Genomic DNA, 57,671 nt, shown 5'->3' with positions numbered 1-57,671 from the left:
TTATAACAATGATTTAAAAAGTGGTGTTATAATAGCTCAAATATAAGGAGGTGTATTATGGCACTTGGAGGATTTGCAAGTAAAAAATTTATAGTAAGTTCAAATAAAATATATACTTTTAATGAATATGAAAATGATATTTCATTGAATGTTGAAGAACAAGAAGTAGAAGGCTGTAAACCATCTATTTATATAAAAGGCATAAGTGCTGAAAGTCCCTCCATTTCAATAACATTAAGAGAATCAAAATATATAAATGTTCAAAAAGAATATAATGATTGGAAAAATATTTTACTATCAAGAATACCACATATGCTATTTTTAGGAGATAAGCCTGTATCAAGTAGTAAATTTTTATTAATTAAAATAGCAGCATCTAATGCTGAATTTATTTCAGAAAAGTTAATAAAAATCACTTTGAAATTAGATTTTAAAGAATATGCCAGAAAAGGTTATAAAAAAGAAGATAAATAATGTGGAGGTAGTATGATTTATAAAGTAAATTCTAATGAAAATATAAATTGGAATGCAAAAAACAATGAAAAAATAATTCAAAATGTGAGGAATATACTTAATATAATAAAGTTTGAACTTCCATATGCAAGAGATATGGGAAGAGATCCTAAAAATTTAGATGTAACTTTAGATATAAATAAGTATGACATAGTAGAAGAAACATATGATTTGATTGAGAAATATGAACCAAGGGCAATAGTTAAGGATGTTAATGTGTCAGCATTTAATAATGGTCCAGTAATAGAGGTGGTGATACAAATTGCAGCTTAATTTTATAAACACAAATGCAGATGAAATTTTCAATGAAACACTTAAAAGTATAGAAAATGAATTAGGTGAAACATTAGCTGAGGGAGATGAAAGAAAAATATTTTTAAAGTCTTTAATGCCAATTTTAGTTGGAATATCAAATAAAATAAATGATACAGCTAATCAAAATTTATTAGAAAATGCAAGAAATGAAAAATTAGACGCAATAGCAGAAAATTATCATAGTACCAATAGGTTACAAGCAACATATTCATTTTGTAAAGGGGTTTGTAAATTATCTAAAGAATTAGAAGAAGACACCTTAATAAAAGCAGGAACTAAAATTACACCTGATGGAATAGCAATTTTTAAAATTAGGGATGATGTAATAATACACAAAGGAGAACTAGAAAAAGAGATAGTTTTAATCGCTTCATCAACAGGGAGTAAATATAATGGTTATGAGGTAGGAAAAATAAATTATCTAATAGATCCAATTGCTTATGTTGAAAAAATTTATAATACTTCTATATCAGCTTCAGGCGCAGATGTAGAAGATGATAAAACATATAGAGAAAGAGCTAGATTAGAAATAGAAAGTAAAAGTACAGCAGGAACAGAAGGAGCATATGAATATTTTGCTTATAGTGCTGATCCATCAATTACAGGTGTAAAAATTATTTCACCATCACCAGGAGTAATTAAAATTTTGATTGTAGTAGATAATGGTGAAATACCTTCAGATGAAATTTTGAATAAAGTATATAATGAATGTTCTCCAAGGGATAGACGGCCACTTACAGATAAAGTTGAGGTAGGAACACCAGAAGTAAAAAAATATAATATTGAATTAACATATTTTCTTGATAAAAATTTCCCAACTAAAGAAGGAAAATGGAGAAAGGCAATTGAGGGTGAAAAACTAGATTGTAAAACTGGTGCAATAAGAGATTTTGTAAAATGGCAGCAAGAAGAAATAGGAAAATCAATAAATCCCGATGAATTACGGTATAAAATACAAGATTCAGCATCATATGAAGTTGAAGGAAGAAAAATATCAGGGATAAGAAGAATAAGTTTAATATATCCTGAACACACAAAAATTTCAGAAAATGAACTTGCAAAGGTTGAAAATATAAAAATAGTATATGGGGGTATGGAGTAATGAATTTAAATAATATAGACCTATTAAGTTTACAACCTTCATATTTTCAACAAGACAAATTCATTAAAGCTTTATGTAAGACATTAAACCCTTACTTTCAGAAACTTAGCAATGATAGCAGATTAGTTTATATTTATGGTAGAATAGATGAACTTGATGAAGATACAATTGATTCTTTAGCATGGCAATTTCATGTTGATTTCTATGATTATACCTTAACACTAGACAAAAAAAGAGAAATAGTAAAAGACTCCTTAAAAATTCATAGAATAAAAGGTACTCCAAAAGCTGTTGAAGATATGGCTTCAACTGTTTTTGGAAAAACTAAGTTAAAAGAATGGTTTGAATATGATGGAAAACCATTCTTTTTTGGTTTGGATGTAGATGTTACCGAAAGAGGTGCATCTCCTGAAGAATTAAAAAAGTTAGATACACTTATAGAAGCTTATAAAAATAAAAGATCATGGATAGATTTTATAAATATATTTCTAACGAATAGAGGTTCAATTTTTATAGGAGCTACAACTATATGTGGTGAAGAAATTATAGTATATCCTTGGACACCTAAAGATATTGAAAGTAAAGGTAATATAAAGTTATCTATGGTTCAAGGACAAGGAGTTGAAAATATAACTATATATCCAAGAAAGGAGTAATTTATGTCAGAACAATTTTATACAATACTAACTAAATTAGGTAAAGCTAAAATAGCCAATGCAAGTGCTTTAGGCACAACTTTAAATCTAATAAAGTTTAAAGTTGGAGATAGCAACGGAAGTTATTATAATCCAATGGAAGATCAACAAGCATTAAAGAATAAAGTTTGGGAAGGTCCTGTAAGTAGTATAACTATTGATGAAAATAATCCTAACTGGATTATTATACAAGCAATGATTCCAGGTGATATTGGTGGCTTTATGATTCGTGAAGCAGGGGTATTTGATAGTGAGGACAATCTTATTGCAATAGGGAAATACCCTGAGACATATAAACCATTAGCAAGTGAAGGTTCATCAAAAGATTTATTTATAAAAATGATATTAGAAGTTAGTAATACAGCTAGTGTTACATTAAAAATAGATCCTACAGTTATACTTGCAACTAAAAAAGATATACAGATATTAGAACAAAAAATTGAAAATATTAAAGTTCCAGTTGAAAGTGTAAACTCTAAAACAGGAGCAATAGAACTTAAAGCAGAGGATATTAATTGCAATGATGGTAAGTCTATTGAGTCGCATTTGGAAGATATTGTGACAAAGGAATTGCCCCAAAAAATAGATTGCAATAACTATGTGGCTAATAATGCTTTTGCAGTTACAAGTGGAACTAGTACTGCCTATACAATAACACTTAATCCAGCACCACAAAAATATGAAGATGGTATGCAAATTATTATAAAACCACATATAACTTGTGGGAACAGCCCAACTTTAAATGTAAATAACTTAGGAGCTCTATTTATAAAAAGTCAAGATGGAGAAAATCTATTAGCAGAAGATATAAAAGTTGATATACCGATAGTACTTGTGAGGATAGGTAGCAGTTTTTTTATCTGTAATAAGAATAACACAGATTTTTTTAACAACAAATATTATAAAAAAGATCCGTGGTGCTATAATGCTAGTAATCCATCTATAACATCAAAATATGCATCTAATTTTATATTGCATAATAATAAAATATATCATATAACTGGAAAGATGATTGAGATGTTTAATATAAATGAAAATAAATGGACTGCTGTTCTAGAAAGTAGTAGAGATATATTTAATACTTTCTTATATAAAAATAAAATTTATTGTTTTGGAAATAATTATGGTGATGGTTATGGAAACTCTTATACTGATTTTTTTATATATGATATATCTACAAATACAATTACAAGTTGTGCAAAAATGCCATGTGTATATGTTATGGACAAATTAAAAGTAAATATAGTAAATAACAAAATATATTGTATAGGAATAAATGAGTTAAAAAATTACAAATTAAAACTACTGATATATGATATAGATAAAAATATATGGGAAGAGTCAACTTCTACATTAGAAAATGTATATGATTATTCCAATATATTATATAATAACAGAATATATTGTATAGGAGGATTTTCTGGTGACGCACAAAATATTAGTAATAGAACTGTATCAAATTTAGTACAAATATATAATATAAATACAAATACATGGAGTAAAGGTGCAAATATGATTACAGGTAGATACGCAATGAATGCAATAAAGTATAATAATAAAATTTATTGCTTTGGTGGTACAAGTAAAAATGGTATTGTTAATAAAGTTGAAGTTTATAATATAGACACAAACACATGGAGTACATTAAAAGATATACCTAAAATTAGATGGGCAATGGGTGATTTTTTGGTTAATGATAAAGTTTATTTTTTTGGTGGATATGAAAATGGTTCAACGCCTATTAATAAATTAGAAGTATACAATATAACCTCCAATAAATGGTTTTCATATTCTAGTATGAAAACAGCAAGGCGTTATATAAAACCTATAGGATATAAAAATGCTATATTTTGTTTAGGTGAATATGATAATCTAAATGAAATATACATTCCTGAATATGATCATGAAAGGATTGAGATATAAAATGATAAAAATATGGGACAAAAAAGAATCTATTAATGGATGTAGTGCTGAAGAATATTTGAACTCTATGCCATTCTTCAAAAAGTGCAGTGAAATAATACTATTTTATAAAGATGACGGATCAATAACTAATGTAGAAGATGCAAATACACTTAGAGAAATTTTAAAAGCAGATAAATCTATTACAGCTCTAGAAGTTGGAAAAAAATATGAAAAATATTTAAAAGAAAAATATGAAAAATCTCAGCAACAAAGTGATAATGAAAAGACAGATATGGAAAAACTTAAAGAAGAAAATAAAGAAATGAAACAAGCTATAGCAGAATTAAGTGCAATGTTAGCTGCTGGAGGTGTTCAATAATGATTTTAAATAAAGAAAGTGGATTAGTTAAAGTTTGGATTTCTTTAATAATGGAAGGAAAATATACATTAGAACAAGTACCTCAATTAAGTAATTTAAAAGAAGTAGTTACAGAATGTATTAGTTCATAATGGAAAAATAAGACGACATAAAATTAAATAATTAAAAGGAAAAGTAGGGACTAGGTAATAGTCTTTTTTTATTATATAAAAAGATGTTTTATGTAATATTTATTATTAAATTATGTGGGTTTAGGTAATATTACTCAAATAGTATGTATAATATAAAAGTGTAATAGCAATTTTTGCATCACATGATCCAAAACCCTTGATTAGGCAATAAAAAGATATATCACCCTTTTTATTGCCTAATTTTCTATAATAGAATAGTTAAAAAAATAAGGAATTAGAAAAGTAATTCAAATTATGAATAATTTAAAAGTATAATATATATAATACAAGTGTAGTTAAAAAATAAATATCATAGAGGAATCATTTTGAGAGAGTGAAATATAATAAGAATAACTATATACAGTTATTCTTATTATATTTTTATATGAAAAGATTGTTTATGTAATAGTGACCATTAAATATGGAAGTTAGACTAAAATAAACTAAATTAAGTATATAATATAAATATATAGAAGCAAATTTTTGTTTTAAATTATTCAAAAGTCCCTTAACTAAGCAATAAAGAGGTTTGAAAAAATCTTTTTATTGCTTAGTTTTATGCAAAGGAAGGTGAGCAGAGTTGAATGAGGAGTTAATAGAAAAAAGAGTAAGCAATTTAGAAGTTACACCAAAATCATCTAAGGCGACATAAAATTAAATAATTTAAAGACAATAGAGCAGGACCATCAAGGTTCTTTTTTTATAAAAGATATCATGTCTATTAAATAACATACGATATATTTAATAAATCTAAACATACAGGAGTGAATAGTATGAACTTACAAGGTATAAATATATCAAATTCTAATTACTATACAAAATCAGTAAAAGAAAAATTTATGGTTAAAGATAATGAAAAACTTAAAAAAGATATAGAAAAGCAAAATGAAATTAGAAAAAGCAATTTAAATTCAAATAAATTTGAAAATGAACAGGAAGAAAATGAAGAAGGTACAAGTTCTAAAATAGTTACAACGGCTGATGGAATGAAAACATTGTTGTTAATGAAAGATTTAAAAGTAGTTTCATCATTAAGTCTTGGAAAAAGTACAAATGATTTAGAAAAAATACAGGAAAGTGAAGTTGATAATATAAATATTAATATATCTGAATCAAATGAGTAAGAAATGTTTTTATATTAAAATATGTTTTATGTAATATTACTTAAATAATATGTATAATATAAAAGTGTAATAGCAATTTTACTTCACATGATCCTAAAACCCTTAACTTGGACAATGAAAAGATGTAGTACTCTTTTTGTTGTCCATTTCTTATAGTGGAACAATGTAAATGTATTAAAAAAGAGATATTCTTTAAATTGTAGAACATCTCCCAAATAAGTTGTAATGAAATAGGGATTTGGCTTTAAACAATTAATAAGATACGGTGAATTTAAATACATCATATATTATTATAAAATTTAATTTAGACTTAGGGTATTATGAACTCTTTCAATAATATTATATTAAGCTATACAATAAAGGGTGAATGATATAATATTATTTTTATATTAAAATATGTTTTATGTAATATTGACTATTAAATATTGAAATTAGAGTAAAATAAATTAAATCATTTAAAGGCAATAGAGCAGGACCATCAAGGTTCTTTTTTATTGCCTATTTTTATAGAAAGAGGTGTAGAAGTGGAAAAGGAAAATTTATTAAAGACAGGTTTTTATGGTGTAATAGGTTTATTAGGTGGTAGTTTAGGACAATTATTTGGAGGGTTTGATACTTTATTTTGGGCATTATTAACTTGTAGCATTATAGATTATTTTAGTGGTGGAGCAGTAGCGATTATATTTAAAAATAGTCCTAAAACAGAAACAGGAGGAGCTAAAAGTAGAATAGGGTTTAAAGGGTTAGTAAAAAAGACATTTATATATATGCTTGTTGTTGTAGCTGTTCAAATGGATATTGTACTAAAAGCAAATGGTTTTATAAGAAATGCAGTAATAATAGGATTTATGGCAAATGAAATACTTAGCATAATAGAAAATGTAGGACTTATGGGTATAAATTTACCTAAACCGTTCGTAGATGCAGTAGACATTTTAAAGAAAAAATCAGAGGGGAAAGAGGAAGGTGATAATAATGCAAAGTAGAAGTGCAAGTAATTTAAAAGGTATAGATATTTCAAACTGGCAAGGAGATATAGATTATAGTAAGGTTAAAGCTAGTGGGATAAAAATAGTTTATATGAAAGCATCCGAAGGTAGTAATTACAAGGATGCTTTTTTAGAACGAAATTATAGTAGAGCAAAAAAACAAGGATTAAAAGTTGGGTTTTATCACTTTTTTAGAGGTGATGCTTTAAATGAAGCTAGATATTTTGTAGAGTGTATTAAAAATAAAGCTTCAGATTGTTTATTAGCATTAGATATAGAAGTAGATTGTGGTATGGATAAAAGTACACTAACTACTGCGTGTATAACATTTTTAGAAGAAGTAAAAAGATTAACAGGGAAAAATGTTGTTGTATATACTTATACATCTTTTGCTAATAGTTCATTAGATCCAAGACTTTCAAAATATCCAGTATGGATTGCACATTATGGTGTTGAAACTCCAGGATATAATCCTATTTGGACATCATGGGTAGGATTTCAATATAGTGATAAAGGACAAGTTAATGGAGTAAATGGTAACTGTGATGTTAATGAATTTAATAGTGGTATATTTAATGGGGTTGTAACTCTTGATAAAAATGAGGGAATTGTTACAGCTGATGTACTTAATATTAGAGAAAAACCTAACGGAAATATAATAGGAACATTATCTAATGGAGCAGTTATAAGGATAGCTAAAAAAGTAGATGATTGGTATTCAATATTTTATGGAGACCATGGAGGATATATAAGTAGTGATTATGTAAAAACAAACTTTGGGAAAGAGAATATAAAAAAAGAGGTGAAAGTAGATATGAAAACAATAGTATTATATTTTGGTGATATGGATGCAAATGCAGCTATATATGTAGCACAAAAGAATCAATGTCCTATGATGAAGAAAAGTGACTTTGAAGTTAGTGGATTAAAGGCTGAAAAGATAATTACCATAGGTGGAAAAGCTGGTAGCACAAGATATAATAGTTTAAAAGATGCAGGTAAGTTAGTTTAGTTTAAATTAAAAAGTTAACTGTTAGAAAATCAACTTTTTTTAGTTATGGATATAACAGTTAACTTTTATGAATTGGTTAAAAGATAAGAAATCTACCCTTGCATCGCTGCACATAATTCAGGACTTATATTCCCATTACTATGTGGTGGAAGTTTTCTAGGTTCTAGCCTAGAGTTTTGTGTCATTTTATTCAACTGAGAGTTATTGGCATTTTTGCTGTTTTGCAAATCTAAATCAAAATCTTTATAGTTTGGCATATATTTAGCTCCTTTCTATTTAATATAATTTATAATTTTGAAACTTGACTTATAAATAATATATTTATAACATCAATATATTAGAATGTAATTTTTATGAATTTAATATGAAAAATATATTGTAAGAAAAAAGTACAATTACTAAATTAGCTGTAAATTTAAAAGAAAATGTAGTAAAATCAATGGATTAGAGTTATAATAGGAAATAAGAAATGACTATTTTACAGAGATTTAATATCAACATGAGATGTATTTAAGTTAAACAATTCTAGATACTAATTTAGAATTGTTTATTAAGTCGCATTAGCTAAAAAATATGACTTGATAAGCTATAGAATTATGTTAAAATAAATTATAAGTATAAAAGAATATTGCACAAAATAAGCCTGGGAGTTGAAAAACCTCTAGGTTTATTTTTTATGTAAAAATAGGCTTAGAAAAAGAATATAAAAAAGATGTGTAATAGCATTATATTTTGGCAATATGGATGCATATATAGCACAAAAGAATAACTGTCTGATGATGAAGAAAAGTGATTTTGAATCTAGTGGATTAAAGGTTGATAATAGATAGTATAAAAGTAGACAAAATATAATCTTGTCCACTCTTATTTTGAATCGCAATACTTTAAAGTTGTTTATTACTTTTCATAGTATAAACACCATTTGGATTGTTTAAGATACACTTTTCAATTTCGTCTATTTCAGCAATTGCATCTTCCATAGTTGAATACATACCTAATGAAGTTCTATTTGAAGAAAATATGCCAGTAGGTGCAAATTGACCCCATACAATTACTTTATTTCTTTTATCTCCACAAATAGAGGAAATTTCAACTTTAATTATATTAACTAATTCTTTTTTGTTTTGAGTTCTAATCCACATAAAGCACCCCTTGTTTTTTACTACAAATTAATTTGCTATTTTTAATAAACCAATTTGCTTAATAATACAATTGTTCAAAATTTTATATTAGTATTATACATAATTTATGGATTACAATTCCAGTATTTATTAAAATAAAATGCAATTTAAATAAATATTGACTCTCTAATCTTAAATTTCTTAACCATAGGATAACTATGAACTATCAAGTTTTTAGGACTAAGTATCTCTTTATCTGTACTGAATGTATTTATCCATTTATACCGTATAGTGGAGTATATATAAGATGAGCCAAGTTGCATTAACTATAAAATATGACTTGATAAACTATATAATTATGTTAAAATAAATTATAAGTATAAAAGAGTATTGCACAAAATAAACCTAGGAGTTGAAAAACTTCTGGGTTTGTTTTTTATGTAAAAATAGGTTTGGAAAAAAGAATGTGTTTTATATGAAAACAATAGTATTACATTTTGGTTATATGGATGCAAATGTTGCTATACACATAGCACAAAAAAATCAATGTTCTATGATGAAAAAAGTAATTTTGATGTTAGTGGATTGAAAGTAGAAAATATAATTCAAATAGGTGGTAGATCAGGAACAGGAAGAAATGATAGTTTAAAAGATGCTACTAAATTAGTATAAATTGAAAGGTAGATTGCAAGTTGAAAAATACTTGTAATCTACCTTGTTTTTTTTAGAATAATTTTATTAATTTAAAATTCATATATTTAATATAAAACAATACTTGGAGGCGATATATTCTATAATAAGGCTTCTACTACTTCTATAGATTGAACTACAATATAGTAATCGTATACGTCTTTAATGCCAATTAAGAAAACTTTTTCCTTTGATACATTTACTGTAATAGTAAGTGATATAGGCAATGCTAATATTACACCACCTGTATTTTCATTTTGTATTACAAATAAAATATTATATTGATAAGTTGTTTCATTGTCATTATCATTTTGCCAGAATATCCAACTATCATCTGATTGTTTTTGCAAATCAGTAAAAGCTTCTGTTATAGCCAGCCTATAATTTTTTGATTCAGCTTCAGTTAGTGTAACAGTTAATATATTTTGTAGCAAGTTTAAAACTTTATCTACCATAATATGAACTGCACATGTTTTTTCTGAAATTGCTTGATTTAACGTTCCTACTACTGCCATTTCAGGATGATTATTAACTATATCAAGAGCTTTATTAAAATTAAACTTTGAAATTTCTTTACCATTAATTTTTATAGTTTCTATGGCATCCTGAAAAACATTTGCTATTCTATTAGCTTGATTAAAATTTTTTTTATCTATATTAAAAATCTTTTTAAATTTAAGATCTTCATCATTTTCATTTTTTGATAGTAAAATAATCTTATCAAATTTTTTATTTTTCATTTTAAATCCTCCATATTATAGATTAAAATAAATTAATTTATAATATTTAACAAAAGGTTAGTTGTTTATAATATCTTAGCTTATTATTTTAATGGTTCAACTACTTGCATAGCTTGGACAGTAACATCATAGCTGTGTTCATCTTCAACAGTTATAAATAAAACCTTCTCTTTTTCTATATCAACTGTAATAGTAAGTGCTATAGGTAATGCTAACATTACGCTACCTGTACTTTCATTTTGTATTGCAAACAATATATTATATTGATAAGTTGTTTTATGAGCCTCAGTTTTTTGCCAAAATATCCAAGCATCTCCACTTTGTTCTTGTAAATCAGTAAATGCTTCTTGTATAGCTGTTTCATATTTTTTTGTTTCATATGCAGTTAAACTAACAGATAAAAGTTCTTCTAATAATTTTAAAACTTTATCTACCATAGCTTTAACTACATTTGTGTTTTGTGAAATTGTTTGATTTATTGTGCCTACTACTGCCATTTCAGGATGCTTATTAACTATATCAAGAGCCTTTTCAAAATTAAATTTTAAAATTGGTTTTCCATCAATAGTAATATATTCTATAGCACCTTGAAAAACTCGTGCCATTTCTATAGCTTGCATAACATATGGTGCACCTACGCTATATATTTGCTTAAATTGAATTGTCTCACTGTCTTCGTTTCTTGATAATAAAATAATTTTATCAAATCCGTTAGTATTCATAAAAAAATCCCCCATATTATGAATTTGAATTATTAATTTATAATATCCAATAGGTATTTAACAATTGAATTAGTATAAAGCTAATTCAATAATTTACATTATTCTATAGAAATTTAATTATTAATAAAATATAAAATTAATTAAATAAGTATTGAATTATTATAAATTTAATTCATTACTTTATACTATTATATAAAAATTAAAATGATACTAAAATTAAAATTCTATTAAAGTGATATTCAACTAAAAATTTAAGTAACATTATTCATATGCTTTAAATTACACTTGTTTACTCATATATAACAGTATAATGAACAAATACTTTATTATAACTTTATATTTTATTTTCTTTCAATTAGACTGTTTTTTAATACAAATTTAAAATATAGTATAAAAAGTATATATAAGTAATATTTAGCTTATATTATAAAAGTAGTTTGTAAAATTAATATTAGATTAGTTAAATAGAATTCTGTAAGTAAGGGTAATGTGCTATGAGGAAAAGCACCAGTTATGGTGCTTTCTTTTTACATTTCTTATATGGTATAATACTGTAGATATTTTATAAATAAAAAAAATAAAAATTGGAGGAAATTAATAGAATGAATATAACTAAAGATATTAATATAAAGGAAAATAATAAGCAATTAAAGTTCTGGATTTGTACTTGGGGTTGTCAGATGAATGAAGAGGACTCTGAAAAACTATCAGGTGGATTAAAGCCATTAGGACATATAAGAACAGAAAATAAGGAAGAAGCAGATATTATAATATTTAACACTTGTTGTGTAAGAGAGAATGCAGAACAAAAGGTAGAAGGTAACCTAGGGGCTCTTAAAAAGCTTAAAAAGGAAAAACCTAATACTATAATTGCTGTTACTGGTTGTATGATGCAACAAGAGGGGATGGCAGAGAGTATAATTAAGAAATTCCCTTATGTTGATATAATAATAGGAACACATAATGCTTATAAATTTAATGAGTATTTACAAAGAGCTTTAGGTGGAGAAAGACCAATAGTTGAAATATGGAATAAAGAAGATGATATAGTAGAAGGACAACCAATAGATAGAGCAAGTAGCATAAAAGGATTTGTTACAATAATGTATGGATGTAACAATTTTTGTACATATTGTATAGTGCCACATGTTAGAGGAAGAGAAAGAAGTAGAAAACCAGAAGAAATAGAAAATGAAATAAGAGAAATGGTTAAAGAAGGTTATAAGGAAATAACTCTACTAGGACAAAATGTAAATTCTTATGGAAAAGGATTAGAACCAAATATAGATTTTGCTATGTTATTAAGAAGAATTAACAAAATAGAAGGAATAGAAAGAGTTAAATTTATGACATCTCATCCAAAAGATTTAAGTGAAGATGTTATAGAAGCTATAAAAGAATGTGATAAATTATGTGAAACTATACATCTTCCAGTACAATCAGGTTCTTCTAGAATATTAAAAAAGATGAATAGACATTATGATAGAGAACAGTATATGACTTTAATAAGAAAAATAAAAGAAAGAATTCCCAATGTAGCATTAACTACAGATATAATAGTAGGATTCCCGGGTGAGACTGATGAAGATTTTGAAGAAACATTAAGTCTTGTAAAGGAAGTTGAATATGATTCAGCATTTACTTTCTTATATTCAAAAAGAAAAGGAACTCCAGCTGATATGATGTTAGACCAAGTTCCTGAGGATGTTAAAAAAGAAAGATTTAATAGATTAGTTGAAGCTGTAAATGAAATTGCAGCTAAGAAAAACAAAGAATATGATGGCAAAGTTGTAGAAATATTAGTTGAGGGACACAGCAAAAATGATGAAACTAAACTAACAGGAAGAACTAGAACAGGAAAATTAGTTAATTTTGAAGGAAATGAAGAAAATATAGGAAAGCTTGTAAATGTTAAAATAACAAAAGCACAGTCTTTCTCATTAGTAGGTGAAGAAATTTAATTAACTGTTATATAAATTAAAGCGACTTATGGTAATCCAATTTTAACTAGGAATAATTAAAACTAGAAATGATTTGATTGCCTTTAGGAATAACATCAACGAACATAGTGTTATTTCTAAAGTCGCTTTTTATTAATAAGTATAAAACTTTGAAAAGAAAAGGAGATAGTATTATGGCATTAACGCCAATGATGGTTCAATATTTTAATGTAAAAGAGAAATGTAAAGATGCCATAGTCTTTTTTAGACTTGGAGACTTTTATGAAATGTTTTTTGAAGATGCTAAAGTTGCATCTAAAGAATTAGAACTTACTCTAACTGGTAGGGACTGTGGACTTGAAGAAAGAGCACCAATGTGTGGAGTTCCATTTCATGCAGCAGAAAATTATATTGGACGGTTAATATCAAAGGGATATAAAGTTGCAATTTGTGAACAAGTAGAAGATCCAGCAGTTGCTAAAGGTATAGTAAAAAGAGATGTAGTTAAAATTTTTACACCAGGAACTTATACAGAAGGAACATTCCTAGAAGAAAGAAAAAACAATTTCTTAATGTCAATTTTTATAGAAGAAGATAGTGCATCAGTATCGTTTTGTGATATATCAACAGGAGAATTTTATTGTAGCGATTTTAAATATAATATGAGTTCAATACTTGATGAAATAGCAAAGTTTAATCCTAAAGAAATTGTTGTTCCTAATAACATTAGTGAAGAAGCAATTCGTGAGATAAATAGCAGATTTGAAATTTCTATATCTAAATTTGAAATTGAGTATTTTGAAGAAAGTGATTTAAAAATAAAGGAGCATTTTAAAAACTATAATGATATACAGTTTACAGAGGTATTAAATAAATCAATAAATGGTCTTTTAAGCTATATAATAGAAACACAAAAAGTTAAAATGTCTCACATAGATATGTTAGAAAGATATAATATTCATGATTTTCTTGTTATAGATGGTAATTCAAGAAGAAATTTAGAAATAACTGAAAGTTTAAGAGATAAAAGTAAAAAAGGCTCTTTACTTTGGGTTCTTGATAAAACCAATACTGCAATGGGCGGTAGAAGGTTAAGAAAATGGATAGAACAACCATTAGTAAATAAAAGAGAAATACTTCTAAGACAAGATGCTATTGAAGAGCTTGTTAAAAATATTTCTAAAGAAGATGAACTTAAAGAAGCATTAAATAAAATTTATGACATAGAAAGATTAGTTGGTAAAATTAGTTCTAAAAGTATAAATGCAAAAGAACTTGTTTCATTAAAGCATTCTATAGAAAAAATACCAACAATAAAAGAAGTTCTAAAAAACTTTAAAAGTGAATTGTTATCCAATATTTTAGATGAATTAGATGATTTAAAAGATGTATATAATTTATTAGATAATTCAATATCAGATAATCCAGGACTTTCAGTAAAAGAAGGAAATATAATTAAAGATGGATATGATGAAAAAATAGATGAGTATAGAACTTCTAAAAGATGCGGTAAGGAATGGATTGCAAATTTAGAAAATGAAGAAAAACAAGTTACAGGGATAAAATCTTTAAAAGTGGGATATAATAAAGTTTTTGGATATTATTTAGAAGTAACAAAAACTAATTTAAGTTCTGTACCACAAGGTAGATATATAAGAAAGCAAACATTATCAAATGCTGAACGTTTTATAACACCAGAATTGAAAGATATGGAAGAGAAAATACTAGGTGCGGAAGATAAGCTTATGAAGGTTGAATATGAGCTTTTTGTGAAAATTAGAGATGAAGTAGAAAGTCATGTTGATAGAATGAAAGTATCATCTAAACTTATATCAGAGCTAGATTGTCTATGTTCATTATCTACTGTAGCAAGAGAAAATAATTATACAAAACCGAGCATTAACACAAAAGGAGTATTAAAAATACAAGATGGAAGACATCCTGTTGTTGAAAAAATGCTTTCAACTAACGAATTTGTGTCAAATAGTACACTTTTAGATAATGAAACTAATCAGCTACTTATAATAACAGGACCTAACATGGCAGGAAAATCTACATATATGAGACAGGTAGCACTTATAACATTAATGGCTCAAATAGGAAGTTTTATTCCAGCAAAAACTGCAGATATATCTATCTGTGATAAAATCTTTACAAGAATAGGAGCATCTGATGATTTAGCTGGAGGGAAAAGTACATTTATGGTTGAAATGTGGGAAGTTTCAAACATACTAAATAATGCTACTAGTAGAAGTTTAATATTATTAGATGAAGTAGGTAGAGGAACTAGTACTTATGATGGATTAAGTATAGCTTGGTCAGTTATAGAGTATATATGTAAAAATAAAAATATGAGATGTAAGACACTTTTTGCAACGCATTATCATGAACTTACAAAATTAGAAGGTAATATAGATGGTGTTAAAAATTATTCTATAGCAGTAAAAAAGGTAGATAATAATATAATTTTCTTAAGAAAAATTATAGAAGGTGGAGCAGATGAATCTTATGGAATAGAGGTTGCAAAACTTGCAGGAATACCTGATAAAGTTATATCACGAGCAAGAGAAATTCTTAAAACATTAGAAAATACAAATAAAGATAAAGAAGTATGTACAGATATAGCATTAACTAATGCAAAAGAAGATAATTTTGGATGTGAGAAAGAAAATTTACCTATAAAAGAAAATATAGAAATTGAAGAAAATAAAAATACATGTGAAAATTTAGAAGTGCAGCAGTTAGGGTTTTTAAATGCTGTAGATAATAATGAATTAATAGAAGAAATAAAGAAAATAGATTTACTAAATATGACTATAATAGAATGTGTAAATAAATTAAATGATATAGTAATAAAAGCTAATAAGATGTAATTAAATGATGTAAGAAGCAATTTCTAATTAACAGGGGGAACGTAAAGTTCCCTCGTGTAATTACTTATGATAATATTGAGATGAATAATTGTTTTCATCTACGGTTAGTGTTTATATTACGATAAAAAGGGGTGATATAAATGAAGAGAATAAATATTTTAGATAAAGAGACATGTAATAAGATAGCAGCAGGTGAAGTAGTTGAAAGAGCAAGTTCAGTTGTTAAAGAACTAGTTGAAAATAGTATAGATGCAGGAAGTAAAAATATTGTAATAGAAGTTGAAGATAGTGGAAACAGATTAATAAGAATAAGTGATGATGGAAGTGGAATACATAAAGATGATATAGAAAAGGCATTTTTACCTCATGCAACAAGTAAAATTCAAGAAATAGAAGACATATACAAAATAAATAGTTTTGGGTTTAGAGGTGAAGCACTTGCAAGTATTTCATCTATATCAAGAGTAAATTTAAAGAGTAAAACTGCTTCTGAGGATTTTGGAAAAGAAATTATAATTGAAGGTGGAGAAATAAAGGATATTGTTGATGCAGCATGTAATGATGGAACAACAATAGAAGTAAGAGATTTATTTTACAATGTGCCGGCAAGACAAAAGTTTCTAAAATCACCACAAAGAGAATCATCGCTAATATCTGATCTTGTTTTAAGGTTAGCTCTTGGAAATTATGGTGTGTCATTTAAACTTACTAATAACGGAAAAAAGACTGTTAGTACTTATGGAAGTGAGAATTTAGAAGATGCAATTCATATTTTATATGGAAAAGAAGTTAGCAAAAATATAGTTCCTTTTGAGACTCACAGCGATATACTTTCTGTTTATGGATTTATAGGAAACAGTGAAATTAGTAGAGGTAGTAGAAATAGACAAAGTATATTTGTAAATAAAAGACTTATAAAAAGCAGCACAATAACAGCAGCGGTTGAAAATGCATTTAAGTCTTTTTTAACAGTTAATAAATTTCCGTTTTTTGTTTTGTTCTTAGATATTTTTCCAGAATATATTGATCCTAATGTTCATCCAACTAAAGCAGAGATAAAGTTTTATGATGAAAGAAGCATATTCAAATTTATTTTTGATAGTGTTCATTCAGCATTAAGAAATTATATGAAAGAGAATTTTAGTTTTACAGAAGATGGCGTAATAGAGTTTAAAAAGGAAGAAGAAACTAAATTTAAACAAGAGGTTTTACATGATGACTTTTTAGAAAAAAAAATAGATATTCAATATGTACCTATAGATTTAAAAAGTGATAGTACAATTGGAAAAGAAGAAAAGGCGTCATATAAAGTTGAAAATGATAATAAGATTTTTGAAAAAATACAAGTTAAAGATGCAGTATGGGAAAATGAAGATAAAAGTAAGGAAGAAATAATAACAAAAGAGAAAGAAAAACTATCATTAGAAAAGGAAGAAGTAGTTAAAAAAACAGAAAATAAAGAAATTGTACCTAAGTTTGGTTATGTAAAAATAATAGGTCAATTTAACAATACATATATAATTGCCGAGTGTAACAATGAACTTATTCTTATAGATCAACATGCAGCACATGAAAAATATATGTTTGAGAAATATAAAAAATCAATAGAGAGCTTTGAAGTTATAAGTCAAGTACTATTAACACCTATAGTTATTGAACTTTCCTTTGATGAAGCACCTTATTATGAAGAAAATAAGGATGTTTTTAAAAAAGCAGGATTTAACATTGAGGATTTTGGCAATAATACTATAAGTATAAGGGAAGTTCCTATGTTTTTAGGGAAGCCAGATGTAAAATCGTTGTTTTATGATATACTTGAGAACTTGAAAAATATGGGTAATGGAAGTACTGTTGAAGTAAAATACAATAAAATAGCAAGTTTAGCATGCAAAGCAGCAGTTAAAGCTAATAATAAGTTATCACAAATAGAAATGGAAAAATTAATAGATGATTTAAGATATATGGATGATCCATTTACTTGTCCACATGGTAGACCAACTATGATAAAAATGACATTAAATGAGATAGAAAAGAAATTTAAAAGAATACAATAAAAATGGGTTTAGGTGAGAAAATGAAAGATTTATTTATACTAGCAGGTCCAACAGCAGTTGGAAAGACGGAGATTTCAATAAAACTTGCAGAAGAATTAAATGGTGAGATAATATCTTGTGATTCTATGCAAATTTACAAAGAAATGAACATTGGTTCTGCTAAAATTTCAAAAGAGGAAATGAGAGGAATTAAGCATCATTTAATTGATGTTATACCGCCATGTGAAGAATTTAGTGTGGCTGAATTTAAAAAAAATGCAGAAATTTTTATAGAGGATATATCTAAGAGAAATAAGGTTCCAATGATAGTAGGTGGAACAGGTCTTTATATAAATTCTTTAATATTTAACTATAGTTTTGGTGATACAGATAAAGACGAAAATTATAGAAAAGAATTAGAAGAGTTAGCTGAAATAAAAGGAAAAGAATATATTCATGAAATGTTAAAGGAAATAGATGTAGAAAGTTATAACAAGTTATATCCAAATGATTTAAAAAGAGTTATTAGAGCTTTGGAAGTATATAAAACAACAAATAAAACAATGAGCCAATATTTAAAGGAACAAAATATATATGATATACCATACAATGTAAACTACTATGTATTAAATATGGATAGAGAAAAACTTTATGAAAGAATTAATAGAAGAGTAGACATTATGATGGAAAAAGGTCTTTTAGATGAAGTTAAGGCTTTAAAAGAAAAAGGATATACAAAAGATATGCAATCTATGAAAGGTATTGGATATAAAGAATTATTATCATATTTAGAAGGTGAAATTTCACTTGAGGATGCTGTAAATATGATAAAACAATTTAGTAGAAATTATGCTAAAAGACAGTTAACTTGGTTTAGAAAAGATTCTAGAGTCAAGTGGATAAATAAAGATGACTTTAAAAATGATGAAGAAATTGTAAACTTTATAAAGAATGATTTTATAAAAAGAAAAATATGCAATAATTAGAGTAATATCCTTAAATAATAAAGGAATTTGGAAAAATATATAGAATAAAATATATAGAAAAGAAATGAGAAAAAATGTAAGAAAAGTAACTTTATCACTATTGATAAATTTATAAAAAATAGGGGTACAAAATATTATGGAGGTATTAAAGATGACAAAATCAACAAATAACTTACAAGATATATTTTTAAATGGAGCAAGAAAAAATAGAATACCTGTAACTATTCATTTAACTAATGGGTTTCAAATTAAAGGAAATGTTAATGGATTTGATAGCTTTACAGTAGTATTATTTTCAGAAGGAAAGCAAATGCTTATATATAAACATGCGATTTCAACTATAACACCATTAAAGCAAATATTATTTACCAATAATGATTCTAAAGAGGAATCTGAATTGTAATTTTAAACACATTAATGTTATATGATATATTAAGTTAAGATTTCTTTTAGTAAAAAGCACAGTATATTTTTATATTCTGTGCTTTTTACATATAAATTTAAGTTTATTAAATATCTAGATTTTATTAGCGTAACATTACTATTTAGGTGTTTTTTTATTTAATTATAGTTTAAACTTGTTTCGAGATGATTAAATGGTATATAATATAAGATGATTTTATTCGTAGATAAATATTATATAATTTTAAAATTATAGTAATTTTACTATTTTTAATTTAAAATTTAATCTTAAATAGAGATTTATACATAAGTAAAGTAAGGGGAGTACAGAAATGTTAGATATAACAAAAGAATTTTTAATGAAAAAGTTTCATATAAGCGAAGAATTATTTGAGTTATCTCAAATAGCATTAGAAGATGTAAAAGAAGAGTTTAAAAAGTTAGATGATATAAAGGAATACAATCAATTAAAGGTTTTAAATGCTCTTCAAGAGGAAAGAATAAGTGATATGCACTTTACTAATTCATCAGGATATGGTTATGGCGATGTTGGTAGAGATGCACTTGATAAAGTTTATGCAAAAGTGTTCAATACAGAAGCAGCACTTGTAAGACCACATTTTGTTAATGGTACACATGCAATTGGGGCTGCACTTTTTGGAAACTTAAGACCAAATGACACTATGTTAAGTGTTTGTGGTTCGCCATATGATACATTACATAACATAATAGGAATTAGTGGAGAAGAAAACATAGGTTCACTTAAAGAATATGGTGTGAAATATAAGCAATTAGAGCTTAAAGATAATAAAGTTGATATAGAACTTATGAAAAAAACAATAAAAGAAGATTCAAGTATAAAGTTAGTACATATTCAAAGATCAACTGGCTATGGTTGGAGAAATTCATTATTAGTAAGAGATATAAAACCTATAATAGATGCAGTAAAAGAAATAAATGAAAACATAATTTGTTTTGTAGACAATTGCTATGGAGAATTTATTCAAACAATAGAGCCAACAGATGTAGGTGCAGATTTAGTAGCAGGTTCTCTTATAAAAAACATAGGTGGTGGAATTGCACCAACTGGAGGATATATTGCAGGTAAGCAAGAATGTGTAAATGGAGCTGCATATAGATTAACAATACCTGGAATTGGTGGAGAGTGTGGTTCAACTTTTGGTGTTATGAGAACTTTATTCCAAGGATTATTTTTAGCACCACATGTAGCAATTGAAGCTGTAAAAGGAGCAATATTCTGTGCTAGAATTATGGAACTTTCAGGATTTGAAGTTCTTCCAAAATATAATGATGAAAGATCAGATATAATTCAAGCTATAAAATTCAATGATAAGGATAAATTAATAAATTTCTGTAAGGGAATTCAAGCAGGTTCACCAATAGATTCATTTGTAGAATGTGAACCATGGGATATGCCAGGATATACAGATCAGGTTATAATGGCAGCAGGAGCATTTATACAAGGTTCGTCAATTGAACTATCAGCAGATGCACCAATAAGAGATCCATATATAGCATACCTTCAAGGTGGATTAACTTTTGAACATGCTAAAACAGGAATATTAATAGCATTAACAAAAATGATGAAATAATAATTATACCTCTATGATTTTTATATCATAGAGGTATTTTGATGAAAAGTTGTTAACAATATAAAATAAAAGAAATTAAGGAGAGATATTAATGGAAGATAATTTTAAAAGTCTAAATATAGATGAAAATATAATAAATGCATTAACACTACAAGGAATAAAGGAGCCTACACCTATACAAAGTAAGGCTATACCAGTTTGCTTAGAGAATAAAGATGTAGTTGCAGAAAGTGAAACAGGAAGTGGAAAAACATTAGCATATGTATTACCTATATTTAAAAAGGTTGAAGCTTCTAAAAGAGAAAATCAAGTTATAATATTGACACCAACTCATGAACTTGCAGTACAAGTACATAAAGTTATAGATAAATTATCTAAAGACAGTAATATGGGAATTACATCTATGACTATAATAGGAAATGTAAATATAAAAAGACAAGTAGAAAAACTAAAAGAAAAACCACATATAATAATAGGATCAAGTGGAAGAATTTTAGAGCTTATAAAAATGAAAAAAATAGCAGCACATACTGTTAAAACTATAATTATAGATGAATGTGATAAATTATTAGATGAAAACAATGAGAAAATGACAAAAGCTGTTATAAAAACTACACTTCGTGAAAGACAAGTTTTATGTTTTTCAGCAACTGTAACTGATGAAGTTTTAAAATTTTCAAAAGAAAATATGAAGGAACCAGTGGTATTAAAAGAAGAACAAAAACCTATAGCTAATAAAAACATTGAGCATATGTATTTTGTATGTGAAAGAAGAGATAAAATTTTAATGATTAGAAAACTTATAGCATCTTTAAAACCTAAAAAAGCAATAGTTTTTATAAATAATAGTAATGGAATAAATGTAATAGCAGACAAACTTAGATATCATGGTATCAAAGCAGAGGGTATTTCTGGAGAAAATTTTAAAGCTGAAAGAAAAAAATCAATGGATGCATTTATTCAAGGAAAAAGCAATGTATTAGTATCTTCTGATTTAACATCAAGAGGGTTAGATATTAGAGGAGTAACTCATATAATAAATTTAGATATTCCAGAAAATGAAATGGATTATATACATAGAGCAGGTAGATGTGGTAGAGGTCAAAATAGAGGTGTTTGTGCTTCTATAATCACCGAAAATGAGAAGCCTATGATAACAAAAATAAAGAATAAATTTAGTATAGATATAGATTTAAAAGAATTATACTTTGGAAATGTAGTAAATGAAGAACAAAAAAAATCTATAAGTGAAATTGTAGATATACCTAAAAAGAAGAAAGTTAAAAAACAAAATAGAAATAATGAAAAAATCACCAATAATAAAAATACTTATGAAAAAAGTAAGTATTGGAATAAGAAAAAATAGATAAAACAAGAAAATAGGTGCAATAAGTGTTTTGCACCTATTTTAAAAATTAAATTATTAGGCTCATAAAAAAGCTAAGGTTGTAAAAATACAATTTAGTATGTTATAATAAAAAACATATGTGTAAAAAGATATTAACTATTTAAAAAATAGAATAAAATAAAAACACTATTTGGAGGGCAAGAATTAATGATACAAGCAACTAATGTTAGTTTGAGATACGGATCAAGAAAACTATTTGAAGATGTTAACATAAAATTTACAGAGGGAAACTGCTACGGAATAATAGGTGCAAATGGAGCGGGAAAATCTACATTTCTTAAGATATTGTCAGGAGAAATAGAAGCAAACACAGGAGATGTTTCTATGACACCAGGACAAAGATTAGCAGTTTTAAAACAAGATCACTTTGCTTATGATGATGTTGAAGTTTTAAAAACAGTTATGATGGGTCATGAAAGACTTATACAAATAATGGAAGAAAAAGATGCGTTATATGCTAAACCAGACTTTAGTGATGAAGATGGAATGAAAGCATCAGAGCTTGAATGTGAGTTTGCAGAACTTAATGGATGGGAAGCGGAAAGTGAAGCAGCAACATTATTAAATGGATTAGGCGTAAGCGAAGATTTACATACAAAATTAATGGGGGATTTAGAAGGTTCAGAGAAGGTTAAGGTATTACTGGCTCAAGCATTATTTGGTAAACCAGACATTTTAATCATGGATGAGCCTACTAACCACTTAGATATAAAATCTATAAACTGGCTTGAAAATTTCTTATTAGATTTTGAAGGAACAGTAATAGTTGTATCCCATGATAGACACTTCTTAAATAAAGTGTGTACTCATATGGCTGATGTTGATTTTGGAAAGATTCAATTATATGTAGGAAACTATGATTTCTGGTATGAATCAAGTCAATTAGCATTACAAATGGCAAAGGATCAAAACAAGAAAAAAGAAGAAAAAATGAAAGAATTACAATCATTCATAGCTAGATTTAGTTCTAATGCTTCTAAAGCAAAGCAAGCAACTAGTAGAAAGAAACAATTAGATAAACTTACACTAGATGATATAAAACCATCAACTAGAAGATATCCTTTTGTTGGATTTAAACCAGAAAGAGAAGCAGGAAATGAACTTTTAGAAGTTAAAGATCTATGCAAAACTATAGACGGAGAAAAAGTTTTAAATAATGTAAGTTTTAGAATAAACAAAGATGATAAGATTATATTCTTAGGTGATGGTACGGCTAAAACAACATTATTCAAAATACTTATGGGTGAAATGGAAGCTGATAGTGGAGAGTTTAAATGGGGTGTTACAACATCTCAAAGTTACTTCCCAAGTGATAATTCAGAGTACTTTGATGGATGTGATTTAAGTCTTGTTGACTGGTTAAGACAATATTCAGAAGAAAAATCTGAGAGCTTTATAAGAGGATTCTTAGGAAGAATGTTATTCTCTGGAGAAGAAGCTTTAAAAAGTGCTAATGTATTATCAGGAGGAGAAAAGGTTCGTTGTATGCTTGCAAAAATGATGTTAAGTTCAGCTAATGTATTAATATTAGATGAACCAACAAACCATTTAGATCTTGAATCAATAACTGCATTAAATAATGGATTAATGAGCTTTAATGGAACTATGTTATTTACATCGCATGACCACCAGTTCATTGAGACAATATCAAATAGAGTAATTGAAATTACTAAAGAAGGCGTTATGGATAGAACTATGACATATGATGAATACTTAGAAAATGATGAAGTTCAAAACAAAGTAAAAGAAATGAACAAATAATTTATATTTAAATTATATTATAAAGAGATACATCTTAATTTAGAATAGGTGTATCTCTTTTTTGTTTTATAAGGTAACCTATTTAATTTGAAAGTAATAAAATAATATAGGAATAAATTAGGAGTGAAAATTTATGATTGAGTTTCTAGATGATAATGAGAACTTTGGTGTAGATAAAAAAGATTATGAAATAGATGAAGAACATATAAATACAGCTAAAATACCAGTGTTAGTTTCTAATGTAAATTTAGTAGGTGAGTTAGTTGAAAACTTTAATATAATAGAGGGATATAAAAAAATATGTAAGTGTGATAAAAAAGTGGTTATACAAAGTTCAAAAGTTGTAGCAAACACATTAATTGTTGATGGATATATTTTAAGTGACATAGAGTATAGTACCAATAAAGAATATTTAAGAAGCATAAAGAATAAAACTTCATTTCAATTTGCTACATTTATAAATGAATATAAAAATGTAAGTGAAGCATATGTAGACTTAGTTAATTATAATATAAAAATATTAGATTTTTATAATGCAAATGATGAGTGTGAAAATTTAAATATAAAATTAGTCCAAAATGTAGTTGTAAATTTGGAGTTTGATATTTACGAAAAGAGATATATAAAAATAAATATATTGTAAGAGAATAGAGTATAATTGACTGAAAAATGTAGTAAATTGTAACAATAAAGGTAGGTAAGATATATATTATAATATGAAGTTTAAATTGAACTTTATAATTATAACATTATTTATAGTGTTATAATAATCTTGCAATGAGGTGAAGAAAATAATGAGCTGTAAGAATATACCAAATGCATCAACTAATGAATGTGAAAATAGAGAATGCAGTGATATAGAAATAAGATCAAAGGTATTAAGCACTAATGTTGAATCTAAGAAGAAATATGGAGAGAAAATAATAAAGAAACTTGGTGAAGTAGAAGTAGGTGGAATAGTAGTAGATGACACTTATATACCAGAAGGATACGTAGAGATAAAAGGAGTAACAAAAACACCTGTAATAACTCAATGCAAATTAGTATTTGGAAATATTATAGTTGAAGGTTATATTGTAAAAGATATAAGATATGCTACACCTGTTGATTGTCATATAGATATAGATAAATGTAAATCATATAGAAATAATTTAAAAGATATCGTAGTTAAAGTTCCATTTAGATTTGCTGGACCAATAGAAGATATAAAGATAGGAAGAAATCCGGATAGAGAAGAAACAAGAAAATATGATTATCTTCAAAATACAATGGGAGCATGCGACAAAGGAACTATGGGACCTGCTTTATGTGAGTGGGAATCATCAGAAAAAGGTTCATTAGTTAAACCTCCTTATTGTGAATTAATAAAATGGAAAATAAAAGAATATGATGTTTGTAGAGATGATGAGGAAGGTTGTCATCATAGCAAATTGTATAATATTTTTACAGAAAAAATGGTTGTGACTTTCAAATTTGAAGTATTTCAAGAAATGGTAGTATGTCCAGAATAGAATAAAAAATAAAAGGTGTAGAGTGTAACAATTCTACACTTTTTTTATAAACTAATAGTAAAAAATGTATATTAAGGTGGGTTTATGGAGAATATAGAATTCTTATTAATACAAATTGTTGTAGATTTGATAGTAAAAAAATTCAAAATTAATTATAAAGACTTAAGTTATATATTAATGTATCTATATCTAAATAATAATAATAATAAAGATATATCTAAAGTAGATGTTGTAGATAGTGAAAATAATATAAATATTAGAAAAGATACAAAAAAGATAAAAGAAAAAAGTTGCAAAAAAGATAATTGCGAAATTTATGAGGAACAAATTCATAACAATAGAAATAATAACATAAATAATGAGTTAGAAAATCAACAAGTTTTAAAAATGATAAGTGTAAATAATAATACAGAAAATATAAAACATAATACAGAAAAAGAAGTATGTAGTACAACAATAAAAGAATATGGAAAAATGGATAGTTCTATAAATATGCAAAAAAGTAATAAAAATGACAGTGTAGGAGAAATTTCAAAAGAAAGCATTTTAAAAAGTGATGTTGTATTAATTGATTCAGAAATAAATGATTTAGTTTTAGGTGAGGTAGAATTCAATGAACCAGTATTGAAAATATTAAGTGCCAAAAGTGAAATATCAGCATGTAAACCAGTGTGTTTTAAATGTGAAAATAAAAAAGAAGGTATGTTAGTTTATAAAGGTTTGTTAACAACTAATATAAAATATTTAAAACCTAAAGATATTGTTTCAAATGGATTTTGTAGTGAAAGCAAGTATTACACTATATATACTCCTTTTGAAATATCTAAGAGAGTTCCATTAAAATTTAATGTTTTTAAAGATGGGAAGGATACCATTAAAGATATAAAAATAAATATAAATAAATATAGTGAAAATATATGTACAGAGTTTGTAAGTTGTTCTAATGAAAAAGAAAATTTTAAATGTAAATATAAAATAATTAATGCATTTAAATACAATGTGGAAATATTAAAAGAAGAAAAATTCAAATTAAGCTTTAAAAATAATTTTAAAGAAACAGGATAGTTGATTTAATTTATTTTTATAACTTAAAAGGAACACTATATAGGGTTTCAATCTGAAAAATGAAATTATTCAAATATTAAATGAGAATAATGTTATTCCAAGAAACAGAAATTATTTAAAACGTTATTCATAAAAATTTCAAAGAAACTCTAATGAATTTGCCATTTTATTTCCAAGACTAAACGGCTATTAGTGAACTAAATTAAGATCTATGTAATTAAATTCTAGTTTATTTTTCATAACTCTTCGTCAGTAATTCACATTAATAAAATGCCGTTATTGATATGAATTACTTCCTTGATTTATAAAAAATATACATTGAATTTTCAATTACATATTTCTAAATTTAGTTCACACGACATCTTGTCTAGGCAGTCGCTGAACCCGTCCTTGGGTTCAGGTCTTGAAAATAAAACACAAATTAATAAGATTTTCTAAATCAATTTTTAAAGAAATACTAATTTAAATAATTCCTGTTCCTTGATAAACAAAAAAATCTTTTCAATTAATAAATTTGTTATTTAAAATTTGAACGTGGAACCCTATATATGACTCCACGCTGAAAAATGAAAATACTATTATTTCAGTTGAAAAAAAGATATTTAAAATATATTTAAACTAATGTATAAAAACTAATAATTAACGATAAAGGGTAAAATTGAACTGTCTAAAGTAATAGTTATATTTATTATTAAAACTATGGTCAGTAAGAATATTATAATGGGAATTTATTCTCCCAAATAAACCTTTTATGGATAAATATTATATTAATTTTATTTGAAGTACAAATAAAAAAATGTAGCGGGGATTTCAATCCCCGGGCATATTCACCATCATTGTTAATTGGTTCCCAACATGATATCAGAATAAACTATAAGCTAAATAGTATTATTTGATAAAAAGATTACTTTGAACCATATATTTAGTATGCTTTTTAAAATTAAATATTAGTTGAAGTATATGGATTAACATGAACCATACAATGTTTTATAGATTCATCTTCTTCTATAGAATTATGAATTTTCATAGCTATATTATGTCCTTCTTCAACAGTTAAATTAGAGTCAACAGAAATTTCTACATCAACGTAAATTCTATTAGCATGTAATCTAGTTTGAAGTTTGTCTATTTTTTCAACACCGCTTATAGAATAGATTTTATTTTTAATTTTAGTAATAGTTTCTTTGTCGGCAGATTCATCAATTAATTGTGAAATACTTTGTTTTACTATATCGTAAGCAACCTTTAGTATTAAAGCACTAATTATAAGTGATGCAATACTATCTAGTATAGGATATCCAAGTCTTGCTCCTACAATTCCAATTAAAGCACCTATAGAAGAAAGAGAGTCTGATCTATGATGCCATGCATCTGCTTTCATAGAAGAACTATTTATAAGTTTAGCATATTTCATAGTATAGAAATACATCCATTCTTTAGTTACTATAGAAATTATGGCTGCATAAATTGCTAATGTACCAGGAGTAACAAAGTTTTTAGAAACTATATTTTTTACTCCAGAAATACCAATACCAATTGCAACAACAAAAAGCATTACTGATAAAAAAAGTGAAGATAAACTTTCTATTTTTTCATGTCCGTATGGATGCTTGGAGTCTTCGGGTTTATTAGAAAGTTTTAAACCAATGATAACACCTATAGTGCTTACTACGTCTGAAAAAGAATGTATTCCATCAGCAATCATAGCATTGCTTTTGGAAATAATACCTGCTAAAACTTTTAATATAGATAAAATAGCATTACCTATAATTGTATTTTTACTAACTTTCATTCCTATTTCTAATCTATTATCCATGTCTCCTCCATTATCAATTGATATAAAAAATATTTACTTTAAAACAAGTATAATATATATAGTATACTAAAAACACTAAAATGTTAATAGAAAAAATGTAAAAAAATAGATGGACTATATTATCAATTGAGAATGAAATCGATGATTATAAGATGTACTTTTTTAAATGATAAAGGGTATGGGTACCATTATCAAATAAACTTTTAGTTGACAAATTGTTAAAGCTGTATATAATATAGTGTATAATTGAAAAAAATAAATTTTATGAAGAGGACAGTACTTTCTAAAAAATTTTTAAGCGAGTAGAGGTTGGTGAAAGCTCTATAAATTTATAGAAATTCAAGTGGTAACATGAGAATGTAGCATTTGCTATAGGAAGAGAACCTTGGAAAAGCAATTTGAGAAAGTTAATTTTATTAACAAAAAATTGTCGCTATGTAGCGTTAAAGTATAAGGGGACTTATTTTATTATAAGTCAACTAGAGTGGTACCGCGGATAATCCCGTCTCTTTTATTAGAGACGGGTTTTTTATATTGTAAAAAAATAAAATTTGTAATATATAAAGAAAAGTTTGGAGGAATATTTATGGATTATAAAAATTATATAGCTAATATATTAAAAAATCATATTGATATGGATATTGAAGAAATAGAAAAATTAATAGAAATACCACCTAAGGCAGATATGGGTGATTATGCATTTCCTTGTTTTTCATTAGCTAAAACAATGAGAAAAGCACCACAAATGATATCAGGTGAAATAAAAGAAAAAATAAACGATGATAACTTTGAAAAAGTTGAAGCTTTTGGACCATACTTAAACTTTTTTGTAAATAAAGAAATACTTATAAAAAATACTATAGATAAGATTTTAAGTGAAGGTAAAAATTATGGTTCTAACAATGATGGTGAAGGAAAAAATGTTATTGTTGAGTATTGTTCAGCAAATATAGCAAAACCATTCCATGTAGGTCACTTATTTACAACTATGCTTGGAAATTCATTATATAAATCATTCAAGTTTCATGGATATAATGCAATAGGAATAAACCATTTAGGAGACTGGGGAACTCAATTTGGTAAGCTTATTTATGCTTATAACAATTGGGGTGATGAAGAAGCGTTAGAAAAAGAACCAATAAAAGAAATGCTAAGAGTTTATGTTAAATTCCATGAAGAAGCAGATAAAAATCCTGAACTTAATGATGAAGGAAGAAAACACTTTAAATTGTTAGAAGATGGAAATAAAGAAGAAGTTGAACTTTGGACTAGATTTAGAAACTTAAGTTTAAAAGAGTTTGATAAGTTATTTAAAATGTTAAATGTTTCATTTGATTCTTTTGATGGAGAAAGTTTCTACACAGATAAAATGGATGCTGTAATAGAAGAGATAGATGAAAAAGGATTACTAACAGATAGCCAAGGTGCAAAAGTTGTTATGCTTGATGAATATAATATGCCACCTTGTATAATAAAAAAGGCAGACGGAGCAACAATATATGCAACTCGTGATTTAGCTGCTGCATTTTATAGAAAGAAAACATATGATTTTTACAAAAATATATATGTAGTTGCAAAGGACCAAGCACTTCACTTTAAACAAGTTTTCAAAACTATTGAACTTATGGGTCATGAGTGGGCAAAGGATTGTGTTCACGTAAACTTTGGACTTGTAAGATTTGCAGATAAAAAGCTTTCAACAAGAAAAGGGGATGTAGTATTCCTTGAAGACTTATTAAATGAAGCAGTTTTAAAAACATTAGAGATAATAAATGAGAAGAATCCAGAACTTGAAAACAAGGAAGAAGTTGCTAGAAAAGTTGGTATAGGTGCTATAGTATTTACTTATTTAAAAAATTCAAGAGAAAAGGATATAGTATTTAACTGGGATGAAATGTTAAGCTTTGAAGGAGAAACAGGTCCATATGTTCAATATACTTATGCAAGAGGAAAAAGTATATTAAGAAAAGTTGGAGAAGGTGTAACTTCTGAAATAGATTATAGCAAATTAACTTCAAAAGAAGAGTTTGAACTTATAAAAGAACTTGGAAACTTTGAAAATGCTATAAGTTCAGCACTTGAAAAGCTTCAACCATTTATGATAACAAGATATTGTATAGAAGTTGCTAAGGCGTTCAATAAATTCTATAATGCTCATAATATAGCAAATTCAGAAAGTGAAGAAGTAAAAAATGCAAGAATTAATCTTGTAAAAGCAACACTTCAAGTAATAGAAAATGGTTTAAATTTAATAGGTTTAGAAGTAGTAGACAGAATGTAATAAAACAATATAAAAAAGTGATATAAACTTTAAGTTTATATCACTTTTCTTTCTACCCATTTAGAATATGGAACTTCAAAGTTGCTATCTATATTAGCCTTTGTATAGTTATAAAAAGTATTAAGAAAATCTTTTCTTATTGGTATATCAATTAATGAAATACCACCTAATTTAATTTGATATTGAAGTATTTCATCAAGTGATAAATTATCTTTATTATTCATCATTTGATACATTGCCATAAATGTAGTTGTTCTACCTTCTCCAGCTTCACAGTGAAAGTGTAGATGAGAAGAATTACCTTCTGATTTTACAAAGTCTACAAACTCATCAACAATATCATCAGAAGGAATATAATTATCCTTTACAGCAAATCTAATATAATTAATATTTTTTGAGGTAACTAAATTTTTTTCAGACAAAACACTTTGAACTTTAACAGTTTTTAAAAGATCTAATTTTTTATTATATATATGCATCACTGAACTAATAGGAATTTTAGAAATTTCTTTTGATTCAACTCTTAAAACTTCACTACTAGAAAGTCCATCATTTAAATCTACATTTGGATTCCAAAACATAAAGGCTATATTTTCATTCAACAATCCATGAGATTCTTGTCTAAGATCTACAATATATAGTTTGTTACTATCTATATTGTTTATTATATTTTCAACTTGAGCAGCAGTAAATTGAGCACTTCCAGATATATTTAAAGAAGCATCTTTTCTAAAAAGATTAGGAAGAGAATTTGAATTTTCATTATCTAAAACAGTATAAATATTAGAAGCTTCATCATATCCTAAAACTGAAAAGGAATTAAAAGCAAAAGAAAAAATAAGTAATAAAACAAGTAAAAGTTTTTTAAAATAACTCATAGACAATGTCCTTTCAAAAATAATTATAAATTTAATTAACTTTAGTATTAAGTTTCATATAGAAAAATATTCATATTATTATCAATATAGTTTATCAATTGAGGGGGTTGTTTAGTCTTTTCTCCATTTGTAATTGCGTTCTTAAACGTTTATTTCTTTTTAGGTAAGGGGTTAATATTTTTTATTTTGTAGATAAGACTGCAGTCTTGGCAACTTTTGATTTTAATAGAAAATTAAAATGTAGTATACTTTTCAATACTATACATTAATATTTAAATAAGTTAAAATTAATTATATTATTACACGGAGGAATTTAAACACTATGATTGCATTAGTACTAGTTTTATCTATAATTTTAATATATTGGTATGTAGTTAGGTTTGCATTTAATCAATGTATTAATAGTCATAAAAAGAATAAAGAAGAATCAATGAATCTTTTAACTAAAAGAGGAATATATGACATTAGAGAATATGATTTTTTAGAATTTGAAAATTTAGAAATAGAAAATGATGATGGATGTAAACTAAAGGGGTATTATCTTGATTTTTTTCCAAAAAGTAAGAAGTTTATTATAATATCTCATGGATATACAGGGAATCATTATATGTCTCTACAATTTTTAAATATATTTAAGTCAGAAGGATTTAATGTATTACTTATAGATGTAAGAGCACATGGAGATAGTGGGGGATCATATCCAACTTATGGTATATTGGAACAAAAAGATTTAGATAAATGGGTAGATTTAATGAAGGTAAAATTTGGAGATGACATTACAATAGGATTGCATGGACAATCAATGGGTGCTGCAACAGTTTTAATGTATGGTGGAAAGCATCATGATAAAATAAACTTTATAATTGCGGATTGTGGGTACTCTAATGGAAAAGAATTATTAAAATATAAATTTAAAATGAGTAAGGTTCCATTTGCACCATTCTATCCAATATTAAACTTAGTTTTTAAAATAAAATGTAAGTTTTCAATGAATGATGTATCACCAATTGATGACATTAAAAATAGTGAAATTCCAACATTATTTATTCATGGAACAAAAGATATTACAGTACCAGTATGGATGAGCAAAGAAATGTATAAGGCTAAAAAAGGAAATAAAAATGAAATTTATATAGTTGAAGGTGCAAATCATGTGTGTTCTTATGATGTTAATGAAGAAGAATATAAAAAAACTGTTAAGAACTTTATAAAAAATGTGTTAGGTTAGTAAAAAAAGATGACTATCAATAAAGAGAAGTCATCTTTTTTATTTTTAATTAACATTTAAATGATTTCCTATTTAAAACTCCAATTACTCAAGCACATAAAAAGCAAATACCTTATATAGCAATCCAAGTTAAAACTTTAAATTACTCATGTTTCAGTTGAGAATTCTAATTAATTTAATTGAAAATGGAAAATTGAAAGTTGAAAATGAATGTAAAAATTGGATTCCCAATTTTAAAGAATGATTTTTTATTAAATTTGCAGAGCAAATTAGTTGAAAACAATATAAAAACGTAGTTTTTAAGCATTTCTATTTTTAGATATTAGGAATAAAGTGAGTAATATCTACCATAACTTTTCACTCTTACTTCTTAGTTCTTAATTGGTTCCAAATATAAAAACACAAATAACTTTAAACTCTAGAGTTATCATTTGATAAATGTATTATTTAAAATTTGAATAATTTCATTTTTCAGCTTGGAACCCTATAGTATTCATCAATATACACTTAAAAAAATGTATTTGTTATATAAATGTAACAAATAAAATTTAAATATCAAATAGATAGTAAAACTTCTATAGTTTTTATCTATTGGTAAAATTTTATAAAAGATTTTACAATATAATAAGATAAATCACATAAAATATATATAGTGATTTACAAAAAAAGACAGCATTATATAAATTTATATAAATAATATTTATTATTTTAATTTCGGAGGTAAATAAAATGGACAAAAAAGAATTATTTCAAAATATAAGTGATGCAGTAGTTGATATGGAAGAAGATTTAACAAAGGAATTATGTGAACAATCATTACAAATGGGAATACCAGCATATGAGACTATAAATTGTGGATTAATTAAAGGAATGGATAGAGTAGGAAAACTTTATGAAGAAGAAGAATATTTCCTTCCAGAAGTTTTAATATGTTCTGATGCTATGAATGAAGGATTAGATATTTTAAAACCACACTTAGATAGAGGTATAATAGAAAATCCATTAAAAATTGTTATTGGTGTTGTTGAAGGTGATACTCATGATATTGGTAAAAACCTTGTAAAGGTTATGATGGAAGCAGCAGGATTTACTGTTTATGATTTAGGAAGAGATGTACCTTTAGAGAAATTTGTTGAAGAAGCAGAAGAAAAAGATGCAAATTTAATTTGTATGTCAACACTTATGACAACAACTATGCCAGGAATGAAAACTGTTATAGATAAATTAAATGAAAAGAATATAAGAGAAAAATTTAAAGTTATGATAGGGGGAGGCCCAGTATCACAAAAATTTGCAAATGATATAGGTGCAGATATATATACAACAGATGCTAATGAAGCTGTTAGAAGAGTAAAAGAAGTTTACTCAATGTAAAATAACTTGTAGGGAAACTCGGGGGAGTTAAAATGGATACAACTGTAATAAAAAAGGATGAAATGACTCCAAAGGAAAGAATGATAGCTTTTTCAAAAGGGCTAGAGTTTGACAGAATACCATGTATGCCACATATGGGTGATTCAATGGCACCACTTATAGGTATAAATATAGATGAGTATTATAGATCTGCTGACAATATGGCAAATCTTGAAGAGTTCCTATTTGAAAAATTAGGGCATGATTCAGTAGGTGTAAATACTACATTAAGAGGGGTAGGAGAAGCACTAGGAAGTAAAATAGCTTTTCCTAAAAATAGTATTTCATATGTAGAAGAGCCAGTTTTAAAAGATATAAAAGATGTAGATAATTTAGATGTTATAAATCCATATAAAGATGGAAAAATCCCAGTTTGTTTAGAAGCATTAGAAAAAATTCAAAAAAAACTTGGACATGTTGTCGGTGTTGGATGTAATGTAGCTGGACCATTAAGTGCAGCATCAGCAGTTATTGGAACAGATAAGCTTTTAAGAGCAATGATAAAAAATCCAGAAAAGTTACATACACTTTTAGATTTAGTTACTGAATGCAATATAAAAATTATAGAAGCAGCTTCAAACTTAGGTGTTGGATTTTCAATGTCAGATCCAGTGTCATCTACTAGTTTATTAAGTGTAAAACAGTATAGGGAGTTCTCAATGCCGTATGTTAAAAAATGTGTAGATAAAGTTAGAAGTCTTACTGGCGGTGGTATGGGTATTCATATATGCGGAAAAAGTAAAGAGATATGGGAATTGGTAGCAGAAGCTGGTATAACATCTATAAGTATAGATAATATTGAAGATGTAGAAGAGGCTAAAAAAATATTAGGAAATAAAATGCTTATATCTGGAAATGTAAAACCAGTAGAAACAATAAAAAATGGAACAAGAGAAGATATAATGAGAGAAGCTAAAGAATGTATAAAAAGAGGATATGGAAGTCCAAAAGGATATATATTAAGAACTGGTTGTCAAATTCCGGCAGGAACTAAGCTAGAAAATATAGAGGCTTTAATGGATGCTGCAAGACTATATGGAAGATATCCAATAAATATAAATGAATTATAGATTCCTATACAAATTTAAATAGATATAAAATTATAAACATGATTCATACCAGTTCATAAAATTTTGGACTGGTATATCTGTTATTATGAATGAGGTTTTAGTTATGAATGAAAAAGAAAGATTATTAAAAGTTTTAAGAAATGAAGAGGTGGATAGACCACCAGTTATATGTCCAGGTGGCATGATGAATGCAGCTGTTACAGACATACTATTAAATATAGATAAGAATCATAATTGTGACTGTGATTCAATGGTAAAAGCAGCTAAACTTGTAAATGAGGAAATTGGATTTGAAAATTATGGAGTTCCGTTTTGTATGACAGTTGAAGCAGAACCTTTAGGAATAGAATTAAGTTTTGGCGATAAGACAGTAGAACCAAGAGTAACAAAATATAATGAAAATGAATTGGAAGAAATTATAAAATCTTATAATATAAAGCCATTAATGGATAAGAGAATGCCTGTAGTTATAGAAGCAATTAAAAAATTAAAAAATGATAATGTACCTGTAATAGGAAATATAACAGGACCAATAAGTACTGCCACATCAATAGTAGATCCATTAAAATTAATAAAAATGTTTAGAAGAGAACCTGAACTTGCTTATAAATTTATAGAGTATGTAAATGAGTATTCTATAGATTATGCAAAAGAAATGATTAAAGCAGGAGCAGATGTTATAGCAATATCAGACCCAACAGCTACAGGTGAAATACTTGGAAAGAAAAACTTTGAAAAATTTGCATATCCAATGTATAGAAAGTTTTTAGATGAAATGCATAAGGTTAATACGCCAGTTATAATTCATATTTGTGGTGATTCTAAAAACATTATAGAAAGCTTAGATGATTTGAATATAGATGCAGTAAGTTTTGATTCAAGAGTGAATATGAGAGATGCTAGGTTAAAGATAAAGAATAATCTTATGGGAAATGTAAGTACTCAACTTTTACATCAAGGAGATAAAGAAAGAATTATAAGAGTAACAGAAAATTGCATTGAATCAGGTGTAAATATAGTTTCACCAGCTTGTGGTCTTAGCATGGCTACACCAAAAGAAAACTTGAAAATAATGACAAGTTATGTGAAGGGAAGAAGTAATTAATGCCAAAGGTATATTTTAAAGATAAAAATCTTTATGCAAATTGTGAAATAGGTTCAACTCTTTTAGAATGTATTAGAGAAAATAATTTAAAACTTGAAACACCATGTAATGCTATTGGTATTTGTGGAAAATGTAAAGTTATTGCAATTGGAGATTTAACTAAAGTAGAGGAAAATGAGTTACCATTTATAAACATAGAAAAAAATGAAAGACTTGCATGTATGGCAAAAGTAACTGGTGATGTACAAGTTGAATTTATAAATAAAAATGAAAAACTTAAAACTATAAATAGAGGTTATTCTATAGACACAGAGTTATTACCAGAAATAAAAAAGGAAACTGTAGAAATTTTTGATTTAAAAAGTTCTAAACCATTTATAGAGAATATAGAAAAAGAAATATCATCAATAAAACTATATGACAATTTATCTAATTTAGAATTAAACAATAAAAGTAGTTTTGAAATTGTAACAAAAGGAAATTTAATAATAGATATAAAAGAAAAAATAGAAAAAATTTTTGCAGTGGCTATTGATATAGGTACAACTGGTATATCTAGTTATTTAATAAATTTAGAAGATGGAGCTATTTTAAATAAAATATCATCTTTAAATCCACAAACAGAATTTGGAGGAGATGTTTTAACAAGAATAACTTATTGTATGGAAAATACTAATGGAGTGTATGACTTAAAAAGAGTTATTTGTGAAGAAATAAATAGATTAGTAAAAGAACTTTTAATAGACTATGGAAATAGTGATGAAGTTTATTCTATTTGTATTGCAGGAAACACTACAATGTTACATTTATTATTAGGTATAAGTCCAGTAAATTTGGCAAAAGCGCCATATAGACCTATATTTTTAGATGGAATGAATGTAAAGCCTTGCGAATTAGAAATTAATATAAATAGCCAAGGAAATATTCTTTTATTACCTAATGCATCATCTTATGTTGGAGCAGATATTGTAGCAGGTGTTATTGCAAGTGGATTTAATAAAGAATCTAAATCTGGAATATTTATAGATATAGGAACAAATGGAGAGATTGTTGCTATAAATAATAATAAAATTATGGCTACATCAACAGCAGCAGGGCCAGCATTAGAAGGTATGAATATAAGTTGTGGATGTAGAGCACAAGAAGGTGCAATAGAAAGCTTTAGTATAGATGATGATTATAATATTAATTATGGTGTAATTGGAGATTGTGAACCTTTAGGAATTTGCGGTAGTGGTCTTTTAGATTTAGCATCAGCACTTGTAAAATCTAAAATTGTATTAAAAAGTGGTAGATTCAATAAAGAATTACCAGAAATTATAAAGGATAAAATAGTAGATAAGAAATTTTATATAACTGAAAACATCTATATTTCACAAAAAGATATTAGACAAATACAGCTTGCAAAAGGTGCAATAGCAGCAGGAATAACTATGCTTTTAAAAGAGATAAATTTAAATATAGAAGATGTAGAAGATGCTTATATAGCTGGAGCCTTTGGATATCATGTTAATGGTGAAAGTATAAAAAATATAGGATTAATACCAAAAGGATTTAAAGGAAAAATAAAATTCCTAGGAAATACATCATTAGAAGGTGCTAGAATAGCTATTTTAAATAAAGATATGTTTAAAGAAATGACAACACTTAAAGAAAATATGAGTGTTTTAGAATTGTCTACAAGTAGTGAATTTCAAGAACACTTTATAAAAGAATTAAATTTTTAAAATATGAAAATAAAGAGTTAAAATATTTCTATTAATATAAAGATATAATAAAGTTTAAAAAGTTTTATGGGACGACAAAATTGCAAATTAATATTTATACAATCTAAAAGTGATACTATGAGACAAGCTTAAAATATACGCTTGTCTTTCTAAATAGGGTTTCAAAGTTATATTTTAAATTACTAATTCAAAAACTTTTATACCCTCAAGAGTGAGACTAGCTCGAAGTCATTTTCACTATATTAGAATTGAAGGGACTGTAAATTAATTTATATCTATTAGAATTTCAAATAGATAAATAGAAATATATTTAACTCTTTACTATTAATATAAAGCATAATTAATATAAAAAATAGTCACTAAATTGTAAATTTTTTATTTAGTGATTTGAAGAGCGAGATTTTTATAAAAATTTAAAAAGGAATGGTGAGAAAATGTTTAAATGTGCAAATGATAATTCTGTAGATATTCCTGTAGAAGTATCATCTAGATATAAAGATTTTTATAAAAGAATAAATACATGCGGAAATTTTATGGGAGAAATTTCCAAGGAAATAGAATTACTTAAAAATGATACATGGTGTAGAGTACCATTTTGTAATACAGTAGAATCAGAAGCTTTAGGTGCCATTATAAAGCTTGCTGATGAAAATAATACTTCTAGAGTTTCAGATTATTTTATTAAAAATATAGATGAATTAAGCAAAATAACAGATATAGATTTTAATAGTGGGAGAATATCAGAGGTCTTAAATTCAATTGAGTTTTTAAGTTTAAAAGGTGAAGATGTTGTACTTATGGTAGAGGGGCCTATGACAATAGCCACTTCTTTAATGGACAGTTCATTATTTTATAAATCATATAGAAAAAACAAAGAAGAAATAATCAAATTTATGGAGTTAATAAAGAGAAATCTTATAATGTACATAAAAGAAGGAATAAAAAGAGGCGCAAAAATAATTTCCTATGCAGATCCTGTAGGAAATATAGATATAGTTGGACCAAAAGTTTATAAAGAACTAAGCGGTAAATTAACATTGGAAATAGTAAATGAGCTTAATGAAGAACTTGAAAAAAGCAATGTAATATTACATCTTTGTGGCAGAACATCTACATCACTAGAAGAAACTAATATGGCTAGGTTTAATGAAGTAGAAGTAGCGGAGGATACCTATGGAGAAGCTTTAAAAACATTTTTAAAAAGTGATAAGTCAAAAGTTTTAGGACATTGGTGTGTAAAAAGAACATCATTAAAGAAAGCTGACAACAAAATAATAGTTATGGAGCTTTAAAATAAACTGCTTGCTAAATTAAATTATTTAAATAATTCCTGTTTATTGATGAAAGAAAAAAGTTTTTTTATTATTTAACTTACATAGTAAATTAGTTTAAAACAATATAAAAACGTAGTTTTTAGGTATTTCTATTTTTAGATATTAGGAACAAAGTGAGTATTAGCTACCATAACTTTTCACTCTTCACTCTTACTTTTTAATTGGTTCTAAATATAAAAATGGGAATAACTTGTAATTGCAAAATTATCATTTGATAAAGTTATTATTTAAAATTTCAACCCTATATTCATACCAAGATTGAAACTTCACCTACAAGAAAAATGTTACTTTGTAGATGAGGTTTTATTTTTGTAAAAATAATGAGTTTAAGAAATAATATAAGATGCAATCAATGATTTAAGTTTATACAAACCATTGAAAAATAGTTCTTTCTTAAAATTTTAAGAGGGATATTATGAGCAAAGTAGAATTTAAATAAGATAAATACATTTTAAATTTTGAATTGTGTAAGGAGATTGTTATGTATATAGTAAATTATACTTCAGATGATTTTAATGAAAAGGTAGGGAAAATAAAAACAGTTATAATACCAATAGGCTCTGTAGAAGCTCATGGTCATCATTTACCATTAGGAACAGATATTTTTTCACCAAGAGTGTTTTGTGAAAAAATAGATAAATCAATAGGTGATAAAATTTGGATTGCACCAGAAATACCTTATGGACAAAGTTATGATTTATCAATATATAGTGGAACAATAGATGTACCATCAGATGTTATGGCAGAATATGTTTATCATATAGGAAAAAGTTTTTATAATCAAGGTATAAAAAATATAGTATTTTTCAATGGTCATGGTGGAAATATAACAGCTTTAAATTTGGCTAGTGAAAAGTTAGTAAGAATTGGTGCAACTGCAATGAATATAAATTGGTGGATGGATTATTCAAGTGAAATACTTACTATAACAAGTGGACAGGGACATGGAGGAGAAGATGAAACCTCAGCTATACTTTATTATGATGAAAGTTTAGTTCAAATGGATAAAGCTACGAAAAACTCAAATAAAGCATTATATCCTGTCAAGTTTAAAGATAGAGGAAAAACTATTTTTAAAGATGCTATAACCGGAGATGCAACTTTAGCTACGAAAGAAAAAGGTGAAAAAATTATAAATAAAGTAGCAGAGAAAATAATAGAGAGAATAGAGCTTATGATTAATGAAATTTATTTTAAAGTAGAAGAATAAATTTTATCTATATAAGCATTACTATGAGGGAAAATGATGTTAGAAATAAAAGAAATTACTAACGAAGCAGCAGAGATAATTTATGATATACAACAAAAATCTTTTATACCATTACTAAATGTATATCATGATTACAATATGAATCCAGCAATGGAAAGTGTTTATACAATTAAAGAAAAAATTGATAGGGATAACACAATTGCATATATTTTTAAATTTAATGATATGAATATTGGGTGGGTTAGATTAACATATTTAGAAAGTGACATATGTAAAATTTCTGGTTTATCTGTAATTCCAGAATATCAGAATAGGGGAATTGCTCAGGAAGTATTAAAAATACTAGAAGAAAAGCATAATAAAATACTCAAATGGGTTTTGGATACAATATATGAGGAAAAAGGCAATTGTCATTTGTATGAGAAATTAGGATATATTAAAGTGGGAGAAATCAAAAAAGTAAATGAAAACATGTCTATTATTAATTATGAAAAGTATATAAATTAATTTATAAGTTGTATGTGTAATTTTAATTTAGGTATTTAATATATTTAAATTAAAAGGAGTGAATTACAATGATAAAGGGATATGCAAGTTTAAAAGATACAAAATCATATTTTGAAAATAGAAATATAAATACTGAGAAAATAAGAAAAACACCTTGGTTTTACACATTGCCAATGGCTATAGGAACTTATCTTGGAAATACATCAAAAGAGCATTCTAATCTTTATATAGATAGCATAATTTATGGACTTATTAATGGAGTTAATTACATTGATACAGCATGTATTTATAGAGAAATGGAGTCCGAAAGAAATATTGGCAATGCATTAAATTTTGTAATCAATGAAAAGAAAATTTTAAAAAGAAATGAAATAGTAATATCATCTAAAGCTGGAATTATAGATAATGACTTTAAATTAAATATTGCACCAAAAGAATATATAAATAGTATTTTATTAAAAAAAGAAAAGATAAAAAGAGAAAAGCAGATTATTGAAGATGAAGAAGTTATTTATTCAATAGATACTAAATTGCATGAATTTTCAATAAAAAATAGCAGAAAAAATTTAGGATTAAACACTATTGATGTTATGTATATTCATAATCCAGAGCGTGTAAAAATGGAGATTGGAGAAAAAAACTTTTTTGATGCTTTGAAGAATTTAATAAAATTTTATGAAGGAGAAGTAAAAAAAGGTCATATAAGATTTTACGGTATGGCAACTTGGTACGCATTTAGAGTTAGTGAGGACAATCCAATGTATATATCTTTAGAAAAGGTTATAAAGTTGGCAGAAGAAATAGGAGGAAAAGATCATCATTTTAGATTTGTTCAAATGCCATATAATATGAAGGATAATACAGCTAAAACTAAAAAAACTCAAAAAGTTAAAAATGAATACTTAAGTGCCATAGATGCAGCTAATAAACTTGGGTTAAAAGTTACTATAAGTGCACCATTAAATCAATGCAATGATTTTAAAACTGGAGAATTTAATAGTAAGGAGCTTATAAAGTATGTTGTAGAAACTAAAGGTGTATATGCAGCAATGATAGGTAGTAAAAAAAGAGAAAACTTAATAAAAAACTTAGGTAATATTTTAGAGTAGATAAATAATGATTTACTATTAAGTCAAAAAGTAAGAGTAAATAGTGAAAAGTTAAATTCTTTTTACTAAATAGAAATTTTATTAAAAAATAATGGTTGAAGATATATGAGTTAAATATCTTCAACCATTATTTCTATTTTTACACAGTATTGATTTTCATCTTTAGTAGTAAGTTCATTTAAAGGATATTCTTCATAGGCATTACTACAAATGCGTAAATTATTTTCTTTAATAAAGGTAAATAGTTTTTCATAAAGATTGTCAGATTCACCATAAGCACATCTGCCATAGAATACAGCATATTTTCCTTTTAATTTATATGTATTTTGGTCATTCTTAACTTTAAAATAGTAGTTCATTACAGATAAAGATTTTCCTGATTCAATGTTTTGGATGTCAATAATAGCACCAAGAGGATAACCTACATCAATTCCATTTTCAGCAGCAAAATTATAAAATGAAATAGCAGAATCATCTTGAAAATCTTTAGAAATTATTGGACCTAAAAAAATTGGATCTTCATTTTTGTATTCAATATGTATAGTATTTTCAGCATATTTTATAGCATCCTCTGCCATATCTACATACAATTGCATAATTTCTAGAATACGTTTAAGCTTTTTTATTTCCTTCAAAATACGCTTTTTTTGTGAACTAAACAAATCAAACATTTTTTCTGGAGTACGTACATCTATATATTTTTTTATTTCTTCTATGCTAATTCCAATTTCTCTAAGAGAAATAATTAAATATGCTGTAGTAAGCTGACTTCTAGCATAATAACGATAACCATTTTCACCACGAAACTCTGGTGAGAGTAATCCAATTTGATCATAGTACCTTAAATTTTCACGCTTAATACCAGTTAGACAAGAAAATTCTTTTATTGGCATATAAGATATATCTTTCATGATAGCCTCCAAATTTTTAATAAATTATTGACATTAAAGTTACTTTAAGGTCTATAATACCACTTGACATAAAATTTTACAAAGTTATTTACATACAGGGAGGTAAAATATGAAGTATTTAAAACTATTCCTAAAAGAAAGAAAAGGTAAATTGGTAATAACATTAATAATGCTTTTAGGACAAGTAGTAGGAACATTACTTATTCCATTTCTTATAGCAGGAATTGTAGACAATGGAATTTTGAAAGGAGATATGAATGAAATTCTTCGTATAGGAATTCAAATGATAATAGTTCTTTTAATAACAACAGTATCAGCTGTCTTAGGAAGTTACTATTCTGCTGATTTAGCAGCAGTCTTGGGCTATTACATGAGAGATAAGATTTTTCATAAGAGTCAAGAATTATCTATTCATGAATTTGACACCATTGGTGTTTCTTCTATGATTACACGTACCACTTCAGACATTTCTAATTTACAACAGACTTTTGGATTGGTATTGCAACTTATAGTTCCAGCACCACTTATTATTGGTGTGTCTATTATTATGACAGCATATACTAATATTACTTTAGCAGTAATACTAATTTTATCTGTAATAATATTTATATTTTTTGCTGTGTTAATATTAAAAAAATCAATTTATATTTCTAAGCGAATTCAAACTAAATTAGATAATATTAATCAAGTAATAAGGGAATCTATTACTGGAATTCGTGTTATCCGTGCTTTTGGAAATGAAAAATATGAGGAAGATAGAGAAAGCAAAGCTTTTAAAGATTATGCTATAGATATGATAAAACTAAATAAACTATTTGCTATATTGAATCCTACAATATGGATTATGATGGGGCTGTCTGTGGCACTTATAGTTTGGATGGGTGGAACTTTTTCTATGAAAGGTACAATGGAAATTGGACAAATAACGGCAGTCACTGAATATGCCATTATTACACTCAGCTATTTAATATTGGCTACAACAACAAGTGTTACTTTACCTAAAATGAAATCTTGTCTTGATCGTATAGAAGAAGTCTTGGAGATTAATCCAGAGATTAAAGATTTAAACATAGAAAAAGAGGTAGTAAAAAATAACCCTGCAGTTGTTGAATTTGAAAATGTATCTTTCTTTTATCACGGAGCAGAAGAACCTGTTATAAAAAATCTATCATTTTCATGTAATAAAGGTGAAACAACAGCAATTATTGGAAGTACAGGTTCTGGTAAAAGTACTATTGCTAATCTTCTTTTAAGATTACATGATATAGATGAAGGACAGATTTGTATAAATGGAGTAGATATAAGATGCCTTTCACAAAAAGAATTAAGATATAAAATTGGATACGTTCCTCAAAAAGCATTCTTATTTAGTGGAACAATTGAAAACAATTTAAAAATGGGAGATAAAGATGCAACTAAAGAAGATATAAAAAGAGCATTAAGCATTTCTCAAGCAGATTCTTTTGTAGACAAATTATCTATGGGATTAGATTCAGAAGTTTCTCAAGGTGGATCTAATTTTTCGGGAGGACAGAAACAAAGATTAGCTATTGCAAGGGCACTTATAAGGAAAGTACCAGTTTATATTTTTGATGATAGCTTTTCCGCATTAGATTTAAAAACAGATTCAGCACTTCGTAAATCACTTAAAGAAAATATGACAGATGCAGTTAAGATAATAATTGCTCAAAGAGTAAGTACAATTATGGATGCAGATCAAATCATTGTGTTAGATGAAGGCAAATTAGTTGGTATTGGAAAACATAATGAACTAATAAAAAACTGTTCTGTATACAAGGCAATTGCTAAAAGTCAAATGAATATAAAGGAGGTTTGATTTTATGAAGAAAAATAAGAAAAAGGATGCAATAATAATTAATAATGATGTTCCTAAAAATGCTAAAAAGACTATTAGAAGACTATTAATACGATTAAAACCACAAAATAAAAAATTAATAGTTGTAGGTATATCTTCATTACTAAGTAGTGCATCTTATGCAGTTATACCACTTATGATTGGAGTAGCTATTAATAATTTAGTAAGTGCAATTAGTAAATTTGATGGATCTGTAAGTATATTATCAGCAGTTACAAATGCATTAACTATGCCAGTTTTTATGTTAGTACTAATATCTATTGTTAGTAGTTTACTTTCGTATGTTCAGCAATACATAATAGCTAGTATCGGTGAAAATTTAACTTTATCACTTCGTAAAGAGATTAGTGAGAAAATAAACAAACTTCCACTAAAATATTTTGATTCGCATAAAACAGGCGATGTTATGAGTAGGGTAACAACTGATCTTGAAAAAGTATCATTAGTAATGCAGGTCGGATTTATGCAGTTTATATCTTCTTGCTTTACAATTATTTTTACAATCATTAGTATGCTTGTATTAAATATAAAGTTATCTTTATTAATCTTTGCATTTATTGGAATTAGCGCTATTGCAACAAATTATGTATCAAGGCTAAGTCAACGTTATTATGCTGAAAATTTTGCTGCTATGGGTGATTTAAGTGGAAAAATCGAAGAAGTATATTCAGGTAATCGTATTATAAAAGTTTTTAATCAACAAGAAGATATAATTGAAGAAGTTTCAAGGCTTAATAAAAAGCAATTTGAAGCAAATAGAAAGGCACAGTTTGTTGATTTTGCTATATATCCAATTATTAGATTTTTAAGCCAATTAGGTTTTGTAGCAACAGCTATTATAGGTGGAATAATGACACTTAATGGGCAGATTTCATTAGGTGGAATTCAAGCATTTCTACAATATGTAAATCAAGTTTCTGAACCGGTGACTCAAGCTTCATATGTTATTATGTCGTTACAATCTGCCATTGCAGGAGCTGAGAGAGTTTTTAAATTACTAGATGAAGAAGAAGAAATTGCAGATAGTAATAATAATGTACTTCCAGAGTTTAAGGGTAAAGTAACATTTCAAAATGTAAAATTTGGTTACACAGAAGATAAAACTTTAATAAAAAATCTAAATTTAGAAGTAAAACCTAATGAAATGGTAGCTATTGTTGGACCAACAGGTGGCGGAAAAACTACATTAATTAACTTGATTATGCGTTTTTATGAATTGAATGGAGGTTCTATATCAATTGACAATGTTAATATTAAGGAATTTTCTAGAAGTGCAGTACGTAAAGAAATTGGTATGGTACTTCAGGATACATGGTTATTTAAAGGTACAATAGCTGAAAATATTGCTTATGGTAAGATGGATGCATCAAGGGAGGAAATTATAACTGCTGCAAAAGCAGCTTGTTGTGATCACTTTATTCGTACACTACCAGAAGGATATGATACTATAATTTCTAGTGAAACATCCAATGTTTCTCAAGGACAAATGCAGCTTTTAACTATTGCTCGTGCAATGCTAACTGATCCAACAATTATGATATTAGATGAAGCTACTTCAAGTGTAGATACAAGAACGGAAGTAGAAATTCAAAAAGCATTATCACAACTTATGAAAAATAGGACAAGTTTTATCATAGCACACAGATTATCAACTATTCAAAATGCAGATATGATTTTGGTTGTTAAAGATGGAGATATTATAGAAAAAGGAAATCATGAAAGTCTTCTAGAACAAAATGGTTTTTATTCTTCTCTTTATTATAGTCAATTTGAAGCAGCCAATTAGAAAAACTTATCATACATAATATAGAAATAGTAGATTTAAAACAAATATAACATAATACTATAAAGGTTTGCAGTTGATTAGAAATTAAGAAATTACCATCAAGGTAAAAGGTAAGAGTAAAAAGTTAATAAATAAATTATTATAATACCGTATTATTCAGAAATGAGTTTACGGTATTTTTATGTATTAATATAAATATAAAATTATTTTATAATAAAAAGAACATATTTTAATTATTATAAATGAAATAAAAATTTCTTTATTTGTAGGCGAAAATTTAGCAAGGATATATTACCGCCAAGGTTAAAACCTCAGCTACAAGGAAAAAATTTAAATTTTCTCATTCATCCGTAGGTCAGGTTTTAACCTTGCAAAATGACATTATGATAAGAGTGCGAAGAGGTTAAGGAAGTTTTGTTTGTTGAAAATTGAACAGCATAATAGTTACAATATATGCTACAATATAACATATAAAAGAAGTAATGAGAGGTAAGAGATATGGAGTTCGCTGGATGGTCATCATGGCAAGTTATAACATTAATCATCGCTATCTCTACAGCCATTGGATGTGGTGTAGGAGTTAGTAGGAAAAAGAAAAAATAGGTAATAATATTAAACTATTGTGAAAATACCGTATTATTCATAATTGAATTTTACGGTATTTTTTATTTCGTAATTCAAATATAAAATTACTTTATGATTAAAAGGCAATATTTTAATTATTATAAATGAAATAAGAATTCCTCATTTGTAGGCGAGAATTCATTCTTGTAAAACCACTAATTAGTTAAAAAATAAAAATTAAGAGTAAAAAGTTAATGAATAAATTCAGCAAAGATGAATTTAAATGCATTTAAAAAGAAATCCTTTAGGATTTCCACCTTAACTCTTCACTTTTCTCTCTTACTTCTTAACTTATATACAAATTCCTTTATTTGCAGTCGAGGTTTCAACTTTGCAAAACGAAATTATGATAAAAAAGCCATATTTTAATTTTGAATTTGAAACATTATAATTGAATATCCTTTTCAATTTCTTTAATTGTAAAATTATGATAGTATTTTAATAAGATAAGTAAGAGATTAAATAAGAGGTGAAAAGTTTGAAAAAAATAATGTTAATTGAAGATGATTTAGATGTTACTAGAGAGCTCAGGTTATCTTTAAGAAAATGGGGTTTTGAAGTAGAAACAATAGATCAGTTTAATGATATAGTAAAGGAATTTATAGAGAAAAACCCAAGTCTTGTATTGATGGATGTGAATTTACCTTTTTATGATGGATTTTATTGGTGTGAAAAAATAAGAGAATTTTCTAAGGTACCAATAATATTTTTATCTTCAAGAGATTCCAATATGGATATTATTATGGGTATGAATAATGGTGGTGATGATTACATTACAAAGCCTTTTTCTGTGGAGGTATTAATATCAAAAATTAATGCTTTATTGCGTAGAAGCTATGATTATAGTGCATCAGATTCACTAATTTATTATGACAATGCAGTTTTAGATGTTGAAAAATGTATTTTTAGCTATATGGATAATAAAATAGAGCTTACGAAAAATGAAATGAAAATATTATCATTATTAATAAAGAACAAAGGTAAGGTAGTATCTAGAGAAAAACTCATGATGAGCTTATGGAATGATGATGAATTTGTTAGTGATAATACTTTAACTGTGAACATTACAAGACTTAGAGGAAGAATAAGAGAGCTAGGTTTGGAGGATGTTATTAAAACTAAAAAAGGAATAGGGTATTTTATTCAATGAATTTAAAAAGATTTATTAAGGAAAATATAAAAAGTATATTTTTAAATATTAGTATATTAATTTTTATTAATAGCTATTTTTTAATATTAAATTTACTAAACAATAGAATGGAAGAGATATATTACTTAGATGCAATACTTATATTTATTTATATTTGTGTTTTTATAATGAAATATGTACGCTGGAAAGAAAGATTTAGTGAACTTTATGAAATTATAGAAGAGGATGATGACATTAATATAACTAACATAAAGGGCTATTCATTAGAAGAAGAAATAATGGCATACATAATCAATAAAAAAGATAATAATTATTCGAAAGTACTAGATATTAAAGATACACAAATCAAAGATATGGAAGAATATATTTCAAAATGGGTTCATGAAATAAAGCTACCTATTAGTGCCATATCAATGATTTTAGAACGAATTGATGATGCAGAAATTAGCACTGAAATCAAAAATGAAACTGAAAAAATAAATTTCTTAGTTAATTCTGTTATATATGGAAGTAGAGCAACAGCGGCTGCAGAAGATATTTTTATTTCAGAAGTAAAATTGCAAGATGTAATAAAGCAAGCTATAAAAAATAATGCCTTTATGTTAATAAGAAATAATATAGAAATAAAACTAGAGAATCTCGAACACTATATTTTTACAGATAAAAAATGGATATTATATGTTTTAGATCAACTTATCAATAATTCAATAAAGTATTCTAAGGAAAATGCTGAAATTAAATTTTATGGTGAGGAAAGTGATAAATATATATGTTTAAATATAAGAGACAATGGTATTGGAATTGCAACGGAAGATTTAGAAAGAATATTTAATAAAGGTTTTACAGGTACCAATGGTAGAAATACAAGATACAAATCAACAGGTATGGGACTGTATTTCTCCAAAAAGATTTTAGATAAACTAGGAAATTCATTTGAAGTTTACTCAGTGAAAAATGAATATACCTTGTTTAAAATCAAGTTTAATAAAATATCTGATTTCACTACCATTGCAAAAATGTAACATTAGAAGTTTAAATGTAATGTTAAGTGAAGGATTAATTAGTAAAAAACCACTAAAATTAATTTATAACCTGATATATAGGGTTCCAAGTTCATCTTCATAATTATTAGTTCCAAAACTTGGATATCCTTAAGAGTGAGACTAGCTCGGAATCCTTTTAAAGTGAGTATTCCTTTTAAAAGTAATATATTTACAGCTAAAAAAATAGTTTTGAATTCGAGCTTGTTTCCCTATAGTTCAGGAAAATAAGAATTAGATTTTGGAGGGGGATTTTGATGAGAGAAATATTAAAATTAAACAATTTATCAAAGGATTATGGAATTAAAGGCTTTAAGACTAGAGTTTTAAATAACATATCTTTATCTGTTAATGAGGGAGAATTTTTGTCTATAATGGGTCCATCAGGTGCAGGTAAAACTACACTTCTAAATTTATTATCTACACTAGATAAACCAAGTAAAGGTGAAATACTTTTAGATGGAATTGATCTTAATAAGGTAAGAGATAAAGAATTATCTAATATTAGAAAAGAAAAAATAGGATTTATTTTTCAAGATTACAGTCTTTTAGATAATATGACACTAATGGATAATATAGCGCTTCCATTGGCTTTAGGAAGAAAGAAAACCAAAGATATAGAAGAAAAAGTTAATAAGATAGCTGATGTTTTTGGACTTAAAGAGCATCTTAAGAAATATCCATATGAGTTATCAGGAGGACAAAAGCAAAGAGGAGCTGCAGCAAGGGCATTAATTACAGAGCCAAGGGTTATTTTTGCAGATGAACCAACAGGAGCACTAGACTCTAAGTCTTCTACAGATTTATTAGAATGCTTAAAGAGAGTAAATGAAGAAAATAATGCAACGATAATAATGGTTACTCATGATGCTATTAGTGCAAGTTATTCTAAAAAAGTCTATATGCTTAGCGATGGAGAAATTAAATGTGAAATAAACAAAGGTAATGATAGAAAAGAGTTTTATGGTAAAATAATTGATTTGTTAGCAACTTTAGGAGGTGCTAAGTAATGAATGTATTTTCCATAGCTTTTAATAACTTTAAAAATAACATAAAAACATATTCAATGTTTTTTATATCAATGATATTTTCAGTAATTATATTAAGTAACTTTTTAATACTTATGGACAGTGAATCATTAAAAGTTTTAGGAGAAGCTAATGCTATATATACTAAAATGATATTACAAATGATAAGTATAATTTTAGGATTGTTTATACTTTTCTTTATATGGTATGTGTCTAATATATTTTTAAAAAATAGAAAAAAAGAAATAGGTCTTTTTATCTTTATGGGCGTAGATTTAAAAACTATAGGTAAAATATATTTCACAGAAATGATGTTAATTGGTATATCAGCCAGTATAATTGGAATTGGCGTTGGAGCATTATTTTCCAAGCTTTTTCAAATGATAGTCTTTGTAGTTGCAGGTTTTAATATAGATGTTAAATTTGCTATTACTTCTAAATCTATGATAAGTACATTTATAATATTTATGGTGATATTCTTGTTAATGAGCATTAAAGGCTTTGTCAATATTTCAAGAAGCAAGGTAATTGAGCTTTTGAATAATAGTAGAAAAACAGAAAAGATGCCTAAAATAACAATTTGTACTTATATAATTGCAATGGTATCTATAGGTTGTATTACATGTGGATATTATCTAGTATTTGCTTCTGAAATGAATGCTTTTAAAACTTTAATTTTAGTTTGTATAGGTACTTATGGATTGTTTTATGCTGTTATTCCAGCAGTTCTTAATTTTTTAATTAATAATAAAAATATATTATATAAGGGAGAAAATATACTAACTATTAATAGTTTAGCATATAGAGTGAAGAAGAATTACACTACATATGCTACAATAGGGATTTTAACAGCATGTACAGTTACTGTTTTAGGTACATCAGTATCTATGAGAAAGCTTTATACAATGAGTGAGCAAAATGATCAGCTGTTTACAATGTCTTTTTATTCTCAAGATAAAATAGACACAGTAAATATAAGTGAAAATATTACTAAGATATTAGGTGAAAAGAAATTTGATTTAAATACTGATGTATTAATGGTTAATGATACATTAGAAAATCCAGAACAAGAATATATAGTGATGTCTTATGATGAGTTTACAGGTATTTTGAAAACTAATGGATACGAAAAAGACTTAGAAAAGATTAATGAAAATATGGTTAAAGAAAACAATGTCATTTACATTGAAAACCCTAACACATTGGTAAGCTTAATTAAGCCCAATAAACTAACTATTGCTGATAAAATTTTTGAAATTAGTGAAGGTGATACAAGATTTAAGGTTTTAGGTTCATTAATTAAATCAAGAACAATTGTTGTTAATAATGAAGAATATGAAAAACTTAATAATGTTGGACAAAGGGTTAATTTCTATGGAATTAAGGTTAAAGATGATTCAAATATTTTAAATGAAAATATTATTAATGAATTAGATCAAGGATTAGGTAAATATGTAAATGATAATATTAATTTTCAAATTGGCAAATATAAAACTCAAAGTGTTGAATGGTTGAAGCTTGTTTATGCTATTGGAGCATTTTTGTTTTTGGTATTTGTACTTGCAGAGGCTAGTATTATTTACATTAAGATATATAGTGATGCAACAGAAGATAAGGATAAATATAAAATTTTAAAAGATATAGGCGCATCAAAAAAAGATTTAGGAAGAGCTATTATAAAAGAAGTAACATTATTTTATATTCTCCCATTGTCTATAGGATTGCTTCATAGTTTCTTTGCAACACACGTTTTAGGAAACTTTTTATCAGAAAATTTAAATGTAATCTTTATAATAAGTACAATAGTATCAGTAACTATATTTTTAGTTAGTGCAATTATATCAATTAAAAGCTTTAGAAAAATTGTTAATGTTTAATAATAAAAGGAGCATATTTTAATTATATGTTCTTTATTTTTATCTATAAAGAATAGTAAATTAAATCATATTAAATATAAGGAGAAATAGGTGTTATGAAAAAAAGAACAAAACACTCTAAGATATGGTATATAGTGTTTGCACTGTTAGGAGTAATGGTTTTAGCAATGCTTATATTTATGCACTTTGGTGGGTTTAATACAGGAAAAAATATAAATACTGAAGAGTTTGTGAAATATGCACAATCTGTGGAGGATATTACAATACCAGAAAGCACCAAAATAATAGCATTAGGAGAAGCTACACACGGAAATGTAGAATTTCAACAGCTTAAGCTTGATGTATTCAAACAAATGGTGGAAAAATATGACGTGAAAGCATTTTTGATTGAGGGTGACTATGGTGGTTGTGAACAAGTAAATCGATACATACATGGTGGAAAAGGAACAGCTCAAGAAGCAGCGGCAGCTATTGGTTTTGCAATATATCGAACAGATGAGATGGCCAAGCTTATTTCATATATGAAAAAGTATAATGAAAGTATTGCAGAAGGTGAAGACCTTCGCTTTTACGGATTTGATATGCAAAGAACCTCTTATAGTTTTCAATTTTTAAATGAAGCTTGCAAAGAACTGGAGGTAGATAATACTATTTTACAAAAACTCATGGAATGTGAAGACTGGAGTGGTGAATGTGATTATCTTAGTCGAATGGAAATCATAAACCAAGTTAAAAATGAACTTAATGGCAAGAAAGATTCTACTAAAGCAATGCATTTTGCAGATATGCTATTACAATATTGTGAATTTCAAATGATGAAAGACACAGATAGTAGCACATTAAGAGATAGATTTATGGCTGAAAATGTAAAGTGGATATTACAGCAAGAGCAACAGATGGGTTGTGAGCGTATCTTTATTACAGGGCATAACTGTCATGTTGCTAAATGGGGCAGCTTTGATTCCATGGGCAAGTTGCTTTCAAATGAATTAGATAATGGTTACTATGTAATAGGTACAGATTTTTATAAGACTCGTTGTAATATGCCGATAAAATCATCTAAAAGGCGTACTAGTGAAGTATTTTATTCTCATAATCCATTAGCTAAAACAGCAAAAATGGCTGGGGTAGATATTTGTTGGTTGGACTTTGCAAATGTAAGGGAAAACTCAGAACTAGCTGAATTAATTTTACAATACAACTATATGGGTACTCTTGGAGAAGGTTACTCTTGGTTTATGCGTCTTCTTCCTCCGAGTTACCGAATGTTTCAACCTCCTGCCGTACTTTACGATAGTATGATATTTGTAACAAATGCAAACCCAACTAAAATAATCACAGAAAAATAAGTAGGAATTTGTATGTGAGTTAAGAATTAAGAGAGAAAAGTGAAGAGTGAAGGTGGAAATCCCTAAGGGGATTTCTTTCAATTTATATAATGATAAATTATGAATAATTTTAAGTTTTAAAGTCTTAAGTTGGTATTAAATATATATTGAAAAACCGCAATATTCAGAATTCGATGTTGAGGTTTTTATGTCCTAATGTGATTAAAAGGCGATATTTTAATTATTATAAATGAAATAAAAATTCCTTTATTTGTAGGCGAGAATTCATTCTTGCATAACGTTATTTACATTACTTTTAAATTTGTAATCTGTTAGGGACTGACTTTACTTTCTTAGATAAGTATATTATTTAAAAGGGTAATAAATTATGAAAAGGTGATTGCTATATAAGATGTCTGTCCTTCTTGTTTATTGGTATATTTAAGGATGAAACCAATAAAATTTAGCAAGGATATATTACTGCCAAGGTTAAAACCTCAGCTACAAGAGAAAAAATAAATTTTCTCATTTATCCGTAGGCGAGGTTTCAACCTTGTAAAATATGTTATTATTAATTCATGAGAGTTTTTTTGTCTTTATATAAAAAATATTTATTGATAACAAAAATGAGCAAATAAATCTTTTTAATAATTATTTCAACACTAATTATTTTATAGGTTATGTAACTAAACTAGATGACAAAATTGTAGCTTTAAGTCTTGGTATGAAAAAGCCTTGGATTGAAGGTCTTGAATACTATATAGATTAAATTTGTGTTTCCTATGAAATGCAAGGAAAGGGTGTTGGAAGCTGGTTTATAAATAAAATAGAAGAGAGCATTAGAACTCAAGGAATGAATGGAATTTTATTAAATACATAAAGAGGATATCCCGCAGTTGAATTTTATAAAAAGAATAAATTTAAAATATTTAATGATATATTAGTTTCTGGTAAATAGTAAAAAAATTCTTTAAATTAAATAAATAATAAAGACAAATATACAATTTATGTAGGGGGTTTAGATTATGGATATAAGATTAGGGGAAAAGAAAGATTATTTGCAATTGGCAGAATTGAAATGGCTTCATATGGAAGATGATGATATAACTTATAATGAGGATAACTTGAAGGGAATAGACAAAGAACAGTTTATTTCTGATTTTATATCTTTTCTAGAAGGTGACAATAACTATAAAATATTTGTTGCAGAAGAAGATGATGTAATAATATCAGCAATGTATTTATGCATTATACCTAAATTACCTAAAGCAAATAGAAATTCTGAAAGTATAGCATATTTAACTAGTGTTTATACACGAAAAGATTATAGAAACAAAAATGTTGGAACAAAATTGATAACATACATAAAAGAGTATGCTTGTGATAAGAAGTGTGAATTATTATTTGTTTGGCCAAGTGAAAAATCTGTGAAATGGTATTGTAGAAATGGTTTTTCATCTAAAAATGAAATATTAGAATGTGTATTAAGAGAAGAATAATTTTTATTCCAAGAAAAAGGTTTTTCAATTGATAAAAATGTTATTTTGAATTTGAGCTTTGAACGCTATATAGGAATACAAGTTAAAAAATGAAATTATTCAAATATTAAATGAGAATAGTGTTACTCCAAGAAACAGATTTTTCAAGTGAGAAAGATATTATTTTAAATTTGAACTTGGAAGCCTATAGGAATGTGAATTTAGAATTGTATAAAAAGTATAAAAATATACATCGTTAAAAGATAAAAAATAATTAATAGAATCCAAAGTTTTATAGTGTATTCATTTAAAATAATGAATAAATAATTATAGTACAAGTAAATGAAAAATATGAATTTGAAAGGGTGAGTGATATGGCATCAAGTAAAGAATATTTGGAGTTTATTTTAGGTCAATTATCTACACTTGAGGATATAACATACAAAGCAATGATGGGAGAATTTATTATCTACTATCGAGGGAAGATTGTAGGTGGAATATATGATGATAGATTATTGGTAAAGCCTGTTAAGTCAGCAATTACATATATACATACAACATCTTATGAATTGCCATATGAGGGTGCTAAAGAAATGTTATTGGTTGACGAAGTTGATGATAAAGAATACTTATCAGGTTTGTTTGAAGTTATGTATGATGAATTGCCAGCACAGAAACTTAAAAAGAAGAAATAGCAACTTCCAATTTACATATGAGGTTATTGGTATAATTTACATTAAGTGGGTTTTGTATAAAAATAGCGTATCATAAGTAAGGTTATGTTTAATCAATGTTTTACGATAAATTGAAAATGAAGGATAAATGGGAATTTTGAGAGCAGGTACTTTATTAGTTATTTATAGAGTCGTGATTGAGTTGTTGGAGGAAATATGGAAAAGGAAATCATTAATAAAATAAAAGTAGAGATTAGAAACAGATGTGATAGTCCAGATAATTTCTTTGGAGTTGGTAGTTATGAACATATAGAAAGTGTTGCTAAACATGCTGTTGAACTTGCCAATTATTATGATGCAGACATTGAGGTATGTGAGATTGCAGGATGGCTACATGATATTGCATCTATTACAGATTATAGTTTGTATGAGGAGCATCATATACATGGTGCAAATATAGCAGAAGAAATTCTTCAATCTTATAATTATCCAAAAGATAAAATCGAATTAGTTAAACTATGTATATTAAATCATAGAGGAAGTGTACCAAAAGAGAAAACAACAAAAGAAGAGATATGTGTGGCAGATGCTGATGCCATTTCACACTATGATACACTACCATCACTATTCTATTTAGCATTTGTTCAAAGAAAACTTGATATTGATGAAGGTATTACTTTTGTTAAAAGCAAACTTGATAGAAGTTACAATAAAATGTCTAATGAGAGTAAAGAATATTATAAAAACAGAAGAGAATTAATATTATCTATATTAGAGTAATGTAATAATGACTATTAATCAAATTTCAATCTATATAAAGATGGACTATGAATAATTATAAGTTTTAAAGTCTTAAGTTGGTATTAAAGATATATTGAAAAACCGCAATATTCAGAATTCGATATTGCGGTTTTTTATGTCGTAATATGATTATTAGACGACGTAACTATTGAAATCTGAAATAAGAATAATGTTCTTTGAAAATTGAATAATGCGGTGTTTACAAAATATGCTATAATAAATTCATAATAATAAGATAAAGTGAAGTAAAAATTATTTGTCTGATACATGCAGATAAATAGGAATTTGGAAGGATAATTACAGATGGTAGATTTAAGAAATGAGATAGCAGAAGCAATCGGAATTATAGTT

General features: G+C 26.5%; 51 protein-coding genes (2 of these 51 cut by a window edge). 44 read left to right on the top strand and 7 right to left on the bottom strand.

The features are described 5' to 3' along the window. The 11 genes from AC07E4_RS14990 to AC07E4_RS14940 form a co-directional block, all read left to right on the top strand. A protein-coding gene (locus AC07E4_RS14990) for a hypothetical protein (RefSeq protein WP_148361073.1) crosses the window boundary here: on the top strand, window positions 1–46 show its 3' end. It extends 149 nt beyond the left edge of the window; the window shows 46 of its 195 coding nt (coding positions 150–195); its start codon lies beyond the left edge, outside the window; it ends in the stop codon at window positions 44–46. Window positions 47–57: 11 nt separating this feature from the next. Then, window positions 58–474 (top strand): phage tail protein, encoded by a 417-nt coding sequence (locus AC07E4_RS14985; protein WP_051539954.1) that lies wholly within the window; start codon window positions 58–60, stop codon window positions 472–474. A gap of 12 nt (window positions 475–486) precedes the next feature. After that, on the top strand, window positions 487–786 hold the full coding sequence (locus AC07E4_RS14980; RefSeq protein WP_478216835.1) for a hypothetical protein: 300 nt from the start codon (window positions 487–489) through the stop codon (window positions 784–786). Then, entirely contained in the window at window positions 776–1,930 is a 1,155-nt protein-coding gene (locus AC07E4_RS14975; protein WP_478216834.1) for a baseplate J/gp47 family protein, read from the top strand. The genes AC07E4_RS14980 and AC07E4_RS14975 overlap by 11 nt, the downstream gene beginning before the upstream one ends. Then, the gene (locus tag AC07E4_RS14970; RefSeq protein WP_478216833.1) at window positions 1,930–2,586 is read left to right on the top strand and encodes a phage tail protein I; all 657 of its coding nucleotides are present in this window, start codon (window positions 1,930–1,932) and stop codon (window positions 2,584–2,586) included. The genes AC07E4_RS14975 and AC07E4_RS14970 overlap by 1 nt, the downstream gene beginning before the upstream one ends. A gap of 3 nt (window positions 2,587–2,589) precedes the next feature. Continuing rightward, window positions 2,590–4,548, top strand: coding sequence for a phage tail-collar fiber domain-containing protein (locus tag AC07E4_RS14965; protein ID WP_478216832.1), 1,959 nt, complete (start codon window positions 2,590–2,592; stop codon window positions 4,546–4,548). Between the two features lies 1 nt (window position 4,549). After that, window positions 4,550–4,909, top strand: coding sequence for a hypothetical protein (locus AC07E4_RS14960; RefSeq protein ID WP_478216831.1), 360 nt, complete (start codon window positions 4,550–4,552; stop codon window positions 4,907–4,909). Further along, on the top strand, window positions 4,909–5,040 hold the full coding sequence (locus AC07E4_RS14955; RefSeq protein WP_478216830.1) for a hypothetical protein: 132 nt from the start codon (window positions 4,909–4,911) through the stop codon (window positions 5,038–5,040). The genes AC07E4_RS14960 and AC07E4_RS14955 overlap by 1 nt, the downstream gene beginning before the upstream one ends. An 812-nt stretch (window positions 5,041–5,852) precedes the next feature. After that, entirely contained in the window at window positions 5,853–6,203 is a 351-nt protein-coding gene (locus AC07E4_RS14950) for a hypothetical protein (protein WP_478216829.1), read from the top strand. A 524-nt stretch (window positions 6,204–6,727) separates the two neighbouring features. Further along, window positions 6,728–7,189 carry a phage holin family protein gene (locus tag AC07E4_RS14945; protein WP_478216828.1) on the top strand — a complete coding sequence of 154 codons (462 nt, stop codon included), beginning with the start codon at window positions 6,728–6,730 and terminating at the stop codon, window positions 7,187–7,189. Further along, entirely contained in the window at window positions 7,179–8,204 is a 1,026-nt protein-coding gene (locus tag AC07E4_RS14940; protein ID WP_478217273.1) for a GH25 family lysozyme, read from the top strand. Before AC07E4_RS14945 ends, AC07E4_RS14940 begins: the two co-directional genes overlap by 11 nt. A gap of 92 nt (window positions 8,205–8,296) precedes the next feature. On the opposite strand, the gene AC07E4_RS14935 is transcribed toward AC07E4_RS14940, so the two are convergent. Next, on the bottom strand, window positions 8,297–8,461 hold the full coding sequence (locus tag AC07E4_RS14935) for a hypothetical protein (protein WP_478216827.1): 165 nt from the start codon (window positions 8,459–8,461) through the stop codon (window positions 8,297–8,299). A 627-nt stretch (window positions 8,462–9,088) separates the two neighbouring features. Next, window positions 9,089–9,346, bottom strand: coding sequence for a hypothetical protein (locus tag AC07E4_RS14930; protein WP_478216826.1), 258 nt, complete (start codon window positions 9,344–9,346; stop codon window positions 9,089–9,091). Between the two features lie 525 nt (window positions 9,347–9,871). On the opposite strand from AC07E4_RS14930, the gene AC07E4_RS14925 reads away from it, so the two are divergent. Then, entirely contained in the window at window positions 9,872–9,997 is a 126-nt protein-coding gene (locus AC07E4_RS14925; RefSeq protein ID WP_478216825.1) for a hypothetical protein, read from the top strand. A 119-nt stretch (window positions 9,998–10,116) separates the two neighbouring features. On the opposite strand, the gene AC07E4_RS14920 is transcribed toward AC07E4_RS14925, so the two are convergent. Both AC07E4_RS14920 and AC07E4_RS14915 read right to left on the bottom strand, forming a co-directional pair. Then, complete coding sequence (locus tag AC07E4_RS14920) at window positions 10,117–10,755, bottom strand: hypothetical protein (RefSeq protein WP_478216824.1); 639 nt, start codon at window positions 10,753–10,755, stop codon at window positions 10,117–10,119. An 83-nt stretch (window positions 10,756–10,838) separates the two neighbouring features. After that, window positions 10,839–11,477: a hypothetical protein gene (locus tag AC07E4_RS14915; RefSeq protein ID WP_478216823.1), complete on the bottom strand. Its 639-nt coding sequence runs from the start codon at window positions 11,475–11,477 to the stop codon at window positions 10,839–10,841. A 602-nt stretch (window positions 11,478–12,079) separates the two neighbouring features. Between AC07E4_RS14915 and miaB the strand changes: the two genes are divergently transcribed. The 11 genes from miaB to AC07E4_RS14860 all read left to right on the top strand — a co-directional run bounded on the left by miaB (window position 12,080) and on the right by AC07E4_RS14860 (window position 27,069). After that, a complete protein-coding gene (miaB, locus tag AC07E4_RS14910) occupies window positions 12,080–13,438 on the top strand; it encodes a tRNA (N6-isopentenyl adenosine(37)-C2)-methylthiotransferase MiaB (protein WP_034440048.1) in 1,359 nt (452 codons plus the stop codon). Window positions 13,439–13,611: 173 nt separating this feature from the next. After that, window positions 13,612–16,290 carry a DNA mismatch repair protein MutS gene (mutS, locus tag AC07E4_RS14905; protein ID WP_478216822.1) on the top strand — a complete coding sequence of 893 codons (2,679 nt, stop codon included), beginning with the start codon at window positions 13,612–13,614 and terminating at the stop codon, window positions 16,288–16,290. A gap of 140 nt (window positions 16,291–16,430) precedes the next feature. Further along, window positions 16,431–18,344: a DNA mismatch repair endonuclease MutL gene (gene mutL / locus AC07E4_RS14900; protein WP_034440044.1), complete on the top strand. Its 1,914-nt coding sequence runs from the start codon at window positions 16,431–16,433 to the stop codon at window positions 18,342–18,344. 20 nt (window positions 18,345–18,364) lie between these two features. Next, window positions 18,365–19,309 (top strand): tRNA (adenosine(37)-N6)-dimethylallyltransferase MiaA, encoded by a 945-nt coding sequence (miaA, locus tag AC07E4_RS14895; protein WP_034440095.1) that lies wholly within the window; start codon window positions 18,365–18,367, stop codon window positions 19,307–19,309. A 151-nt stretch (window positions 19,310–19,460) separates the two neighbouring features. After that, entirely contained in the window at window positions 19,461–19,712 is a 252-nt protein-coding gene (gene hfq, locus AC07E4_RS14890) for an RNA chaperone Hfq (protein ID WP_034440042.1), read from the top strand. 331 nt (window positions 19,713–20,043) lie between these two features. Continuing rightward, a complete protein-coding gene (locus AC07E4_RS14885) occupies window positions 20,044–21,324 on the top strand; it encodes a methionine gamma-lyase family protein (protein WP_034440041.1) in 1,281 nt (426 codons plus the stop codon). A 91-nt stretch (window positions 21,325–21,415) separates the two neighbouring features. Beyond that, complete coding sequence (locus AC07E4_RS14880) at window positions 21,416–22,690, top strand: DEAD/DEAH box helicase (RefSeq protein WP_478216821.1); 1,275 nt, start codon at window positions 21,416–21,418, stop codon at window positions 22,688–22,690. A 189-nt stretch (window positions 22,691–22,879) separates the two neighbouring features. Then, window positions 22,880–24,493: an ABC-F family ATP-binding cassette domain-containing protein gene (locus AC07E4_RS14875; protein ID WP_034440036.1), complete on the top strand. Its 1,614-nt coding sequence runs from the start codon at window positions 22,880–22,882 to the stop codon at window positions 24,491–24,493. A 133-nt stretch (window positions 24,494–24,626) separates the two neighbouring features. Continuing rightward, window positions 24,627–25,136, top strand: a complete 510-nt coding sequence (locus tag AC07E4_RS14870) for a hypothetical protein (RefSeq protein ID WP_034440035.1) — start codon at window positions 24,627–24,629, stop codon at window positions 25,134–25,136. A 151-nt stretch (window positions 25,137–25,287) separates the two neighbouring features. After that, window positions 25,288–26,004, top strand: a complete 717-nt coding sequence (locus tag AC07E4_RS14865) for a hypothetical protein (protein ID WP_034440033.1) — start codon at window positions 25,288–25,290, stop codon at window positions 26,002–26,004. Window positions 26,005–26,088: 84 nt separating this feature from the next. Then, complete coding sequence (locus tag AC07E4_RS14860) at window positions 26,089–27,069, top strand: hypothetical protein (RefSeq protein ID WP_478216820.1); 981 nt, start codon at window positions 26,089–26,091, stop codon at window positions 27,067–27,069. Between the two features lie 940 nt (window positions 27,070–28,009). On the opposite strand, the gene AC07E4_RS14855 is transcribed toward AC07E4_RS14860, so the two are convergent. Next, entirely contained in the window at window positions 28,010–28,885 is an 876-nt protein-coding gene (locus tag AC07E4_RS14855) for a cation diffusion facilitator family transporter (RefSeq protein WP_430829838.1), read from the bottom strand. A gap of 586 nt (window positions 28,886–29,471) precedes the next feature. On the opposite strand from AC07E4_RS14855, the gene argS reads away from it, so the two are divergent. Next, window positions 29,472–31,166, top strand: coding sequence for an arginine--tRNA ligase (argS, locus tag AC07E4_RS14850; protein WP_034440028.1), 1,695 nt, complete (start codon window positions 29,472–29,474; stop codon window positions 31,164–31,166). 35 nt (window positions 31,167–31,201) lie between these two features. Here the strand turns inward: argS and AC07E4_RS14845 are convergent, their stop codons facing one another. Next, window positions 31,202–32,044, bottom strand: coding sequence for a fused DSP-PTPase phosphatase/NAD kinase-like protein (locus tag AC07E4_RS14845; protein WP_478216819.1), 843 nt, complete (start codon window positions 32,042–32,044; stop codon window positions 31,202–31,204). Between the two features lie 322 nt (window positions 32,045–32,366). Here AC07E4_RS14845 and AC07E4_RS14840 point away from each other — a divergent pair, with 322 nt between their 5' ends. The 9 genes from AC07E4_RS14840 (at window position 32,367) to AC07E4_RS14800 (ending at window position 42,747) form a co-directional block, all read left to right on the top strand. Next, complete coding sequence (locus AC07E4_RS14840; RefSeq protein ID WP_478216818.1) at window positions 32,367–33,272, top strand: alpha/beta hydrolase; 906 nt, start codon at window positions 32,367–32,369, stop codon at window positions 33,270–33,272. A 729-nt stretch (window positions 33,273–34,001) separates the two neighbouring features. Continuing rightward, window positions 34,002–34,646: a corrinoid protein gene (locus AC07E4_RS14835; protein ID WP_034440024.1), complete on the top strand. Its 645-nt coding sequence runs from the start codon at window positions 34,002–34,004 to the stop codon at window positions 34,644–34,646. A 32-nt stretch (window positions 34,647–34,678) separates the two neighbouring features. Continuing rightward, window positions 34,679–35,755: a uroporphyrinogen decarboxylase family protein gene (locus AC07E4_RS14830; RefSeq protein ID WP_478216817.1), complete on the top strand. Its 1,077-nt coding sequence runs from the start codon at window positions 34,679–34,681 to the stop codon at window positions 35,753–35,755. Between the two features lie 103 nt (window positions 35,756–35,858). Then, window positions 35,859–36,860 (top strand): uroporphyrinogen decarboxylase family protein, encoded by a 1,002-nt coding sequence (locus AC07E4_RS14825; protein ID WP_478216816.1) that lies wholly within the window; start codon window positions 35,859–35,861, stop codon window positions 36,858–36,860. Continuing rightward, entirely contained in the window at window positions 36,860–38,587 is a 1,728-nt protein-coding gene (locus AC07E4_RS14820) for an ASKHA domain-containing protein (RefSeq protein WP_034440020.1), read from the top strand. The genes AC07E4_RS14825 and AC07E4_RS14820 overlap by 1 nt, the downstream gene beginning before the upstream one ends. Window positions 38,588–39,021: 434 nt before the next feature. Then, on the top strand, window positions 39,022–39,879 hold the full coding sequence (locus tag AC07E4_RS14815) for a uroporphyrinogen decarboxylase family protein (protein ID WP_034440018.1): 858 nt from the start codon (window positions 39,022–39,024) through the stop codon (window positions 39,877–39,879). A gap of 523 nt (window positions 39,880–40,402) precedes the next feature. After that, window positions 40,403–41,131 carry a creatininase family protein gene (locus tag AC07E4_RS14810; RefSeq protein ID WP_478216815.1) on the top strand — a complete coding sequence of 243 codons (729 nt, stop codon included), beginning with the start codon at window positions 40,403–40,405 and terminating at the stop codon, window positions 41,129–41,131. A gap of 36 nt (window positions 41,132–41,167) precedes the next feature. Beyond that, window positions 41,168–41,638 carry a GNAT family N-acetyltransferase gene (locus AC07E4_RS14805; protein ID WP_430829846.1) on the top strand — a complete coding sequence of 157 codons (471 nt, stop codon included), beginning with the start codon at window positions 41,168–41,170 and terminating at the stop codon, window positions 41,636–41,638. Between the two features lie 68 nt (window positions 41,639–41,706). Continuing rightward, entirely contained in the window at window positions 41,707–42,747 is a 1,041-nt protein-coding gene (locus AC07E4_RS14800) for an aldo/keto reductase (protein ID WP_478216814.1), read from the top strand. 110 nt (window positions 42,748–42,857) lie between these two features. On the opposite strand, the gene AC07E4_RS14795 is transcribed toward AC07E4_RS14800, so the two are convergent. Continuing rightward, window positions 42,858–43,658 carry a MerR family transcriptional regulator gene (locus AC07E4_RS14795; RefSeq protein ID WP_034440011.1) on the bottom strand — a complete coding sequence of 267 codons (801 nt, stop codon included), beginning with the start codon at window positions 43,656–43,658 and terminating at the stop codon, window positions 42,858–42,860. 109 nt (window positions 43,659–43,767) lie between these two features. Here AC07E4_RS14795 and AC07E4_RS14790 point away from each other — a divergent pair, with 109 nt between their 5' ends. From AC07E4_RS14790 to AC07E4_RS14740, 11 genes are all read left to right on the top strand, one after another. Beyond that, window positions 43,768–45,495: an ABC transporter ATP-binding protein gene (locus tag AC07E4_RS14790; RefSeq protein ID WP_478216813.1), complete on the top strand. Its 1,728-nt coding sequence runs from the start codon at window positions 43,768–43,770 to the stop codon at window positions 45,493–45,495. Window positions 45,496–45,499: 4 nt separating this feature from the next. Then, window positions 45,500–47,320 (top strand): ABC transporter ATP-binding protein, encoded by a 1,821-nt coding sequence (locus AC07E4_RS14785; protein ID WP_478216812.1) that lies wholly within the window; start codon window positions 45,500–45,502, stop codon window positions 47,318–47,320. 1,102 nt (window positions 47,321–48,422) lie between these two features. Continuing rightward, window positions 48,423–49,094 (top strand): response regulator transcription factor, encoded by a 672-nt coding sequence (locus AC07E4_RS14780; RefSeq protein WP_478216811.1) that lies wholly within the window; start codon window positions 48,423–48,425, stop codon window positions 49,092–49,094. Then, window positions 49,091–50,116 (top strand): sensor histidine kinase, encoded by a 1,026-nt coding sequence (locus tag AC07E4_RS14775; protein ID WP_478216810.1) that lies wholly within the window; start codon window positions 49,091–49,093, stop codon window positions 50,114–50,116. The genes AC07E4_RS14780 and AC07E4_RS14775 overlap by 4 nt, the downstream gene beginning before the upstream one ends. Window positions 50,117–50,391: 275 nt before the next feature. Beyond that, window positions 50,392–51,144: an ABC transporter ATP-binding protein gene (locus AC07E4_RS14770; protein ID WP_478216809.1), complete on the top strand. Its 753-nt coding sequence runs from the start codon at window positions 50,392–50,394 to the stop codon at window positions 51,142–51,144. After that, window positions 51,144–53,039 carry an FtsX-like permease family protein gene (locus AC07E4_RS14765; RefSeq protein ID WP_478216808.1) on the top strand — a complete coding sequence of 632 codons (1,896 nt, stop codon included), beginning with the start codon at window positions 51,144–51,146 and terminating at the stop codon, window positions 53,037–53,039. Before AC07E4_RS14770 ends, AC07E4_RS14765 begins: the two co-directional genes overlap by 1 nt. Before the next feature lie 95 nt (window positions 53,040–53,134). Continuing rightward, the gene (locus tag AC07E4_RS14760; RefSeq protein WP_478216807.1) at window positions 53,135–54,388 is read left to right on the top strand and encodes an erythromycin esterase family protein; all 1,254 of its coding nucleotides are present in this window, start codon (window positions 53,135–53,137) and stop codon (window positions 54,386–54,388) included. 1,004 nt (window positions 54,389–55,392) lie between these two features. Then, on the top strand, window positions 55,393–55,866 hold the full coding sequence (locus tag AC07E4_RS14755; RefSeq protein WP_034439994.1) for a GNAT family N-acetyltransferase: 474 nt from the start codon (window positions 55,393–55,395) through the stop codon (window positions 55,864–55,866). A 353-nt stretch (window positions 55,867–56,219) separates the two neighbouring features. Beyond that, window positions 56,220–56,540 carry a TfoX/Sxy family protein gene (locus AC07E4_RS14750; protein ID WP_034439992.1) on the top strand — a complete coding sequence of 107 codons (321 nt, stop codon included), beginning with the start codon at window positions 56,220–56,222 and terminating at the stop codon, window positions 56,538–56,540. A 195-nt stretch (window positions 56,541–56,735) separates the two neighbouring features. Beyond that, complete coding sequence (locus AC07E4_RS14745) at window positions 56,736–57,299, top strand: HD domain-containing protein (RefSeq protein WP_034439990.1); 564 nt, start codon at window positions 56,736–56,738, stop codon at window positions 57,297–57,299. 324 nt (window positions 57,300–57,623) lie between these two features. After that, window positions 57,624–57,671, top strand: partial view of an alpha/beta hydrolase family protein gene (locus tag AC07E4_RS14740; protein ID WP_430830846.1) — the beginning only. Its footprint extends 876 nt past the window's final position; only the first 48 of its 924 coding nucleotides appear in the window; its start codon is at window positions 57,624–57,626; its stop codon lies off the right edge, out of view.

Source organism: Clostridium amazonense (assembly GCF_056431285.1).
Note: the sequence above shows the minus strand (reverse complement) of the source record. Positions and strands in the feature narration are given on the sequence as shown.

Bases quoted from the DNA above. Each gene is read 5' to 3' on its own strand.
- AC07E4_RS14790 (WP_478216813.1), top strand. From the start codon at position 43,768: ATGAAGTATTTAAAACTATTCCTAAAAGAAAGAAAAGGTAAATTGGTA.
- AC07E4_RS14820 (WP_034440020.1), top strand. From the start codon at position 36,860: ATGCCAAAGGTATATTTTAAAGATAAAAATCTTTATGCAAATTGTGAA.
- AC07E4_RS14830 (WP_478216817.1), top strand. From the start codon at position 34,679: ATGGATACAACTGTAATAAAAAAGGATGAAATGACTCCAAAGGAAAGA.
- hfq (WP_034440042.1), top strand. From the start codon at position 19,461: ATGACAAAATCAACAAATAACTTACAAGATATATTTTTAAATGGAGCA.
- mutS (WP_478216822.1), top strand. From the start codon at position 13,612: ATGGCATTAACGCCAATGATGGTTCAATATTTTAATGTAAAAGAGAAA.
- argS (WP_034440028.1), top strand. From the start codon at position 29,472: ATGGATTATAAAAATTATATAGCTAATATATTAAAAAATCATATTGAT.
- AC07E4_RS14825 (WP_478216816.1), top strand. From the start codon at position 35,859: ATGAATGAAAAAGAAAGATTATTAAAAGTTTTAAGAAATGAAGAGGTG.
- AC07E4_RS14800 (WP_478216814.1), top strand. From the start codon at position 41,707: ATGATAAAGGGATATGCAAGTTTAAAAGATACAAAATCATATTTTGAA.
- AC07E4_RS14775 (WP_478216810.1), top strand. From the start codon at position 49,091: ATGAATTTAAAAAGATTTATTAAGGAAAATATAAAAAGTATATTTTTA.
- AC07E4_RS14885 (WP_034440041.1), top strand. From the start codon at position 20,044: ATGTTAGATATAACAAAAGAATTTTTAATGAAAAAGTTTCATATAAGC.
- AC07E4_RS14915 (WP_478216823.1), bottom strand. From the start codon at position 11,477: ATGAATACTAACGGATTTGATAAAATTATTTTATTATCAAGAAACGAA.
- AC07E4_RS14870 (WP_034440035.1), top strand. From the start codon at position 24,627: ATGATTGAGTTTCTAGATGATAATGAGAACTTTGGTGTAGATAAAAAA.
- AC07E4_RS14815 (WP_034440018.1), top strand. From the start codon at position 39,022: ATGTTTAAATGTGCAAATGATAATTCTGTAGATATTCCTGTAGAAGTA.
- AC07E4_RS14795 (WP_034440011.1), bottom strand. From the start codon at position 43,658: ATGAAAGATATATCTTATATGCCAATAAAAGAATTTTCTTGTCTAACT.
- AC07E4_RS14875 (WP_034440036.1), top strand. From the start codon at position 22,880: ATGATACAAGCAACTAATGTTAGTTTGAGATACGGATCAAGAAAACTA.
- AC07E4_RS14880 (WP_478216821.1), top strand. From the start codon at position 21,416: ATGGAAGATAATTTTAAAAGTCTAAATATAGATGAAAATATAATAAAT.
- AC07E4_RS14805 (WP_430829846.1), top strand. From the start codon at position 41,168: ATGTTAGAAATAAAAGAAATTACTAACGAAGCAGCAGAGATAATTTAT.
- AC07E4_RS14960 (WP_478216831.1), top strand. From the start codon at position 4,550: ATGATAAAAATATGGGACAAAAAAGAATCTATTAATGGATGTAGTGCT.
- AC07E4_RS14770 (WP_478216809.1), top strand. From the start codon at position 50,392: ATGAGAGAAATATTAAAATTAAACAATTTATCAAAGGATTATGGAATT.
- AC07E4_RS14935 (WP_478216827.1), bottom strand. From the start codon at position 8,461: ATGCCAAACTATAAAGATTTTGATTTAGATTTGCAAAACAGCAAAAAT.
- AC07E4_RS14965 (WP_478216832.1), top strand. From the start codon at position 2,590: ATGTCAGAACAATTTTATACAATACTAACTAAATTAGGTAAAGCTAAA.
- AC07E4_RS14950 (WP_478216829.1), top strand. From the start codon at position 5,853: ATGAACTTACAAGGTATAAATATATCAAATTCTAATTACTATACAAAA.
- AC07E4_RS14940 (WP_478217273.1), top strand. From the start codon at position 7,179: ATGCAAAGTAGAAGTGCAAGTAATTTAAAAGGTATAGATATTTCAAAC.
- AC07E4_RS14925 (WP_478216825.1), top strand. From the start codon at position 9,872: ATGTTCTATGATGAAAAAAGTAATTTTGATGTTAGTGGATTGAAAGTA.
- AC07E4_RS14920 (WP_478216824.1), bottom strand. From the start codon at position 10,755: ATGAAAAATAAAAAATTTGATAAGATTATTTTACTATCAAAAAATGAA.
- AC07E4_RS14860 (WP_478216820.1), top strand. From the start codon at position 26,089: ATGGAGAATATAGAATTCTTATTAATACAAATTGTTGTAGATTTGATA.
- AC07E4_RS14845 (WP_478216819.1), bottom strand. From the start codon at position 32,044: ATGAGTTATTTTAAAAAACTTTTACTTGTTTTATTACTTATTTTTTCT.
- AC07E4_RS14985 (WP_051539954.1), top strand. From the start codon at position 58: ATGGCACTTGGAGGATTTGCAAGTAAAAAATTTATAGTAAGTTCAAAT.
- AC07E4_RS14955 (WP_478216830.1), top strand. From the start codon at position 4,909: ATGATTTTAAATAAAGAAAGTGGATTAGTTAAAGTTTGGATTTCTTTA.
- AC07E4_RS14745 (WP_034439990.1), top strand. From the start codon at position 56,736: ATGGAAAAGGAAATCATTAATAAAATAAAAGTAGAGATTAGAAACAGA.
- AC07E4_RS14855 (WP_430829838.1), bottom strand. From the start codon at position 28,885: ATGGATAATAGATTAGAAATAGGAATGAAAGTTAGTAAAAATACAATT.
- AC07E4_RS14750 (WP_034439992.1), top strand. From the start codon at position 56,220: ATGGCATCAAGTAAAGAATATTTGGAGTTTATTTTAGGTCAATTATCT.
- AC07E4_RS14835 (WP_034440024.1), top strand. From the start codon at position 34,002: ATGGACAAAAAAGAATTATTTCAAAATATAAGTGATGCAGTAGTTGAT.
- AC07E4_RS14980 (WP_478216835.1), top strand. From the start codon at position 487: ATGATTTATAAAGTAAATTCTAATGAAAATATAAATTGGAATGCAAAA.
- miaA (WP_034440095.1), top strand. From the start codon at position 18,365: ATGAAAGATTTATTTATACTAGCAGGTCCAACAGCAGTTGGAAAGACG.
- AC07E4_RS14810 (WP_478216815.1), top strand. From the start codon at position 40,403: ATGTATATAGTAAATTATACTTCAGATGATTTTAATGAAAAGGTAGGG.
- AC07E4_RS14865 (WP_034440033.1), top strand. From the start codon at position 25,288: ATGAGCTGTAAGAATATACCAAATGCATCAACTAATGAATGTGAAAAT.
- miaB (WP_034440048.1), top strand. From the start codon at position 12,080: ATGAATATAACTAAAGATATTAATATAAAGGAAAATAATAAGCAATTA.
- AC07E4_RS14930 (WP_478216826.1), bottom strand. From the start codon at position 9,346: ATGTGGATTAGAACTCAAAACAAAAAAGAATTAGTTAATATAATTAAA.
- AC07E4_RS14970 (WP_478216833.1), top strand. From the start codon at position 1,930: ATGAATTTAAATAATATAGACCTATTAAGTTTACAACCTTCATATTTT.
- AC07E4_RS14755 (WP_034439994.1), top strand. From the start codon at position 55,393: ATGGATATAAGATTAGGGGAAAAGAAAGATTATTTGCAATTGGCAGAA.
- AC07E4_RS14760 (WP_478216807.1), top strand. From the start codon at position 53,135: ATGAAAAAAAGAACAAAACACTCTAAGATATGGTATATAGTGTTTGCA.
- AC07E4_RS14765 (WP_478216808.1), top strand. From the start codon at position 51,144: ATGAATGTATTTTCCATAGCTTTTAATAACTTTAAAAATAACATAAAA.
- mutL (WP_034440044.1), top strand. From the start codon at position 16,431: ATGAAGAGAATAAATATTTTAGATAAAGAGACATGTAATAAGATAGCA.
- AC07E4_RS14840 (WP_478216818.1), top strand. From the start codon at position 32,367: ATGATTGCATTAGTACTAGTTTTATCTATAATTTTAATATATTGGTAT.
- AC07E4_RS14785 (WP_478216812.1), top strand. From the start codon at position 45,500: ATGAAGAAAAATAAGAAAAAGGATGCAATAATAATTAATAATGATGTT.